The organism is Vibrio cholerae ATCC 14035, assembly GCF_000621645.1.
GTDB lineage: Bacteria > Pseudomonadota > Gammaproteobacteria > Enterobacterales > Vibrionaceae > Vibrio > Vibrio cholerae.
In genome coordinates this window covers 1-48,279 of record NZ_JHXR01000024.1, presented here as the reverse complement: position 1 = coordinate 48,279, position 48,279 = coordinate 1, and the positions used below count along the sequence as shown (strand labels likewise).

The following is a 48,279-nucleotide window of genomic DNA, read 5'->3' as shown; positions in this document are numbered from 1 at the left end:
TTAAAAATGATTTATTGAAAGGAAATAGCCATGCCAACTCCATGTTATATCTCTATCGAAGGCCAAACTCAGGGTCTTATCACTGCAGGCGCATGTACTGCTGACTCTATCGGCGATTCATTCGTTGAAGGCCACGAAGATGAGATGCTGGTTCAGCAGTTTGACCACGTTGTGACTGTACCGACTGACCCACAATCTGGTCAGCCTTCAGGCCAACGTGTGCACAAGCCATTCAAATTCACTGTGGCGCTGAACAAAGCGGTTCCTCTGCTGTACAACGCGCTCTCTTCAGGTGAGAAGCTGAAGTCGGTTGAGCTGAAGTGGTACCGTACTTCTATCGAAGGTAAACAAGAGAACTTCTTTACCACTAAGCTGGAAAACGCGTCTATCGTCGATATCCACTGTGAAATGCCACACTGCCAAGACCCAGCAAAATCTGACTTTACTCAGAATGTGACTGTGTCTCTGTCTTACCGCAAAATCACTTGGGACCACGTTAACGCGGGCACCTCAGGCTCTGATGACTGGCGTAAGCCAATCGAAGCGTAATTTACGCTGCGAGAATGTCGCTCACCTTAGGGTGGGCGGCTGTGAACCTTAAACCCAGAGTATCGTTTGGCGCGGTATTGTGGGTTTAAGGTTTTGCCATTTTTAATGTAGGGGAAGGAAAGGCAGGATGGCGACATTAGCGTACAGCATTGAGGTGGAAGGGCTGGAAGATGAGACTCTGGTGGTCAGAGGCTTCCACGGGCAGGAGTCACTCTCTAATAGTGTTTTTTTAGGGCAAGCCTGTTACGGGTTTCGCTACGAAGTGCAACTGGCGAGTCGGGTATCCAATCTGACTGCTGAGCAGATGGTGGATAAGCGTGCTGAGCTCAAGCTTTACCGCAATTCACAGTTGGTGCAGCGCGTGCACGGCATTGTGCGTGCTTTCAGCCAAGGCGATATCGGCCATCATCACACCTTCTACGAACTCACTTTAGTGCCTGCCTTAGAGCGCTTATCCCTGCGTCATAATAGCCGCATTTTCCAAAAGCAGACTGTTCCTGAGATTCTCTCTATCTTGCTGCAAGAGATGGGCATCCACGATTACGCTTTTGCGCTCAAACGTGATTGCGTGCAGCGTGAGTTTTGTGTGCAGTACCGTGAAAGTGATATCGACTTTCTGCACCGCCTCGCCGCTGAAGAAGGTTTGGTGTACAGCTTTGTCCATGAAGCGGGCAAACATACCCTCTATTTCAGTGATGCTAGTGATAGCCTAAGTAAACTGCCGGAGCCTATCCCGTACAACGCTTTAGTGGGTGGCGCGATGGATACCCCGTATATCCACGGCTTAACCTATCGCACCCAAGCAGAAGTGAGCGAAGTTCAGCTCAAAGATTACAGCTTCAAAAAGCCGGCGTACTCGTTTTTGCAAACCGTGCAGGGTACTGAGCTGGATTATCAGCAAACGCGCTACCAACATTTTGATGCGCCGGGGCGCTACAAAGACGATGTGAACGGCGCCGCCTTTAGCCAAATCCGTTTAGACTACCTGCGCCGCCATGCCCATACCGCAACAGGGCAGAGCAACGAGCCGCTGCTGCGTGCCGGCTATAAGTTTGACCTGCAAGAGCACCTTGACCCCGCGATGAACCGCGATTGGGTGGTAGTGTCGATTAACCACCAAGGTGAGCAGCCGCAAGCGCTACAAGAAGACGGTGGCAGCGGCGCTACTACTTACAGCAATCAGTTCAGCTTAATTCCGGGGCATCTTCACTGGCGCGCCGAGCCACAACCCAAACCGCAAGTCGATGGTCCAATGATTGCCACGGTCGTCGGTCCTGAAGGCGAAGAAATCTTCTGTGATGAACATGGGCGGGTGAAAATCCATTTCCCGTGGGACCGTTACTCGAACGGTAACGAGCAAAGCTCCTGTTGGGTACGGGTGTCGCAAGGTTGGGCGGGCAGTCAGTATGGCTTTATCGCTATTCCGCGCATCGGCCATGAAGTGATTGTAGAGTTTTTAAACGGTGACCCAGACCAACCGATTATCACTGGCCGCACTTATCATGCGACCAACACGCCGCCATACACCTTGCCTGAGCACAAAACCAAAACCGTGCTGCGCACCGAGACGCACCAAGGGGAGGGCTTTAACGAGCTCAGTTTTGAAGACCAAGCGGGCAAAGAGCAAATCTACCTGCATGCGCAGAAAGATTTTGATGGTTTGATTGAAAACGACCACACCACGGTCATTCGTCACGACCATCACCTGACCGTTGAAAACGACCAATTTACCCAGATTAAGCACAACCAACACCTGACGGTGGAGTGGGAAAGTCGAGAAGCGGTAACGGGCGAGCAAGTGCTGAGTATTGAAGGCTCGCTGCATGTGAAAACAGGCAAAGTTCGGGTCAATGAAGCGGGTACAGAGATCCATGTAAAAGCGGGACAGAAAGTGGTGATTGAAGCGGGCTCCGAGATTACCGTTAAAGCGGGCGGCAGCTTTGTGAAAGTCGATCCGGCTGGGGTGCATCTGTCCGGTGCTTTGGTCAATCTCAACTCTGGCGGCAGCGCTGGTAGTGGTAGCGGCTTTGGCGGTGCAATGCCCGCCTTACCGGGCGGCTTAGAACCCGCCGTGGCACTGGCTCCACCGCAAACCATCTCTTACCAAGCGTTGCTACAGGCCGAGCAAGCGAATGTTCCTGCGGTGAAGGTGTGTCCTTTAGCCGCTCAAGAAGCAACGCCTGCGGTGAATAGTATCACGCCGCCTCCACCACCACCGATTGCTCCGCCAATGGCCCCACCACAACCAATAATGAATCCACAGCCAACCGCTAACGCGCAGCCTAATCTTGGAAGATCCACTAAGGCAACGCCGGATTTTCCAACACATTTCCCGAAGTCATCCATTGGCATTGAGAATGAGTTAGCTGGTCTAGTGGTGGCTATGCCAGCCAACTCGGCACAGAAATTTGGCTACGTGAAAAGTGCACAAGGTGATGCGCTGTTTATGTTAACGAAAGACATGAACCAAGGTTCGTATCAGCGGCCACCTTCATTACAAGATGGAAAAAATTATCAGAATTGGCAGACGCATACAGTAGAGTTGGTGAGCTACCCTTGTGAAATGGACGATAAAGCTGCCGTTGAAACACGCAAACAAGCCATGTTGTGGTTAGCAACCCACTTTACTACGCATATCGACCAGTCCAATCATCAACCATTAGCTCCTATTCAAAGTGAAGACGGACGCTTTGTTATCGAAATCACTAATGCGAAGCATGTGATTGCTGCGGGCAATGGGATTTCTGCAGAATCTCAAGGTCAAACAATCACGATGACACCAAGTGGACAACAAGCCACAGTGGGTGTTGCTGCTAAAGGTTTCGGGACGAGTGCAACGCCAGAATTAAGGTTACTTGAATCGGCACCTTGGTATCAGAAATCACTCAAGAGCCAATTTGCATCTCTAACGAGCGCAGAAAACTTGGATGATAAAGAGTTAGCTGCAAACGTATTTGCTTATCTGACGTCTATTTATTTAAAAACAGCAGAGCTAGCGAAGAAGTTTGGTATTTACATCAATGAATGGGACCCCATGTCGGAGCAAATTACTCCAAATGCGAATGGATTAACGGATCCAAAAGTAAAAAATGCATGGGAAATATTGCCACGTACAAAACCAAGCAAAATAGTAGAAATACTCAGTAAGAGTGATGCCAAAGCGGTTATGAAACATATCAAGCCTCAATTGCAGTCTCGCTATTCTGAGAGTTTGTCGAAAAATGTATTTCAATATTTCCAAGATGGTGGTGAAGTAGCCGGACACGGTATTAATAATGCGACGGTCGGTGATAAACATAGTCCGGAATTGGCGATTTTGTTTGAGTTCAGAACTGTTCCGAATGAACTGCAAAGTTATTTGCCTAAAACAGAATCGACAACTAAGTCAGAAGTGAAGTTACTCGATCAGTTTGATCCTATGAAGCGTAAAACAGTAATTCAACAAGTAGAATCGCTTGTGTAAAATAGTGGCGATGCATTTGATAAATGGTACCAAAGCTACCGAGACTCCATGAATCAACCTCCCGTTAAAAATGCGAAGAAAATTGCTTCCGCGAATCAAAAAGCACAATGGGTTAAAGAGCATAATCCTCAAGAATGGCAACGCATTATTGCTTAGTGGAAAATGGAATGGAAAAGATGCTTTTACAATGGTTGAGTGAACAGACATCAAACGTCTATTGGCTTGCTGATCATTTAACGTTTAAACAGGCGGTGGCGAATAACAGTGGAATTGTATTTGATGGTACACAAGTTGTTTTCCACGGAGAGACCTTTGCCCCTGTGATGGCGTTATCGCCCTGGTTAGTCCCTGTCTCTGATATGGTATCGGATATCGACTACGAGTGCTTACAACAAGGTATATTCCTAAGTTGCTCCTGTCCCTCCACAGAGTTATTAAGCCATCTCCAAAGCCTTTTGATTGCAGCACTGGAAGGCGAAGAAGTACTGTTTCGTTTTTATGATAGGCAGGTCATTGTGCCTATGCTTGAACGAATGGATGAAATAGAAAAAAATCAGTTCTTAGGTAAGATAAATCAGTTAGTCGTGTTCGATAGCCATGAGAAAAATCGGTTAGTCTCATTTACCAATACATCAGACGCTCAGTTTACGGCCAAAAAGACAACGTGGTGGGTGATCAAACGACACCATTTGGAGGCTCATGAGAATTTGCCTCTTGTTCAAGCTAACCTCGAATCTTGGCTATGGCGGCATTTTCCAAAAGTGATGAACGAGTACTTAATTCAAGGGCGTGATATCGCTTCCATGCTCGCTCCATCTCTCTCTGTTCCTGAACAAACCTTAACATATCGTGTGTTAAGTGCCGCTATCGTTGCTGTTGTCGGTGCCGAACAATTGACTCAGCCTAGCATGATTGAATTTCTACGAGACTATAACAACGAAGAAGCTCAGCTCGCTCTGCATGCTTTAACTCGTCAATTTGAACTAAGGGGATAACCATGGATTCATTTAATTATTGCGTGCAGTGTAACCCTGAGGAAAACTGGTTAGAGCTAGAGTTTCGGAGTGAAAATGATGAACCGATAGATGGTTTGCTAGTTACGATTACGAACCAAAGTGCCCCCTCTAACACATACACGCAAACCACAAGTTCGGGTAAGGTGTTGTTTGGCAAGATTGCGGCTGGGGAATGGCGTGCTTCTGTAAGCCAAGCTTCTCTGTTAACTGAAGTCGAAAAATATGCCAGCCGTAAAGAGGGACAAGAGTCGCCAGTGAAAAAACGAGCTGCGGCAGAACTTGACGCCGCAGATAAAGATACGAAGCAGTACCGCTTTACCACTATTGGTGATTTCTGGGATGAAGCACCAAAAGATGAGTTTTTACAAAAGCAGCATAAAGGGATAGATGTCAATGCTTCTGCTGAGAAAGCAGGGTTTAGACTCAGTCATAACCAGACCTATGTTTTTGAAATCAAAGCACTACGTAGCTATATGCCAGTGATTATTGATACCGATGAATTTAACTTGGTGAATAGTTATACCTTTGCGTTGTTGTCGAAATTAGCTTATGCGACTAACGATTTTAATAGGGATGATGGTAAGACAATAGATAATCAGGGAGCAATTAGCACGGTTATTTCTCAATTGAAGCGTAAAGAAAGACCGACTTATTCTGGAGATTTACAAGCAAAGTGGTTATTAGAGGAAATTCCATATAGCAAAGCGTTAAGTGCCCAATATTATGCTGAGGATGATGTCGGTAGTGAAGGTTACATCATCTTTAACGATGAATTGGCGATTATAGGTGTGAGAGGTACAGAGCCTTATTTTCAGAGTAAGAAACCACCTGTTGATAACACTAAATTTAAAATTATAAAAGCGGCTTCAGGTATGGCGGCTGTGATTGCGGATAAGATAGAAAGTGCTACCGATTCACCAGGAATGAAAGACCTTATTATAACAGACCTTGATGCTGCGCAAATCGCCCCCGAAGAGTTTGGTGGAACATATGTTCATCGGGGGTTTTACCAATATACGATGGCTTTGTTATCTTTGATGGAGAAAGATCTAGGGCTACATAAAATAAAAAAATTCTATTGTTGTGGCCATAGCTTAGGGGGCGCTGGTGCATTACTTATAAGTGCATTGATTAAAGATAGCTATCATCCTCCAGTATTGCGTTTATATACATATGGAATGCCACGAGTGGGAACTCGCAGTTTTGTAGAGCGCTATCAAAATATTTTGCATTACCGTCATGTTAATAATCACGATTTGGTGCCACAGATACCAACAGTATGGATGAACACAGATGTATCTGAAGGATTCCATGTACTTGATGTATTTAAAAGCCGTGTTGATCTGATGAGAAAAATGCTCACTGATGATGATGATGACAATTATCAACACCATGGTCATTTGTCTCAGTTACTAACTTATAATTCAAATAACCAAGTCTTACTGACACCCAAACAAACTCAAGTCACTATGCTAGACCTAGCAAATTTAGCCACTAATGATTCTGTTGCTATGGTAGATGGTTTATCAGATGCCTCAATAGTAGAGCATGGAATGGAGCAGTATATACCCAATTTATTTGAGCAGTTAACAGCACTAAGTGATGAAAGTTTAATGGTGCATTATCAACGAGCGATTTCAGCCTTAGAGCAGGAAATTGCTACGTTGCAACAAAGTTATCTTACAGTTAAACAAGCTTGGATTGAATCTATAGGAAATGGCACGCCGACTATGAATATCGGACGTTTGATGAGTGAAATGCATTCTATAAATAAATTAATAGAGAACCGTAATAAAATTAGAGGTGAGCTAAGGCAGATAGTCTCTGATCCTCAGCGTATGCCTGCAACTAAATTTTTAATTTCACAGCAAACCTTACCAGATGAAATCAAGGTGCAAATAAGATGAAGTTATTGAATAATCTTGCAATAAAAAAGCTAATCTCAGTTGTTGTACTATTCATTGCATTATTTTTTCTTGGGTATGACTATTACCAGACTTCTCAACCTAATATTTGGGGTGATGAACCTGATGAGTCCTATATTACTATATCAGGCAAAAAGCCTATAGATGCTTATTTAGAAGTGTGGACTCATTTTTGGGTGACAGGAGATGAGTGTGAAGCTTATTCCTACGATTTATTTGGTCAAAAAGCCCATCAAGGAGGAAAAATAAGCCAGAAGATTACGCATGATTTTGCTAAAGATGGTTCAAATTTTGAATTTAGAATTCCTTACCAAACGTATAAGAACTCACAAAATTGTATAGTGGAATTAAGAGACTTTTCCATACAAGCTCATAATGATTTTGATACCGTAGGTTTTGCTCAGTTGCGATTTTCTCCAGCAGGCAGAGAATATTACAATCGAGAGGTTGATCTAAACTCATTGTTTACAGCAGATAATTGCAATAGTGATATATTTAAAAGTATAAGAAAAGAGTGGGCAGGAGCCATTGGTTGTCATTTTTATGTCGATGGAAAGAAAAAGACTAAAGATGAAGAATTCAACGCTTACACCATCTACTACGATTTTTCGAAATTCAATAATGACACCGTGATTCATTACGATATTTTAGCCGGTGAAAACTATCGGTCAGAGCCTTTGTCCTCAGCTCAAAAGACAGCAGTGGTATCTGATGATAATTAATGCCGGTGGTTCTGTAATTTTTAATTATGAGTTTAATAATTTCAATTAAGCTCATAATTGTCATTGTTTTAAAATCCTGTTACGAGATAAAACACTTCTATTTGGTGAATCGTAGTTAGCTGATAATACAATCAAGGAAGTAAAATGAAAAAATTGATTTTCTTGTTGTCGGCACTTCTACTCAACTCTTGTTCCACCAATCCCGTATATGAAACAGAGCAACCATGGACTTGGCGAGTTGGTGTAACAATGCCCTCTTTTTATCCAGTCAACGTTACTCGAGTCTATGGCGTGAATAATAAAGAGGATTGGACCGTCTTAATTCATAACTTTATGACTTTTGTGAGTGATAGTGATATCAGTTATATCCATCAGATATTTCCTGACTATGATGGTTTTGGGCTGCCACATGCCTTAGGTATTACAAGCAGAAGCCAAATTGGTGTAGGTACCACCCAGCTGCCTGATACACTCTATATGTACTGGGTTTCATTGTTTGATACCAAATTTTATGTCACTAAGTATGAGATTCCTGACAACGTAAAACAGTTAGTAGCTACGAAAAAAACTTATACTAAATGGAATGGATTTATTGTTGATCCATGTTATCGCACAGAGTTTATTTTTGGTCTTCTGCCTAATGGGCAAGCTAAGGTGTGGTTGAGTGGCTGTGGTGAGACTATTTATTTGACCGAGCTAGCACCTGACCAAATACTTGACCGCGACAGTAATGGCGTTAAATTTGATTCTTATCGGAAGTCTTCCTCTTTTGTTGATGTTCAGCAACGCGCTAAGGATGCAGGTGTTGAGCTAGAGCCCATCCCTTGGGATAAAGTGAATAAAGTCTACTCGAGATATGAGATTAAAACGCTTGGCGAGTAACTTAGCGTGAATTGAAAAATCTTCATAAGACACATAAGAGGCTTTGCGGTATAAGAAAGGCTTGCTGATTTTCCTTCAAGGATTGATATGGTTATCCAGAATTTCGAAGCTTTTCTTATCGCTATTACTATTTTGACTTTAACACCGGGGCTAGATACTGCTTTGGTGATCCGTAACACTTCGCGGGCTGGGTTTGCCGATGGATGCACGACCAGCTTGGGTATCTGTTTTGGCTTATTCGTTCACGCCACTTTTTCTGCTATTGGTATCTCTGCGATTCTTGCTCAATCGGCTGAGCTATTTCAAATCGTTAAAATGGTGGGAGCGGCTTATCTGATTTGGTTGGGTATTTCGAGCCTACGATCATTAATGAAAACAGGGCAGGGCATTGAGGTTGCGAGCCTAGCTCATGCACAATTTCGCTTAACCCGATCGCTGCGTGAAGGTTTCCTCTCGAATGTGCTGAACCCGAAAACTGCCGTCTTTTACTTAGCTTTTCTGCCTCAATTTATTAATCCTGACTATTCACCGTTAGCGCAATCTTTGCTGATGGCGTTGATTCATTTTGCGATTGCGATGGTATGGCAATGTGGTTTAGCTGGTGCTTTGAGTAGCGCTAAAAACCTTCTGAAAAACGCTTCTTTTATGCGTTGGATGGAAGGTACAACGGGAGTTGTTTTGGTCGCATTAGGTATCAAACTGCTCTTAGAGAAACCTCAAGCCTAGCGTGTAATAAAGGTTTAAAAGTAGAAAAAGCGCCGTTGGGCGCTTTTTCTTTGTGCTTAGACCGACTAGGTGTTATTGAACTTGGGCTTCGGCTTCGGAGTATTGATAACGCGCGGCAAAATATTGCTTCGTTTCTTCTACGACCACATGGCGTAAGGCAGCAAGGCCAATAAGGTTCGGAATGGCCATTAAACCATTTACAATGTCGGCGATAATCCAAATCAAATCGAGGTGTAGGAATGCGCCTGAGGCAATCAAACCAATAAAGACGATTTTATAAGGCAATACCGCTTTGGTTCCGAATAAGAACACCATGCAGCGTTCGCCGTAGTAGTTCCAACCCAGAATGGTCGTAAAGGCAAAGAACATCAAACCAATCGAAACCAGCATCGGGCCGATAGTTTGTGCATTTAAGCCTGTGGCAAAGGCGTAGGTGGTCATCGCAGCACCGGAAAGGTCGCTTTGCCAAGCGCCCGTTAGAATGAGAGCCAAGCCAGTCATCGTACAGATGATAATGGTGTCAAAGAAAGTCCCCGTCATAGAGATAAGACCTTGCTCAACGCAGGAGTCAGTTTTCGCCGCCGCCGCCGCCATAGGCGCACTGCCTAAGCCAGATTCATTGGAGAACACGCCGCGGGCAATACCCGATTGAATCGCGAGCATAATGCTCGCACCTAAGAAGCCACCTGTCGCAGCAGTCGAGGTGAAAGCGGATACCAGCACCAATTCCACGGCGTCTGCGAGTTTGTCTGCATTGGTAACAATCACACTTAAGCAGGCGACAATGTAAAACAGCGCCATCGCAGGAACCACTTTTCCTGCGACTTTAGCGATGGATTGAATACCACCGATAGTGACAATCGCAACCAGTACGGTCAGTACCACTGCAGAGGCTTCACGAGGGACGCCAAAAGAGATTTGAGTGGCATCTAAGATCGCGTTCACCTGCGGGAAAGTACCAATCCCGAAGCAGGCAACCCCTACGGCAAACACAGCAAATAATACTGCCAGTGTTTTTGAACCCACACCATCACGCAGGTAGTACATTGGCCCGCCGACCATTTGTCCTTTGTCATCCACTTGGCGATATTTCACCGCGAGTAAGCATTCTGCGTATTTGGTTGCCATACCAAACAGGGCGGCGAGCCACATCCAGAACAGGGCACCTGGGCCGCCGAGTTTGATTGCGGTCGCAACACCTACGATGTTTCCAGTACCAATGGTGGCAGAAAGAGTAGTACACAATGCGGCGAAGCTTGATACATCACCTTGTTTGTCTGAAGATTTTTCGCGGCCAAATACCATAGCTAAAGCCGTCGGTAGGCGTCGAAACTGCAGTAAGCCTAAGCGGAAGGTGAAATAGACACCGGTGCCGACCAGAAGAATTAACAGTGGTGGCCCCCACACTAAACTATCAACAGTTTGCAGAAAAGATTGCAGGTTATTCATGATTTCCCCTTAAAAAATAAACATAAGGAGAAGAGAGAAAGGGTGCGAAAAATGCACAGCAGAGCTCTAGCGAGCTCACTAAAAAATTGGCCTTTCACTCCTCTGTCCTTTTGCCTGAGAGTTTCACTCTGCATATGCGCAGAGCTTGCTCCTTCGGCGACCGATTAAACGGTTCTCTCCAGAGGTTCCTCCAACTACAGTCCTCGCTTATTCGTTGCCAATAAATAGCTAAGAATAATGCACCTGAAAGATTTACTTCTTCGGCGGGTTATTTGGCTCAGATGTTAAAATCTGGTTAACAACCACTCTCCTGCAGTCTTCAACGGAACAATCGTCTTGAATAAAACGATTTGCAAGGCGGATGCTAGCGAAAAGAAAATGTGATGTCACCTACAAAAGAAATCAACTGATGAAATGTTGCGCAAGTCTTTTGCTAATCCACTTTTCTCTGACGTTAAACTACGTATAAGTGTTATAAGATAATCACGCTTGGAGGCGGGAGATGGTGAGATTAATTGCAATAGCCTTACTGATAGCATTAGCGTTTGTCTTGATACGCTACCGTACCAATGAAAAATTGCAGAAGGGGGTCGTTATCGTCATTTTGGCGACCTTTGTCACCTATACGGCCTTCTTGATGATTTCTGAACTGATTCGCTGACGCAAGAGGAGCGAGCGTGAATAAACATAATGAGTTTGACGACAACGAAGAAGTTGTTGTTATCGAACGAAGAGATAAGCAGAGCTATCTCTATATCGCGATTGCTGCGGTATTAGGTATTGCCTTGGGTGGCCTGATTGGTTCCTCTGTCACCACCAGTCGTTGGGAGACGTCTTACCAAACACTACAAAACCAGCTTGAGCAACTCAATAATGCGAAAGCAGAAGTTTCTAAAGCGGCTGAGCTTTCTGAGCAAAATCAAGAGGAAGCGTGGCAACATAAAATGGATGAGGCTTTAGAGAAGCAAAGAGAAGAGTGGCAGGCAGAGGCTGTACAGCGTGATAAATACGTTGCTGAACTCGAAAAGCAAAATCTTAATTTAGAACAGCAACTGAACGAGCAGAAAATGGCATTGGAACTGGCCAATACACAAAACAATCAGCTTAATCGTCAAGCCGATATGCAAGTGACCATGCTTGAGCGTTCTCGAGAGTTGTTCCAACGAGAACTAAAAATCAAACAAGAACTCGAGGGATTACAAAAAGAGCGCGATTCTCTGGTTCCCAAGCTCAAAGTACTGAAAAAAGAGTGTGACATTTACCTTGAAGGGAAATCTTGGGATGCGAAGTCGGATGCCTGTGATAAACAAGATGAAGCGAATTCACGGGTAAGCCAAATTGATCAGATGATCCGTGTGCATCAAATGGATCTGGAAGAGATTAAGGCGCTCTCAGAAGAGATAGGTTTATAAGTGATTTAATCTATCAGGCTGAATTAAAGCGATTATTTTCGTCACATGACTTGAGCGTTCGCTTTTTCACTCTCTAGAGTGAATCGCATTCTGAAGATACAAAAAAGCCACCGTCGTCGGTGGCTTTTTAATGGGAGATAGAAAAGGCTTAATCGTTTACTTTTAGCTTTTGGAAATACTCATCGTAAAGCACGCTAGCCTCTCCCACTTCATCTTGCCACTCGCCATTGTCAATCACTGATTGTGGTGGGTAGATACTTGGGTCATTCGCAAACTCTTTGGGCAGTAGGTCATGCGCGGTTTTGACGGGTGTTGGATAGCCGATTTCTAAGGCGATTTTTGCAGCATTTTCTGGACGCAGTAAGAAGTCAATCATCTTGTGGGCGGCCTCGATATTTTTGGCTCCGGCAGGAATCGAGATGCTGTCCATCCAAAAAATGGTGCCTTTTTCAGGCCAGATAATCTGGATTGGTGCGCCTTCTTGGCGGGCCATATACGCTGAGCCATTCCATAACATACCTAGTGACACTTCACCAGCGAGGTAAGGGTTGGCTGGGAAGTCAGAGTTAAACACTAAGACATTTGGCATCAGCTTTTTCAGCTCACGGTAAGCGGCTTTAATCTCTTTGGGATTGGTCGTGTTAGGCGAGTATCCCAGCTTACTCAGGGCGATATGGAAGACTTCACGAGCGTCATCCATCAGCATTAATTGACCTGCCCATTTGGCATCCCACAGATCGCCCCAGTTTTTGAGTGATTTTTTATCCAGCATATCGGTGTTAATGCCGATACCCGTCGCTCCCCAGATATAAGGGATAGAGAATTTATTGCCTGGATCAAAAGGCTTATTGAGATAGTTTGGATCCAAGTCTTTGAAATGTGAAAGTTTTGAATGGTCAATCTCTTGCAGCATGCCTTCTTTGCGCATCTTAGAGACAAAATAAGTGGAAGGAACCACAAGATCATAACCAGCGCCTTGCGTTTTGAGCTTGGCATACATGCTTTCATTGGATTCGTAGGTAGAGTAGATAACCTTGATTCCGGTTTCTTTGGTAAAGTCTTCTAGGACTTCGCTCGGGATATATTCAGACCAGTTGTAGAAATAAAGTTCTTGGTCTTTAGCCATTGCATTGGTGGTGAACAATGCTGCTGCGCACAGAGCACTCGCAAACAGTTTATTTTTCATTACGTTCCCATAGTGTATAGAAAGAACCTAACTAGGCGTTGGAGAGGGGAGTATAACAAGATAAAAAAAATAGGCAGCAATGGCTGCCTATTTGATGCTTTTCTTAGACCTTATTGGCCAGCTTTCAACTTCATGAAGTACTCTTCATACTTTACTGTCTTATCGCCAACGGCAGATTGCCACTCAACACGGTCCAGATCTTCTTGAGATGGGAACAGTGGCGCGACATCTTGGAATTTGTCGTTTGAGGCTTTAACGCCAGTCAGATAACCTGTGTCGCGTGAAATTTGCTCTGCAATTTCAGGACGTAACAAGAAATCGATCATCTTGTGTGCTGCATCGACGTTTTTGGCACCAGATGAGATGGCGAAGTTATCAACCCAACCGATACCGCCTTCTTTCGGGAAGACTAGCTTGATTGGTAAACCTTCTTTCTGCGCCGCTGCTGCTGAGCCGTTCCACAGCATACCAAGACCTACTTCACCTGAAAGGTAAGGAGCTGCAGGGTTATCAGAGTTGAAAACCAGTACGTTTGGCATCAGCTTTTGTAGCTCTGCATACGCTTCATCAATCTGCTTGTCGCCCGTTGAGTTACCTGAGTAACCCAGTTTACGCAGAGCGATATGGAATACTTCACGCGTATCATCCATCAACATCAGTTGACCTTTTAACTCAGGCTTCCATAGGTCGCCCCAGCTTTGGAAGTCATTAGGATCATACATGTCGGTATTAACCGCGAGACCGGTAATTGCTACAACGTGTGGAATTGAGTAGTCGTTGTTTGGGTCGTAAGGTTTATCTAGGTAGTTGGAATCTAGGTTTTTGAAGTTGCTCAGCTTAGATTTGTCAATCTTTTGCAGCATCCCTTCATCACGCATTTTTGCCACGAAGTAGGTAGAAGGAACTACCAGATCATAACCTTGATTGTGCGTTTTGAGTTTTGCATACAAAGTTTCATTTGACTCATAAGTTGAGTAAATCACTTTGATTCCCGTTTCCTTGGTGAACTGTTCTAGGATGCCGCTATTGATATACGGTCCCCAGTTCATAAACACCAGTTCCTTATCTTCCGCTGCCGCTGTGCCAGACAACAGAGAAAGCGCACATGCGCTACCTGCTAAAAGAGTAGCCAGTTTTTTCATCGACGTTAGCTCCAAACTAAACGTTGCCCTTTTGGGCGTTGCAAAGAAAAACAGAATGACTTCCGTCATTCTGTTTCGCGTGTTTCCAAACGGACGTGGATTTTACTTCACTTTTTCTCTTGCTAACAACTGTGAAGCGACAACAAGTACCAAAGAAACCACAAGCATGACGGTCGCCAGTGCGTTTACTTCAGGTGAAATACCCACTTTCACCATTGAGTATATCTTCAATGGCAGAATTTCGTAGGTTGGCCCTGTCACAAATGAACTGATGATCACATCATCCAGAGATAGGGTAAAGCTCAGTAACCAACCTGCGGCAACTGCAGGTTTCGCCAGTGGCAGGATAATTTTCTTTAAAATCACCCATTCGCCAGCGCCGAGATCTTTTGCTGCTTCAAGCATCTTAACGTCAAAGCCGTTGAGTCGAGTGTAAACCGTCACCACAACGAAAGGCAGACAGAAAGTGATGTGCGCAATCAACAGAGTGAAGAAGCCCAGTTTCGCCCCCATCACTAAGAATAGAGCAAGTAGCGAAATAGCCATCACGATATCGGGTGACATCATCACGACAAACAGCATGCCACTCACCACTTTCTTACCTTTAAATTGGTAGCGGAAGAGGGCAACCGCCGTCAAACTACCGATCAAGGTTGCTGCAGTAGCAGAAAACACGGCTACGTTGATGGAGTGCCAAGCGGCTTGCATTAAGCTGTCGTTATTCATCAAAGCGTGGTACCACTTGGTGGTAAAACCGCCCCATTTGATACCAAACTTGTTTTCGTTAAATGAGTTTGCAATCAGAACGATGATTGGTAAGTACAAAAATAAGTACACCAAACTCATAAAGCTAAATCTAATTGAACGTCCCATTAGTCTAGCTCCACCTTCTTATTCAAAAGTTTACCTGCACGATAGTAGGCGTACAGCATGATCGCCATGGCCAGAGTCAGTGCAATACTGGTTGCGGCACCAAATGGCCAGTCACGGGCGTTGAGTACTTGGCTCTTAATCACGTTACCGATCAGTAGGTTTTTCGCACCGCCAAGTAGGTCAGCGATGTAGAACATACCGAGGGCAGGGAGCAGAACCAGCAAACAACCACCAATAATGCCAGGCATAGTCAGCGGTAAAATCACGCGAACTAAAGTTTGAAACTTGTTGGCACCGAGATCGCGCGCCGCTTCAATATAAGTGCCATCCAATTTTTCGATAGCTGAATAGAGCGGAAGGATCATAAATGGCAACAAAATGTAAACCAGACCGATCATGACGGCTGTTTCGGTAAACATAATGCGCAGTGGTGCATCAATAAGGCCCAGAGACATTAGCGCTTGATTAAGAATACCTTGCGTGCCGAGTACGATTTTTAAACCATAGGTGCGGATGAGTGAGTTGGTCCAGAAAGGAACAATAATCAAAAACAGCATAAATGGACGCCATTTTTCAGGCATTTTCGCCACTATGTACGCAAAAGGATAGCCAATCACTAGACAGATTAATGTTGCAACAATCGCCATGTAGAACGAGTGCAGCATCACTTTTCCGTATAGTGGATCAAGCAGACGCGTGTAGTTTTCAAAGGTGAATGCAAACTTAATCAGGTTCGCTTCATCACGAGTCAGAAAACTGGTACCAATAATCATCAGGTTGGGGATCAGTACAAACAGCACTAACCAACCTACGATTAAGGTAACAATCGCATTTTGTAGATTAAGCTTTTTGCTCATCATTGAGGACTACCTCCCAGCTTTCAACCCAAGTGACGGCAACTTTCTGTCCGATAGAGTGATCAACATCTGGATCATCTTCGTTAAAGAATTCGCTAACCATCACACACATACCGGATTCCAGTTCTACCACTGATTCCAGAGTCATGCCTTTGTAGGTACGGTCAGTCACGTGACCCACAATGCCTTTTTCTTCTGACTCTTTGATTTCTTCGATACGTAAGTCTTCAGGACGGAGGAGCACTTGCAGCTTGTCACCAGCCTTCACTTCATCTTCATAGTAAACAATCGACTCGATACCTTCGATGTCAACGCGGATGCGTTTTTCGTCGATACGATCGATAGTCGTTGCTTGGAAGACGTTGATTTCGCCGATAAAACGAGCAACAAAGAGATTTTTTGGATCTTCGTAGATTTCACGAGGAGAGCCGTCTTGTTCAATTTTGCCTAAACGCATAACGATGATGCGATCTGACATAGACAGCGCTTCTTCTTGATCGTGAGTAACGAAGATAAAGGTAATGCCTAATTGACGTTGTAGTTGTTTGAGCTCGCTCTGCATTTGTTTACGCAATTTGTAATCCAAAGCGGAGAGCGATTCGTCAAGTAGCAGTACTTTAGGTTTGTTAACCACTGCGCGCGCAATAGCGATACGTTGCTGCTGGCCACCAGAAAGTTGATGCGGTTTACGCTGTGCCATTTCGGCAAGGCGCACCATGCGTAGTGCTTCCATAACACGAGGCTCGATTTCGCTTTGAGGGACTTTTTGCATGCGCAAACCAAAAGCGACGTTTTCGAACACTGTCATGTGGGGGAATAGAGCATAGCTTTGGAAGACCGTATTGACGTGTCGTTGTTCAGCAGGAACTTGAGTAACGTCTTGATCATCTAGCAGAATCTGACCTTGATCTGCAGTTTCAAAACCAGCAATCATTCTTAACACCGTCGTTTTACCACAGCCCGATGGACCTAGGATGGTTAAGAACTCGCCATGATTCACATCAAGATTTAGGTTACCAATGATTTCCTTACCATCGAAACTTTTGCTAATGCCAGATAAACGAATGACTGGCTTTCCTACTGAATGTTGTTCGTTCAACGTCTGTATTTCTCCCACCTCGGCCTGTAGAAAATCCTACTTGTTGGACCTGTAGTTAAACAAAAATAAGAGGCGCATCATAAACACCAAGAGCACGATTTCAAAGTCTTTTTCTCACCTTGAAACAGAAAAATTTTTGCCAGTTTGAATAGAGTTTGTCTAGCATACTGATTTTGCTTAACTCTTAATGCTATCAAGCAGTTAATTATCAATCATATCGACAATAAAGCAAGATGATATTGGTAATCAGATTTTAGCCTGAGCAGCATTTCAGTATAATGAACACAATTTTCACGTTGAAGCGTGACGTTATCCGCGCATTCGACCGAACTAGGGCATTTTATGAATAACGATATCGAAAGAGAGTTCAATCTTGGCGGCTCGGTAGAGAAAGCGCTATCGGGAAGTTATGAATTAAAAGTGGGTGATGTACTCAAGGAAGCTTGGGGTATTACAGTCAAGCACTTTATTAATTTCACGCCTGCCATTTTTGCGCTGATTTTGGTGCAGTTGGCGATTTTTTATTTTGCGTTCAAATTGCAGATCGGCGATCTCTCCGTGATTCTGTCTGTGTTTCAGGAGGGCGGTGCGCTGCCCGAAGGCCTAGTCCAAGCCATGTTTATTGCTAACTTTAGCTATGAAGTGATCAGCGCGCCGATTTATGCAGGCATCAGTTTAATGGCGATGAGTCACGCGGCAGGGCTAAAAACCCAAACTCGGCATATCACGAAAGGATTACAGTTTACGATCCCTGTTATCCTCGCCACTCTGTTCAGTTTATTGTTACAAGGTGTGGCAGGGATGATTTTGCCATTCCTTTCTATGTATCTCTCTGTGGCTTTCAGTAACTCATTACTATTGATTTGTGAAAAGAAAGTCCCACCTATGCAATCTTTGTTATTGTCATTGCGAGCAGTGAATAAAAAGATTTTCCCGTTAATCGCTATCTATTCGATCTTGATGGTGCTGTTCATGATGGCCGTACTTCTGTACGGTATTGGTCTAGTGTTGTTCTTGCCTTTCTTCTTTCATGTTAAAGGCATTATTTATCGCAACATGTTTGGCATTCGCTTGAAAATCATCGCAACGGATCAAGCTCAGCCTGACCAACCTGATAGCAACAACTCTTCTGGAATTTTTGATGCATAAGCGAATAACCATTACCCTGGTTTGGTTAATCATTGTCTTCATCGCCATGTTTGGCGTGTATCGATTTGAGAAACCGAAGAAGTTCAAGTTACCTTTGCTCAGAGGAGAAGTGGTCGGTGCAGCCCCTGATTTCTCTGCAATCCACGACATTGCTGAGCGGAAAGAGGCTTTTTTTAACTACTTAAAACCCGGTGTGAGGTATGAAAATTCGCGGATTCTTCAAGAACGAACACTATTGAAGCGAATAAAAAAGGATTTTGCCGACGGTCAGCTCTCATCTCACAATCTGGCACAAGCACAATATTTGGCTACTGCGTATTCTGTGGCACTGACAGAAAACAACGTTGATAACGCTTGGTTACAGGAAATATTTCATCGCGTCGATGTAATACCTGAAGCCTTAGTCTTAACTCAAGCTGCGAATGAATCGGCATGGGGAACCTCAAGATTTGCCAAAGAAGCCAACAACTATTTTGGCCAATGGTGTTATAGCGCGGGATGTGGCTTAGTACCCTTAGCGAGAGCAGAAGGAGCGTTCCATGAAGTGGCTAAATTTGACAGCGTTCAAGACTCAATTCAGAGCTATTTTATGAATGTCAATCGTAATCCTGCTTATCGAGAATTACGTGAAATACGCTTTCAGCTTCGCCAGCAGAAAATCAACCCCAACAGTGATGAAAGTGCTAAAGCGATGAGTAATGGCCTTTTAAAATATTCCGAGCGTGGTGAAGCCTATGTGCGTGATTTACAAGCCATGATGTTAGCGAATCAAGAATATTGGAACGATAATTAGAATGAAATCAAAATCTTACCTCCTACTTGCCCCTTTGTTTTTAAGCCTAAGTGCTCCAGCTTTGGCGCAGCAATATATGTTTACCTACAGCAAGTTGTTCTCTCAAATGAAAAGCAACACAAAAGAAGATCATCCTGATGTAAAAATGGGGATTTTCTTTGTTGATGCACAGAGTAAACAAAACTGCGTGATAGAAAAAGCGTGGATGGAAAAGGAAGAACACTACGAAGAGTTACCTATTGGCCCTAGTAATGAGCTGGTGATCCCACTCGATAACAATCTGAGACAGGCGAATCCACTGGTTTTTGTGAATACACCGCAAGATAAACGCTGTGATTATTCTATGGTGGTGATGGCGAAAAAGTCGTTTGAGGGTAAAGTAACTTATCAGGAAGTCGAGGTCTTGTTGCCGCAGATGCAGGTAATGCTTGAACAGCTTGGCGGCATGTTCGCCAGTTGGTTTACGCCCGCGGTTGAAGGCGTTACCTTAGAATTCGTCCCAGAGACAGAGGGAATGATTACGTTCAGTAATGGTCAATCCATTGCTATTGTGGATCACAAGGCGCAAGTAGCGCTAACGCAAATTGGTAAAGAAGGGTGGATGCAACTGCCGGCTCCAGCTTTGCGAGTTTTACCTTACTTACCTTCTGCAAAAAAGTAAGCTTTAGCGATTGAAAGACTAAAACAAAGGCTGTCAGTAGACAGCCTTTGTTTGTTTTTATGCTTTTGAAGTCACCTAGATATTGGTGACATTTAACTGGAGTGATGGGTCAAACTCCATCACTAAGTCTTCATCTTCCACGACTTGCGGTGCAATTTCTTCTTTATCAAAGCCAATATCACCACCATTAATGACGCCAGAGTTTTTATCAATCGATTTAAAATCGAACAAAGAGAAGTCTGCAAGGTGGCTTGGCACCACGTTTTGCATGGCTCTAAACATGGTTTCAATACGGCCAGGGAAGCGCTTATCCCAGTCATTAAGCATCTGTTTTACTGCTTGGCGCTGTAAGTTAGGCTGTGAGCCACACAAGTTACATGGAATGATTGGGTAGCCGCGCATATCTGAATATTTGATGATGTCTTTCTCACGGCAGTAGGCCAACGGGCGAATAACCACATGTTCGCCGTTGTCTGATACTAGCTTAGGTGGCATGCCTTTCATTTTGCCGCCGTAGAACATATTCAAGAACAGAGTTTCTAAGATGTCATCACGATGGTGACCCAAAGCAATTTTGGTTGCTCCTAACTCTTTGGCGGTACGATATAAAATACCGCGACGCAGACGAGAGCAGAGTGCGCAGGTAGTTTTGCCTTCAGGCACTTTATCTTGCACGATGGAGTAGGTGTCTTCTTCTACGATCTTGTATTCAACCCCCAAACTATCTAGGTATTCAGGCAAGACATGCTCAGGAAATCCCGGTTGTTTTTGATCGAGATTGACAGCAACCAATTCAAAAGAGATAGGCGCACTTTTTTGCAGGCTCATCAAAATATCCAGCATGGTAAAGCTGTCTTTACCGCCAGATAGACATACCATAATCCGGTCGCCATCTTCGATCATATTAAAGTCTGCAATTGCTTGACCAGTATTGCGACGAATACGTTTTTGCAACTTATTGAAATTGTATTGTTGAGCTTTGGTCAACTCTTGAGTTTGCGCTGTCATTGCTTGCTATCTTAAATCTCAGAACAAAATGAAGTGCGTATGATACGGATAAATAGCAGAGATGCCAGATCTATAGTGTGAAGAGATAAAAAATCCCTGCCATATGGCAGGGACTGTTGAGGAGGGTTAAATGGCTGTCTGTGGATCGAGAGGGCTTACGTAGCCATTGGGTTTGAGGGCAAGCACATCACAGTTAATTTTATCGATGACATGTTCTGCAGTGTTGCCGATAAATACCGCCGAAAGTCCCGTTCTACCTGTCGTGCCCAGAATCACCATAGCTGCATTAAGCTGTTTGGCCGCTTCTGGGATCACATCTTCGGGCAATCCTTGTTGGACAAGCGTTTGCTCTTCACTTAAACCATGTTTTTGGCGAAGAGCCTTCATCGCCGTAAGGTGATGTCCTCGAACCGCATCGGTATAGGTGGTTGGATCAAACTCCGGCAGCTCAATAGTGATGTTGGCTGGAGTGACTGGATAAGCGTTGACAAGATAAGGACTCGCTCCTAAGCGTTTGCTCAAATTAAGGAGCTGTTCGACCATACGATCATTTAAATCAATATGGGTATCTAGCTCAGAGCCAACATGCACAGAGGCAATGATATTGGCATTTTCTGGCCAGTCAGCATTTTTGACTAACAAGACCGGTGTCGGACACTTACGCATCAAGTGCCAATCGGTTGGAGTGAAAATAACGGACTCTAGCATGTCGTGTTTGCGAGTCGCTTTGATCAGGATATCGTGTTCACCCGCAAAAATTTCACCAATAATCGCTTCGTAAGGACGGTTGTGCCACACCACCTTAATGTCAAACTGAACGGATTTATCTAGATAAGGCTCTGCAATGGAACGCATCCACTGTTCTCGTTGATGGATCACCCCCTTGCGCATGGCATCACGCTCTTCGAGAGAAAGCATGGAGGTCATGTCATAAGAAAAATCGTAAATCGATAGGAAGAAAGTGATATGGCTGACGGAGGTGCTTTTTTGCGCCAGTTGCATTGCCCGAGCCAAAGCAGGTTGTTCATCATGGTTGATATCAGCCACGACAAGAATTTTACTGTAAATGCTCATGAGAAACTCCTTGTTCAGTGAGGAGGTTTGTTAGCTTCACTTTAGCTTAGTTATGAGCAGAGTTTTAGTAAAAAGAAGAGGTATTTGGAAGAAATATGATGTAGCTCATTAAGAGCTACATCATTGAAGTTATTTAGATTCTTTAGAGACGCCAGCCAATTCCATCAATTCTGCATGGTTGAGAATAGTGATGTATTTGCCTTTAACACTTAGGATTTCTGATTTTTGGAAACGACCGAGCAAGCGGCTGATGGTTTCAACAGTAAGACCAAGGTAGTTACCAATATCACCACGTGTCATGGTGAGACGAAACTCTCTTGGGCTGAAACCGCGTTGAGAGAAACGAGTAGAAAGGTTGTACAAGAAGGCCGCTAAACGTTCTTCAGCGTTCTTCTTTGAAAGCAGCAGGATCATCTCCTGATCGCCTTTAATTTCGTTACTCATTAAACGCATGATTTGTTGACGCAGTTTCGGCATTTTGCCAGACAGGTCATCCAAGATTTCATACGGGATTTCACAAACCATGGAGGTCTCAAGCGCTTGAGCAAAGCTTGGGTGCTGATCTCCAGTAATTGCATCAAAACCAACTAAATCACCAGCCAGATGAAAGGCTGTGATCTGCTCATCACCTTGCTCAGTGATGGTGTAGCTTTTAATCGTACCAGAACGAATTGCGTATAAAGATCTCAGTTCGTCACCCGCTTTAAACAGCTCCTGACCTTTCTGGATCGGTTTTTTACGCTCAATGATCTGGTCAAGCTGATCAAGCTCAGACTCATTCAAGGTAAAAGGGATACAGAGTTGGCTAATACTGCAATCTTGACAGTGAATAGCACAACCACCCGATTGAATGCGCTTCGCAGCAGGCTTTTCAGAAATCATAACAACCTTTCACTAATTGATGTACGTCAATATTTTAGCATCGCTTAACCCTAAAGGGTAGTTAAAATACATCAGCGACCTCTAAACCATTAACCCAGATTAATCATCAGCTTTACGGCATCGTAGGCAGTGAATAGCCCATACCCAATCACCAGTATTGCCGCACATTGACGAAATAAATGCGAATTTTGCCAATGCATTAATTTATTAGCTCCCCAGCCACTGGCTAGCATGGCGGGTAGGGTGCCAAACCCAAATGACAACATAATAAGTGCCCCTTGTGAGAAACTGCCTGCCACGGCAGACCAAGTCAACATAGAGTAGACTAAACCACAAGGAAGCCAGCCCCACACAAGGCCGAAGGGTAGTGCATGCCACTGTTTTTTTAGCGGCAAAAGAGTTTTGCCTAGCGGTGAAATCCATGGCCAGATTTTCAGGCCGACTTTTTCAAGCCACAGTAGTCCAAACCACCAGCGTCCGATGTAAAGGCCTAATACAATCATCAACACAGCTGCGAAAATTCGAAGCCACACTAAGGCGGATTGAACATCAATGAGCTCTGTCAGTGAAGCGGTGATGCCACCGACAATACCGCCAATTAAGGCGTAGCTCAGCAGGCGACCTAGATTGTAATAAAGTAGCAGTGCTGGTGAGCTTTTAGACGGATCAAGGGTGAGCAAAGCGCTAATGCCGCCGCACATGCCCAAACAGTGACCCGCTCCCAGCAGGCCTACCACCCAAGCCCCCAAATAATCAGGACTCACCGTTTATCCTTATCTTGGCTCTCTTCATCTTCAAATAAGATGTTGTGGCCTTGGCGCTCAAGATCTTCAAATTGCTCACTTTTGACTGCCCACAAAAAAATACCGACCGCGACACAAACTAACACAATCGCAATTGGGATGAGCAAATATAAGCTTTCCACCGGTTATCTCCCTTGCTTTTTCAGCAGACGAAGTGAGTTGGTCACGACAATAATCGAACTTCCCGACATCCCTACCACTGCAATATAGGGTGCGACTAATCCTGCAACGGCAAGAGGTAAAATCAGTAAGTTGTAACCCAACGACCAAGCGAGGTTTTCGCGAATGATTTTACGCGTTTTCAGCGCGAGCTCTCTTGCCTCAAGCAATTTATCTAAGCGATCACCAATGAGTACCATATCTGCTGAGGCTTTAGCGACATCTGTACCTCCGCCCATCGCAACAGAAATATGAGCACCAGCTAGTGTTGGAGCATCGTTAATACCATCACCAACCATCATAGTCACGTCGGTTTTATTCAATTCTCGTAGATAGGTAAGCTTGTCTTCGGGCTTCGCCTGGGCGACTACCTTATCGATTTGCATCTCATTAGCAACGCTTTGGGCATTGGTTTGTGAGTCTCCTGTCAATAAAGTGATTTTGATGCCTGCAGCATGGAATTTCTCTATAAACGCTTTAGCTTCTTTACGAATTGGATCTCGGTAATGGAAGGTGGCAACATGTCGTCCATCCAGCGATAAGAAAACACAATTGTGTGCGGAATCTAGTGGATTGCCTAACACAAATTCTGCGCTGCCAATTTTGACTTTCTGTCCTGCAAAGACACCTTCAATCCCGCTTCCGATGATATTTCTTACTTCGCTCACCGTGACATTTTCTGCCTTATAAGGACGAAAGGCTTTGGCTATTGGGTGGTTGGCATGGCTCTCAAGCTCAGCCGCTATCGCTAGACAAGATTCTTTCGTTAATGAATCCAGTGTTTCGACAGTGCTAATTTCAATATTGCCATGGGTGAGGGTGCCCGTTTTGTCGATGACTAAATGATTCACTTTGCAAAGCGTTTCGAACACGTGATTTTTGCGTAACATAACCCCAACGCTACCCATACTGGAGGTCGCGCAGGTCAAGGCGGTCGGTGTTGCGAGAGAAAGTGCGCAAGGGCAGGTGGCGACTAATACCGAAAGCATAATCCAAAACGCATCTTCAGGTCGTACCTGATGCCAGAAAAACCATGTGCCTGCAGCAATAACTAATATGATGGCAACAAAGTAACGCGCCACAATATCGGCAATTTCCGCAATTTTTGGCTTGGAGGATTGAGCATCATCTTGCAGTCTCACAATATTGGAAATAACTGAATCGGCTTTTGAAGCGGTGACACGCAGATCAAACGATTCATCACCATTCAGTGTTCCAGCAAACACGTGATCCCCTGTCGCTTTGACAACGGGTAAAGACTCACCCGTTAACATAGATTCATCAATATGAACTCGGTTATTAATGATTTCACCATCTGCTGGAATGTGTTCACCAGGCAAAACTCGTACACAGTCGCCGGGCTTGAGCGTTTTTACCGGTACTTGTTGACCGTCTAACGTTGTTGCAATCGCGGGGATGAGTTTCAACAGGTTACCACTTGCGGCAGCCGCCTTACGTCTCGCTCTCATCTCTAAAAAGCGGCCTACCAATAAGAAGAAGGTAAACATGGAGATCGATTCGAAGAACACTTCACCTTGTTCGGTAATGGTTGCGACTAAGCTTGCTATATAAGCAAAGATGAGTGCGAGAGAGACGGGGACATCCATGCCTAAAGTGCGACCACGAATACTGCGCCATGCATTTAGGTAAAATGGAAGGGCCGAGTAGAGTAAGACAGGAGTAGCAAAAATTAAGCTCACCCAGCGGAAATAGTTTTTAAACTCAGCATCCAGATCGCCAAACGCCTCGAGATAAAGTGCGACAGCCAGCATCATCACCTGCATGCTCGCCAATCCCGCGATACCAAGACGATACAAGTATGTTTTCATGGCATCGTGGTATTGCGTTTCATGCTTGTCAGCTTCAAAAGGCGCGGCTTTATAACCCAGTTTATGAATTTGAGCTAATACATGGCTTAGCTGGGTTTTGGTTCGGTCCCAGCTGAGGAGCGCTCGATTGGTTGTTGTATTGACTCGAATAGAGACGACGCCCGGCTCGGTGTGTAGCTGTTTTTCAATTAACCACGCACAGGCGGCACATGAAACACCATCGAGTGACAATGTCACCTCAGAGTGGTCATCTTTGCTACGCACAAACTCGGCTTGGACATCACTATTGTCGTAGTGAATCAAAGCTTTCAATTGCTCGGGAACCAATTCCACCTTTTCCGCTGGTGCGGTGCGGAATTGGTAGTAAGAAACGAGGCCACTATCGACAATGGTTTGAGCAACCGTTTGGCAGCCGGGGCAGCACATGTCACGTTGTTCACCCAAAATATCAACGTGGAAATTTGTGCCGGCAGGTACATCCTCACCGCAGTGATAACACGTTTTGTCCATGATCTTAATTCATTAATGCCGTTGGAGAAGAGGGGAAGGTGACGCGACCTTGGACAAGCCATTGGCCATCATGCGGAGTCAGTTCGATAAACCAAGGGCCTTGCAGTTCATTCTCCAGATTTAAGCGATAAATTCCTTTTGCATCAGCCGTAATCAGCTGAGAAAAATCGCGATCAGGCAGTGTGCGATGAGCAAACATGGCTTGAATAGCAGGGAAGTGAGCAAGTTGACCTTTGTCGAATTCAATGATGACCGTGCTACCTTCAGAGTGAACGGTAGCGTTCAATCCCAACTCTTTGGCGACATTGATTTTAGTAAGATCAATATTAATGCCTTTGCCTTTTTTATAGTAATCCTCAGTGACTAATGAAACAGAGTTATTTGCAAAAACAATAACGGTGACGACCGTCCAGATCACTACAGTGAGAGGTAGTATGATCAGGAACCAAGGCCAAAATTGTTTATACCAAGGCTTTACCATAAGAAAGTTCTCTACAACGAAAAGAGGCTAAAAAATATAAGAAAGACAGCCCCTTGAAAAGGGGCTGTTATTAGAATGTTACTTATTCTCTGAGTTGCTTAAGCTCCATACATAAGCGGCAACCAATTGAATCTTTTCTTCACCTAAAGTATTGATCCACGCAGGCATAACACCTGAGCGACCGTTCATAACCGTCTCGGTTACATCAGCACGAGAATCACCAAATAACCAATCATTATCTGTTAGGTTTGGTGCACCAAAGGCTGGGTTACCTTTACCGTCAGTACCATGACATGCAGAACAAACGGCGAAACGAGCTTTACCTGCTTCTGCTTCTTTAGCATTCACAGAACGACCCGACAGGCTTAAGGTGTAACTAACGACTTCCTTCACACCTTGCTCGCCTAAAATGTCTTTCCATGCTGGCATTTGGCCAATACGGCCATGGCGAATGGTGGTCACAATCGCTTGTGGTTCACCACCATACAGCCATGCATCATCAGTCAAGTTAGGAAAGCCTTTTTGGCCGCGAGCATCTGAGCCGTGACATTGAGAGCAGTTCTGTAAAAACAGGCGTTGACCTACTTTTAAAGCATCACTATCGGCAGCGATATCTTGGATTTCGCGTAAGTTAGTGGTGCCGTCTTGATAAGCCAAACGTTTGAAAGCTTCACCGTAGTAAGCTTCAGCGTCGTCCAGTTCTTTTGAATACTGAACCAGTTGTTTGTTTTGCTGTGCGGCAGCAATCGAAGCACGTGATTCTTCAAGAGAACGTACGGTCTGGTCTGAACTTTGCCAGCCGAGAATGCCTTTAAAGCTGCCTAAACCTGGGTAAAGGGTTAAATAAATGGCTGCAAAAATGAAAGTACCAATAAATAGATAGGTCCACCATTTTGGCAACGGGTTGTTCAACTCGCGAATGCCATCGTACTCATGGCCCATGTCAACGCCTTCTTCAACACCCATTTTGTCTTTCAGACACCAAACGAGCAGAATAGCGCAACCGAGCAAAGTACCCACAGTAATCACGATGATCCAAAGACTCCAGAATGTAGTCATTACTTAGTCACTCCTTGTTTTTCGAGGTATTTTGCTCTTCATCGGCGAAGATGAGGTTTGCAGCTTCATCAAAACGCGCTTTACGCTTTTTGCCATAAGCCCACCAAACCACGCCTATAAAGCATACGAACAGCACTATGGTCCAAATACTGTGAATAGTACCGATATCCATAATTACCTCTGCTATTTCATTGCATGACCAAGAGATTGAAGATAAGCAATGATGGCATCCATCTCTGTTTTACCTTCTACATCTTTTGTCGCATTTGCGATTTGTTCATCTGTGTACGGAACACCAAACTTGTCACGGAACAAGGTCATCTTTTGTTGCGTGTATTTACCGTCCAGAGTGTTTTTTGCCAGCCATGGGAATGCAGGCATATTTGATTCAGGAACCAGTTCACGTGGGTTCAATAGGTGAACACGGTGCCATTCATCAGAATAACGACCACCCACACGTGCTAAGTCAGGACCAGTACGTTTAGAGCCCCATAAAAATGGGTGTTCCCAAACACTTTCACCTGCCACAGAGTAATGGCCATAACGCTCGGTTTCAGAACGGAATGGGCGCACCATCTGGCTGTGACAAACGTTACAACCTTCACGGATGTAAATGTCGCGACCTTCGAGTTGCAACGCGGTATAAGGTTTGAGGTTCTGTACTTCTTCCGTGGTCTGTTTTTGGAAAATCAATGGGGTAATCTCAACCAGAGCACCCCAACTGATGGCAAAAACAATGAAAATAGCCAGTAAGCCGACATTACGCTCAAGTAGTTCATGGCGATTATTAGAATTAGAACTCATTGCTTAATTCTCCTTATGCCGGTTGCACAATAGCTTTTAGGCTATTTTTAGGTGCAGAAATGGTCTTATAGGCGTTGTAAGCCATCAGGAACATCCCAGACAAGAAGATGAAACCACCGATGAAACGCACGGTATAGAACGGATATGACGCTTGCACTGACTCGACAAAGCTGTATGTCAGTGTGCCGTCAGAGTTCACTGCACGCCACATCAAACCTTGCATTACGCCAGAGATCCACATTGCAACGATGTACAGAACTGTACCAATCGTGGCTAACCAGAAGTGAGCGTTGATCAGACTGACAGAGTACATGCGTTCTTGTCCAAAAAGACGTGGGATAAGATGGTAAACAGAACCAATCGACACCATTGCTACCCAACCAAGCGCACCAGAGTGAACGTGACCAATCGTCCAGTCGGTGTAGTGGGATAGAGCATTGACGGTCTTGATTGACATCATCGGGCCTTCAAACGTAGACATGCCGTAGAAAGACAGAGAAACGATCAAGAAACGAAGAATTGGATCATAGCGCAGCTTATGCCATGCACCAGAAAGAGTCATGATACCGTTGATCATCCCCCCCCAAGAGGGTGCGAACAGCACGAGAGACATTACCATGCCCAAAGACTGAGTCCAGTCAGGTAGTGCGGTGTAATGCAAATGGTGCGGACCTGCCCAAATATAGAGAGAAATCAGAGCCCAAAAGTGAACGATAGACAGACGGTAAGAGTAGACTGGGCGTTCAGCTTGTTTAGGAACAAAGTAGTACATCATGCCTAGGAAGCCGGCCGTGAGCAGGAAACCTACAGCGTTGTGACCATACCACCATTGCACCATGGCATCGACGGCACCAGCGTAGATAGAGTAAGACTTACCCATCGAAACGGGGAGCGCCATACTGTTTACAATGTGCAATACCGCAACGGTAATAATAAAGGCACCGAAGAACCAGTTAGCCACGTAAATATGAGATGTTTTACGTTTTACTAGGGTTCCAAAGAACACAACCGCATAAGCGACCCAAACCGCTGCGATGGCGATGTCGATTGGCCATTCCAGTTCTGCGTACTCTTTACCTGAGGTGTAACCCAAAGGTAAGGTGATTGCAGCGGCAACGATAATCGCTTGCCATCCCCAAAAGGTAAAGGGAACTAACGGTCCACCGAACAGACGAGTTTGGCAAGTACGCTGCACAACATAATATGATGTTGCAAACAGGGCACTTGTACCAAACGCAAAAATTACCGCATTAGTATGCAGAGGACGTAAGCGACTGTACGTCAACCACGGCGTATCAAAGTTTAGCTGTGGCCAAACTAATTGAGCGGCAATCAAAACCCCTACAGCCATACCGACGATACCCCAGAGAATTGTTACCAGGGTAAATTGGCGGACCACGGTATAGTTGTAGTTTTGTTCAAGCTGCTTTTCTTGGCTCATTTGCATGCTTCCAATGTTTAATTAACTACACTTTTACTTCCAACACGACTTTCGTCGTAACACCACCCAAATCCACAACAAAAACAATGACATCTAAACTGTTAATTCTTGTTGCTGACTTTATGAAAAAGTGGCATTTTCAACGTCTAACTATACTTCAATTAACAATTCAATGACAGTGTAGTAACCTTACACTCCATCAGGTTTTGGCCTTTTATTTCAAAAATTTGAAGTTTGTTACACGAGGAACCCGCGTTCATGGCAGCCGAAAAACTCACAAAAGCCCGACTTGCTCAAATCCTAATCACCTTGCTGGTGTTGATTAGTGCTTTTCTATGGCGAACCTTCTCACATGAAAGTGGTACGCACATCACCTGTGGAATGGAAAAGCCTTGTCAATTTGATATAGAGGGGAAGCGGGTGACTGTCTCTCAACTCGGGTCACGAGACGTTCCCAAGTACTCCATTTCGCCATGGGATGAGCAATGGTCAATCGAAGTGAATGGTTCGACGGAATTCCAGTCTGGAGTGCTATTAGTGTCCCCAACAACGCAAGACAATATCGAGCTTAAAATTAACCATGGCATCACACTAAAACTGCGTTACCTACCGTAGAATCATCACTCAACGCCTAAACCATAGATTGGCACTATTTAAACACTCCGATATATCAGGTATAAATAGTGTCATCTCACGTATACAAAACTCGTTCAATGCGGCTAAAAACAACCGTTTCTACTCAAGTTGATGTCTATTCTTGTATCCATGAACTACAACAGTCTATGGATAGCAATGGTTTATCGAATTTAATCTGCTATTTCACTGAAGAATACGATGCTCAACTTTTATCCTCAATGTTAAAAGCGGCATTTCCCGGCATTCCAATTATCGGATGTTCTTCCTGTCGTGGTGTGATGACGCAAGATGGGTATTTTTCCAATCCGGCAGTGGGAATCATGGGGATTTATGATAGTCCTCAGGCTGCTTACGGCACGGCATTGATCTCTCTTTGCGATAATCGCCCCATCCCTGAGTTAATTGATCAAGCGATTGATAATGCACTAGAAAGTGCCGATAGAACGGGAGAGTTACCTAGTCTTGTGCTTTTGCATGCTACACCCGGTATTGAAGAAGTTTTGATTGAAGGAATCGATAACAAGTTTGGCTCTCAAGTCCCCATTATTGGCGGGAGTGCTGCGGATAATTTCATCAGTCAAAATTGGTCTATCTTCACGCAGGAAGGTGCTACCGATAAAGGTATTGCATTGCAACTGATGTTTCCATCGCAGTCGGTTTTTGGTGGATTCAGCGCAGGATATTCTCCAACTGAATTTTCTGGTGTGATCACGAAAGCCAAAGGTCGAGTGATTGAGGAAATTGATAACGAATCGGCCAGTGGACTTTATAAAGAGTGGATTGGGGATCACTCGGGAATTCAAATCACGGAACAGTACCTTTTCGAACATGTGACTCGGTTTCCTTTAGGGAGAGTGGTGGGAAAGGAGGAGAGCTGTTCACCTCAATATAAGCTTACTCACCCCGTGAGAAGGACTGAAAATGGCGGGCTAGAAATGTTTGCGAATGTGGAAGTCGGAGAGCAAGTAAGCTTGATGACGGGATCGCAAAATCAGCTTATTGAACGTGTGACGCGCGTTATTCAGGAAGCGAGTTATAAAAGTTATCAAGATCGGGCGTTATTTGGTTCTTTAACTATATTCTGTGCTGGTTCCATGTTGAGGCTTGGTCAAGATATACATAAGGTTCAACAGAAAATAATGGAGCAGCTCAATGGTTGCGCTTTTATTTGTCCCTTCACTTTTGGAGAGCAAGGCCGTTTTATTAATGGTGAAAATGCGCACGGTAACTTAATGATTTCTTCTATTGTATTTTATGAGGCATGAAAATGGATTCTGAATACACAGAGAAAGTAAATGAATTGACTCTTGAGTTACAAAGAAGCATTGAACGAGGAAAACAGCTTGTAGAAGAGAATAGGGTAATTCTCGCTGCTATCTCTGCATTCAGTGTTGCTACCAACAAAAATCATATCTTTGAAGAATTAAAAACATTATTGAATCGATATATTCAGTTTGATGATTTTATTGTTATTTCCAAAGATAAAAACGGTCACCAGTTTCGTACGGCGATTGCCTCAAATGCCTCATTTAATGATGTTGTTTGGCCAAACGGAGTTAAATTTCAGCGTGTGCTGAATGGTGAGTGCATTCTGTTATTTGAACCTTGTAAGTTAGATGAGTTTGCCTGCTTAATGGGGTCGATTGATAAGCCGGTTTATTCCGCTTTGATTACTGGGATTCAAGCTCAAATCAGCGATTCTGTCCTCATCTTATTAGGGCAGAATAAAGGTCAGTTTTCTCTTGAAGCAAAAGAGACGTTGTCACGTTTTAGGCCGCTGTTAGAAAGAGCTATCTCAGATATTGAACATAAAGAAGAGTTACAAAAACTCGTAGAAATAAGAACGCGTGAACTGCGTTTGGCGCAAAAACTGGCAGAGCAAGCTAACCAATCTAAGTCCAACTTCCTCGCGATGATGAGCCATGAGCTCAGAACTCCGTTGAATGCGGTGCTTGGATTGATTGATATTTTACGTGGAGAGTCAACGAGTTACCAAGTTGAGCTGCTTGAGCAGATGGAAAACTCTGCCGAACTTCTTCTCATTATTATCAATGATATTTTAGATTTAAGCCGAATCGAGTCTGGGCACTTTTCATTACACTGTCACTGGTTGGATCTAGAAAAGAAACTAGATCAATCTTTGGTTTATCACAGACAGATTGCGCAAGATAAAGGTGTGCATTTTTATGTTCAATCGAATAAGAATCCAACATTAGAGTACTACACCGATTCGGCAAGGCTCACACAGATACTTTTTAATATTGTTGGTAACGCCATCAAGTTCACTAAACAAGGTCAAGTTGATGTAGTATTAGACTACACCAAGGATGGCGTCGTATTTCGAGTCAAAGATACAGGAATTGGGATTGAAAAGAATCGGGTAGAACAATTATTTACCCCCTTTATTCAAGCGGATAATTCAATTACAAGAAATTATGGTGGTACAGGGTTAGGCCTTGCGATTACCAAACATTTGGTTGAATTGATGGGTGGCACAATCCAAGTTGAAAGTGAGTTCGGTATAGGCACAACCTTTACTTTATATATTCCACTTCAATCTCGCTTGAAAAATATTAAACCGAGTACGTCCTCATCCCAACAAATCGTAAATGTAAAAAATCATCACATTCTTGTTGTGGAAGACACAAAGACCAATCAAATGGTCATTCAATTACTACTGAATAAGTTGGGCTATGATGTCACGATTGCAGAAAATGGGCTGCAAGCGGTGGAGCTTTTAGAAAAAAATCATGTATTTGATCTGGTGCTAATGGATATTTCCATGCCGATTATGGATGGTATTGCTGCAACCAAAATACTCCGAGATAAACATATTGAAATCCCCATTATCGCACTCACTGCTCACACCGCCGGGAGTGACAAACAAAACTGTATTGATGCGGGAATGAATGACATTGTACTAAAACCGATCCGCAGCAAAGACATCATGGAGGTTGTGAAACGTTTCCTTAATCCATAGCTAGATTGGTAGATCTCAGCCTGCATTAACCTGCGGATCTTCTACCGAATTCTCAACCTGCTATTCTCCCACTTGTTGCGTCCAAAGTTTGGCGTACAGCCCTTGCTGGGCAAGCAGTTCTTCATGTGTACCGCTTTCGGCGACTTGTCCTTTATCCAAGACAAAGATGTTGTCAGCATGGCGGATGGTATTGAGGCGATGGGCAATACTGATCACAGTGCGACCACGACATATTTCATCCATATTGCTCATGATTGACGCTTCAGAATTGTAGTCGAGAGCAGAGGTCGCTTCATCCAGCAGTAAGATTCTAGGATTGACCAGCAAGGCTCTCGCTAAGGCGATACGTTGCCTTTGACCTCCCGAAAGCGCTGCACCTTTTTCCCCAACCGGTTGGTTAAAGCCGTGGGGAAGTCCTTCAATAAATGCTAACGCACCTGCTAATTGAGCGGCATGACGGATTTCTTCATCGCTGGCCTGCGGTTTACATAAACGAATATTGTCCGCCACACTTCCGGAAAAAAGAATGCTCTCTTGTAGTACCACACTCATATTGCGGCGCAGAGACACGGGATCCGCAATCGCAAGATCCATTCCATCCACCAGCACTTGGCCATGTTGCGGAACGTACAAGCGTTGCAACAGGCGAGTGAGTGTGCTTTTGCCTGAACCTGATGGTCCAGTAACGCCGATAAATTGCCCCGGTTTGATCTTGAGTGATAGATTGGCCAGTACCTCAGGGGCATCTTGGTGGTAACGAAAGCGAATGTTACTAAACTCAATGCCACCGTCGAGTTCGGGCACGGACGCTAAGCCTTGTTTACTGTTTTCTCTCGGTTCATCGAGAATATCGCCAACCCTTCTCAGTGCGATAAGAGTGTGCTGAAAATCCTGCCAAATTTGTGCCAGTCGCAGAACGGGCTGAGTCACATGGCCTGCGAGCATATTGAAGGCCACTAGCTGACCGGGAGTGATTTCACCTTTGAGTACCGCGCTCACGCCCCACCAAAGCAGCAGTGCCGCAGTCAGCTTCTGCACCAGAGCGATAGCTTGCCCAGCGATGAGCCCCGATTTTTGTGCATCAAAGCTACGGTTTAGTTGCTGGCTAAGAATACGTTGCCACTGCTCAAGAAAGCGATGCTCCGTCGCGGTCGTTTTGATGGTTTCAATACCAGTAACGGCTTCGGTCAAAAACGTCGTGGCATTAGCGTCGGACTCGTATTCAGATTCCACTTTTTTGCGGATCAGCGGTCCTGCAATCAGCCACAACACAAAATAAATCACAAGCGAGCCAATCACTAACCAAGTCAGTGTACTGGCGTAATGGAACATGACAGCGAGAAAAACCGTCACAAAAATCAGATCAAGTAATAGCATCAAAGTTGAACCCGTCAGAAACTGACGGATTTGCGCCATTTCACGCACTCGCGCAATGATTTGCCCAGTTTGGCGCTGCTTGAAATAGGTTAATGGCAGACCGACTAAGTGCCGATAGAGTCGGCCTGACAGCTCTGCATTCACTTGGCTTGCAAGATGGCCAAATACGGTATTGCGTAAATAGCTGTATGCTGGCTCAGCTAACGCTAACATCGCCAGCGCCAGCACATGCAAGCTTGATAGGCTTCGTCCCACGAGCACTTTATCGATAACATTTTCAAACAGCATCGGGCTAACCAGCGCAAATATCTGTAGCGCGATGGCGTAAAGAAACACATCTCGCAGTTGGTTTTTTTGGCGAAGAATGGAAGGGGCGAACCAGCTTAAACCAAATTTGACCTCTTTGACGCTCAGAGACTCATCCGCAATCAGCATGACTTTGTAATGCGCGGTGGATTCAGCCGATGTGAACGAGAGTGTGTGCAGAGAGTCGGTTGCAGGATCGTAGGCCGTCCAACCGTTATCATCGGTTTGAATCATCACTTTCCAGCCACCCTGATATTCGATAAGAGCGGGGAGTGGCAGCGTATTGAACGCTTGAATACTAAGCTTTGTTATTTGGCTTTTCAGGCCAAGATAGTCGGCGGCCTCTCTCATTTCCATGTCAGTGAGATTGGCGTAGCTTACCCCTAGCGCGTGTTTCAGTTGCGAGCTGGTCGATTTTTTGTGAAATTGCTGACCTGCGTAGACCACAGCTTCGATACCCCAATTAGTTCTTGGAGACTCTTGTGGTAACGTTTGTTCAGCAAGCCTATGAGCGTCGGTTGTAAAACGGGTGTTCATTGCTATCTCTCCCTCAACGCTTCAGCTTGGTATTCCTGAATCGGGCTAAGCAGATAGTCAATCACACGTCGTTTATCGGTTTTGATTTCCGCGACGACCGACATGCCGGGAGTGAGTTCGACCGTTTGTCCATCAATCATAATATGGTTGGTTTTTAGCTGAATTTGAGCAGGGAACACCAGCCCTAACTGTTCATCTGTTGTTGAGTCTCGCGAGATACTGAGTAGCTCGGCATCGATTGTGCCGTATCGTGTGTAGGGGAAGGCATCGACTTTGACCGTGACCGATTGGCCTGGGTACACGAAACCGACATCTTTATTGAGAATTTGCACTTCTGCCTGTTGCACACGGTTCTCAGGCACAATGATCATCAAGTTTTGTGCCGGTTGCAGTACTGCCCCAAGGGTATAGACACTCAACTGTTGCACAGTGCCGTCAACGGGCGAGCGGATGATTTCGAGTTGCTCACGCTCACGAACCTTAGAAAGTTCTTGATTTAAAGAAGCCAATTGCAATCTGGCCTGTCTGCGCTTTTCCAACCACTCTCGCTGCTTTTGCGCTTTGAAGCCCGTTAGCCGCTCTTCAAGGCTTTCATATTGCGATTTAAGCACTTCCAGCTCGGCTCGCTGTTGGGCCACTTGGCGCTGCGCTTCGAGCAGCTCTTTTTCTTGTTCAAGATACTCGACATGACCGATCACTTTGACTTGGTTGAGCTTTTTGCGGGCAGCAAGGCGCTGACTGATGTTTTCTGTGAGCTGCAACAACGCATGGATATCGCTTTGGCGCGCGGCCTGCGACGTGCGGTTCACCTTCATCTCGGCGGTGATGCTTGCCAGCGTTGAGTCGAATTCGTTTTTTTCGCTGAGATAGTTTTCATGGATCAAAGCTTGTTGTTCGGCTGGTAGAGCGGTAAACATTGGGTCATGAGTCAAGAGCTGGTCATTAAGCAAGGTGCGATAGCGGATCAACTCGTTCGTTTGAAACTCTGCTTGGCTGACCAAACGCGTAATATCTTGATTGACGCCCAAGGTATCAAGAGTCAGCAATGGGGCGCCTTTTTCAACTCGTTGACCATCTCTGACGTGGATGCTTAACAGTCGGCTTTGCTCATAAGACTGAATCACTTGCGAACGCCCAGATACAACAAGGCGGCCAGTGGCGGTGGCCTGTACATCTAATTTTCCCCAATACGCCCAGAGCAAGGCTGCGAGCACACCTAAGCTGAGCGTAAGCGCAGTCACGCGAGCAAAAGGCGAGGGAGGACGCTGAGCCAAAGCAAGATGTGCGGGCAAAAACTCATAGTGATGTTCTGTGGGTTGATGTGGTGACTTTTGACCAAAGAAACGCTTCATGATGGTGTTCATGCGGAGGCTTCCTCTTGTTTGAGCTCTTGCTGAAGCTGCCATAACTGTTTGTATTGTTTGCCGTAGGCGAGTAATTGTTGGTGTGAGCCTTGCTCAACAATCGTGCCCTGATGAAGCACTATGATGCGATCGCAATCACGCACCGTAGACAAGCGATGAGCAATCGTGATCACCGTACGGCCTCTGGCAATGCTGGCCATATTGGCTTGAATGACGGCTTGAGATTCGTCATCCAGCGCACTGGTTGCTTCATCCAAAATCAGCACTTTCGGATCTGATAAAAGGGTGCGTGCAATCGCGAGACGCTGCCGTTGACCACCTGAAAGCGATTGACCACCTTCTGCTAATACCGTGTCGTAACCCATGGGAAGTTTGAGGATGAAGTCATGTGCGCCCGAGAGTTTTGCAGCCTCAATGATCTCTTCCAAACTTGCCTCAGGCTTAGATTGGGCAATATTTTCACTCACGCTTTTGTGAAATAAAAAGTTCTCTTGCAATACCACACCCACTCGCTGTCTGAGCTGTTGAACATTGATGTGATTGAGTGGAATGCCGTCAATGGTAATACTGCCTTGCTCAGGGCTATAAAGTCGCAACAACAGACGGGCGAGGGTGCTTTTGCCTGAGCCCGAGGTGCCGACCACCCCCAATGTTTCACCTGCACGGATGTCTAGCGACAAATCATTAATGGTAGGAGGAATATCCGGTTGATAACGAAAGAGGATGTTTTTGAAACTAATAGCGCCGCTTATAGTGACATTGTCACTCCCTGTGTGTTGTTCTACTGGTAGGTTAAGCATATCGCCGAGCTTCTCGATGGCGACCCGAGTTTGAATAAATTGTCCCCACAGCTCGACCATCCGCGCTAAGGGCTGCGCAATGTGGTTGGTCATCATGTTGAAAGCGATCAGTTGACCAATGGTCATCTCAAGTGAGAGCACTTCCGTCGCCCCCAACCATAAAATGGCGACGCTGGTGATTTTTTGCAGCAACTGCACTAAATGGTTAGAACGGTTATTAAGCTGCTGGACGTCATAACCCGTTGTGACCATTTTTTCGGTTTGTTCATCCCAGCGTCGGATAAATCGCGGCTCAACCGCCAAACTTTTCAGCGTTTCACTACCGGCTACGGTTTCAGTGAGAAATGAGGTATCAGTGAAGGTTTAACCGAACAAGAGCAAGAAGCGCTAGAAGGTGCGACCAACGCAGTGAACCGTTTGCAAATTAACGCAGGTATTCGAGCGAAAAACAGCGTTAGCAGTATGACTTCTATGTTCTCTGAAACAAATAGCAAGAGCATTGTTGTTCCTACCAAAGTCTCGCCTGAACCAGAGCGCCAAGAAGTGACTCGTAGAGACGTCCGTATCTCAGGGGTGAACCTCGAAAGTCTAAGTGCGGTACAGGGAAGTCAACCAACGGGTCAACTGGCTTCGAAAAGTGTCCCCGGATTTAAAAGCCATTTCGCATCGACATCCATTGGTATAGAAAATGAGTTATCCGGTCTGGTGGTGGTTTTACCGAAAAACTCAGCGCAGACTTTTGGCTATGTGCATGATTCACAAGGTAACCCATTGTTCATGCTAACCAAGGATATGAATCAAGGTGGTTATAGCAACCCAGTGGGTATCAATGATATTCAAGGGGTGAACAACTGGCAGACGCATACGATTGAACTGGTTACATATCCTAGTGAAATCAGTGATACAGCAGCGGTTGAAAGTCGTAAAGAGGCAATGCTATGGCTTGCGAAAGAGTTTACCGATCATATCAATCAGTCTAACCACCAAAGCTTACCTCATTTAGTGAGTGATGACGGTCGTTTCACTCTGGTTATATCGAACTCTAAGCATCTTATTGCGGCGGGTAACGGAACCTCTATTGATGCACAAGGCAAGACCATAGGAATGACCCCTAGTGGCCAACAAGCAACAATGGCGATCAGTGCGAAAGAATTTGGTACAAGCTCGTCGCCGGAAGTCAGACTGCTTGAATCTGCGCCTTGGTATCAAGCAGGGTTGAGAGATGAGTTTTTAGCAAACGCGAAAAACACCACGTTGGATGATCCCGCTACAGCACAAAATGTGTATGCCTATCTCACGTCTGTCTATTCAAAAACAGCAGATTTGGCCAAAGAGTATGGGATCTACATCAATGATTGGGATCCTGCCTCTGAAGGTTTTTCACCGAATGCTCAAGGGTTAACGGATCCGAAAGTCAAAAATGCTTGGAGCATATTGCCAAGAACTAAACCCGTTAGAATGCTGGAACTTCTGAGTGCGGAAGACTCACGCTACGTAAGGCAACAAATTGCGGAAAAGCTGAAAGGCACCTATTCAGAAAGCCTTGCTAAGAACGTGTTTGAATACTTCCAATATGGTGGAGAAGTCGCTGGACATGGAATCAATAATGCGACGACAGGAAGTGTGCAACAGCCTGAACCAGCGATCTTATTTGAGTTTCGCAGTGTACCGAGTGCATTAAGTGACTTTGTACCCAAAACAGCGTCAACGGTGAAAGTGGATGTTAAGGCACTCGATCATTTTGACTCGGCAAGCCGTAAAGCCATCATTACTGAAGTAAATGCTTTGGTTAGCGGTAGTGAGGATTTCGATGCTTGGTATCAGGAGTATCGAGCAAGCAAAGGACAGCCGCCAGTCAAAAATCCTAAGTCCAGTGCATCCGCCAATCACAAAGCTGAATGGTTGATGACGCAGCATGCTGAACAATGGGCGAAAATTACCGCTCCTTATACTGATAACCATGAGACGCTCACATCTACCAAGCTTGCTTCTAACGATAAAGAAGAATTACACGCTTTAGGTGAAACGTCGAATCTAGAGAATAACAAGCAGCAAGAAAACGTCGCTTCCATAATTAACACCATGTTAAATGACATGCTGCCATTCTATGCACTTCGTACCGAACGAAATCTACTGGTACAAGAAGGAGATGAAGGCTTCGAAGTGCGTGCTTGGCCAGGAACCGAAGACAAGAGTAAAACCATTATTCTTGAGGATCCTGAAGACGCGGCTCAGCACAAAGCCATCGAACGCTTCATTCTGGCCAACTTCGATAATTTCGAACAAATGCCAGACGAGCTCTTCTTGGTGGATAACAAAGTGATTTCACACCATGAAGGTCGTACACATGTGTTGGCGCAAAAAGTCGATGGTGCATGGCAATACAACGCCACAGTCGAGCTGATGTCAGTCACTGAACTACTGGATGCGGCGAATGTAACGGGTAAGATCCGCGGTGAAAGCTATCAGCAAGTGATCGACGCATTGACTGATTACCACGCCAGCATCACTGAGCACGCAGATTATGAACCGGAGTCCGTGGAAAAACTGCTCAACTTGCGTAAAAAAATTGAAGGTTATGTACTCGGACACCCAGACTCAGGCCGTGTTGAAGCGATGAATTCACTGTTAAATCAGGTGAATACGCGTTTAGATGAAGTTTCACTGCTGTCAGTTGCTGAGCAAACTATCCAAGCGCAAAACAGTTTCAGCCGACTATATGACCAGCTAGAAGCCGCTAACTTGAAAGAGAGTAAGCACCTTTATCTGGATCAAAATGGTGACTTTGTTACCAAAGGCAAAGGTAATCTTGCCAATATCGATCTGCTAGGTAGCCGCGAAGCTGTGCTTGAAAAAGTGAAGTTAACAGTAAGTAACGAGTACGGTCAAACCGTTGCGGATACAATTTTTGCTGGATTATCAGCCAAAGATCTTGCCAAAGACGGTAAAGGGGTTGATATCGCGGGTTTGAATAAAGTACATCAAGCGATTGAACAGCATCTGTCACCTGTCAGCGCCACGTTGTACATTTGGAAACCGAGTGATCATAGCGCGCTAGGTCATGCCGCATTGCAAATAGGCCAAGGTCGCACGCAACTTGAAGGTCAAGCTGCAGCTGATTTTAACCAGCAAAATTACGTAAGCTGGTGGCCACTAGGCAGCAAGTCATCCAATATCAGCAATATCTTGAATGTGGCCACAAAAGACCAACCTGATCTTAAGCTGCGCTGGAGCGACTTCAGTCAACCTGCACATCAAAATGACACGCTTGAGCATGATGTTGCTTCGGAAGAAAACGATGGCTTTGGTTTGCATGATGGCGACATTAAGCTGAAACGCTTTATCGAGAAGCTCAATGCCGCGAAAGGAATTGACGCTTCATTTAAAGAGGCTTCTGAAGGTTACGCGAGCGTACTACTGGGTAACCCAGATATGCTCGAAACGACAGGTATTCCTGCACATGTTTTCCAACCATTTGTCGAACAATGGAATGACACCAGTTATGACATGATGGACGTGGCACACCGTTTTGCGCAAGAGCTCAGACTACAGGCTCAAAGAAGTGACGATCCCGAACTGCTTGAAAAGCGCATCGGCAATGTGATTCGCCAATTTGCAGAAAGAGCACTGGAAGAGATCGAAACCTTCAAAGCAAGCCAAGCCGATCAAGGTCGAGTATTCCGAATTAACCTTGAAGGCCTCGATGTGGCGGCAATGCAAGCAGAATGGCATCGTCTAAGCAACGATCCGGATGCTCGTTATCAATTACTGACCAAAAACTGCTCCAGCACAGTGGCTAAAGTGTTGAAAGCCGGCGGGGCGGATAAACTGATTGGCCATACATGGCTGCCTAAGTTTGGTGTTTGGACGCCGACCGAGCTTTTCAACTTTGGTCAGGCACTGCAGGAAGCTCAGCTGGAAATTGCCGCGAAGAAGCAAAGTCATCAAGTCACTGATGTCCTTGATGCCTTGTCAGGCAATGAGAAGCCTAAAGAAAACGTGGCGATTGAAAATGATGGTACGCCACCGCGCGATAAAGAATCTCTGAGCCCATTGACTCGATTCCTCAATAACGAGTTGTATGGTGATAAAGAGGCTCGCCGTAAGATTGGCGAAATCACGCAAACCCTACTTGATCACGCGGTGGAAAAAGGTGAATCGCAGAAAATCACTCTGCAAGGAGAAGCGGGCCGTCTAACGGGGTATTACCATCAGGGAACAGCCCCAAGCGAAGGTGAAACGAGCTCGCCAAGCGGCAAAGTCGTATTGTTCCTGCACGGTTCTGGTTCTTCTGCTGAAGAGCAAGCGAGCGCGATTCGAAATCACTACCAGAAGCAAGGTATCGATATGCTCGCAGTCAACCTGCGTGGCTATGGTGAAAGCGACGGTGGACCAAGCGAAAAAGGCTTGTACCAAGATGCTCGCACCATGTTCAACTACCTAGTGAATGATAAGGGTATTGACCCAAGCAACATCATCATTCACGGCTACTCAATGGGCGGTCCAATTGCCGCAGATTTAGCACGTTATGCCGCGCAAAACGGCCAAGCGGTGTCTGGCTTATTGCTTGACCGTCCTATGCCAAGCATGACCAAAGCAATCACCGCTCACGAAGTGGCGAATCCAGCGGGCATTGTGGGGGCTATCGCGAAAGCGGTTAACGGCCAGTTCTCTGTAGAGAAAAATCTCGAAGGTTTGCCAAAAGAGACATCCATTCTGCTGTTGACCGATAACGAAGGTTTGGGTAACGAAGGTGAGAAACTTCGTACCAAACTCACTGCCTCTGGTTACAACGTCACTGGCGAGCAGACATTCTATGGTCACGAAGCAAGCAACCGTTTGATGAGTCAATATGCGGATCAAATTGTCTCCGGTTTGTCCAGCAGTGCAAGTGTAGATGAAGACCTAGATCAACAAGGGTTGGATACCACATCAACCAAGGATCAAGGTATCTCAAATAAGAATGATCATCTGCAAGTGGTGGATAGTAAAGAAGCATTAGCGGATGGAAAAATACTCCATAATCAAAATGTTAATAGCTGGGGCCCGATTACGGTTACACCAACGACAGATGGTGGTGAAACCCGCTTCGACGGTCAAATCATCGTTCAAATGGAAAACGACCCGGTAGTAGCAAAAGCGGCAGCCAATTTAGCAGGTAAACATGCTGAAAGCAGTGTGGTGGTGCAGCTCGATTCAGACGGCAACTATCGCGTGGTGTATGGCGATCCGTCAAAACTGGATGGAAAGCTACGTTGGCAGTTGGTGGGGCATGGTCGCGACCACTCAGAAACTAACAATACTCGCTTAAGTGGTTACAGTGCCGATGAGTTGGCCGTGAAATTGGCCAAGTTCCAACAGTCGTTTAATCAAGCCGAAAACATCAACAACAAACCGGATCACATCAGTATTGTTGGTTGTTCTTTGGTGAGTGACGACAAGCAAAAAGGCTTTGGTCATCAGTTTATTAACGCGATGGATGCGAATGGTCTTCGTGTCGATGTCTCTGTTCGTAGTTCTGAACTGGCCGTAGACGAGGCGGGACGTAAGCATACCAAGGACGCGAATGGCGATTGGGTTCAAAAGGCAGAAAACAACAAAGTTTCGCTAAGCTGGGACGCGCAAGGTGAAGTTGTTGCCAAGGATGAACGTATTCGCAATGGTATTGCGGAAGGCGACATCGATCTCTCTCGTATTGGTGTCAACAATGTCGATGAACCTGCTCGTGGCGCGATCGGTGACAATAATGACGTGTTTGATGCGCCAGAAAAACGCAAACCAGAAACGGAAGTGATTGCCAATTCTAGCAGCAGTAATCAATTCAGCTACTCAGGTAACATTCAAGTTAACGTGGGCGAAGGGGAGTTTACGGCGGTGAACTGGGGGACATCGAATGTGGGCATTAAAGTCGGTACTGGTGGCTTTAAATCGCTGGCCTTTGGTGACAATAACGTTATGGTTCATATCGGTGACGGTGAAAGCAAACACAGTGTTGATATCGGTGGCTATCAAGCACTGGAAGGTGCGCAAATGTTCCTCGGTAACCGTAATGTGAGCTTTAATTTCGGACACAGTAATGATCTGATCCTAATGATGGATAAGTCGATCCCAACTCCACCACTCGTCAATCCATTCGACGGTGCCGCACGTATTTCTGGTGTGTTGCAAGGTATTGCTACGTCTGGAGAGGGAGAAGATTGGCTTGCCGCTCAAGAGCAGCAATGGACACTGTCTGGCGCGAAGAAGTTCGTCAAAGATATGTCTGGTTTGGATCAAAGTAGCAGTGTGGATTACACCACATTAGTTGAATTGGATTCACAAAATGAACGTGATAGCCGTGGCCTGAAGCACGATGCAGAAGCGACACTGAATAAGCAATACAATCAGTGGCTAAGCGGTAACGGTAATAGTGGCACGAGTCAGCTCAGCCGCGCTGATAAGCTTCGTCAAGCCAATGAAAAGCTAGCATTTAACTTTGCCGTAGGTGGACAAGGGGCGGATATTCAAGTCACGACGGGTAACTGGAACTTTATGTTCGGCGATAACATTCAGTCGATTTTGGATACCAACTTAGGTTCACTGTTTGGTCTCATGACGCAGCAGTTCACCGCAACGGGACAAGCAAAAACCACCTTCACTTATACGCCACAAGATTTGCCGCGCCAGCTCAAGAATAAGCTACTCGGCCAGTTAGCTGGAGTAGGGGCTGAAACGACATTGGCGGATATTTTTGGTGTGGATTACACCGCGTCAGGTCAAATTGTTTCGCGTAATGGTCAAGCCGTCGATGGAGTGGCGATTCTCAAAGAGATGCTGGAAGTCATCGGTGAGTTCAGCGGAGATCAACTGCAGGCTTTTGTCGACCCAGCTAAGTTACTGGATAGCTTGAAAGCGGGTATCGACATGGGAGCGGATGGCATCAAGTCTTTTGCTGAAACTCATGGGCTGAAAGAGAAAGCGCCTGAAGAGGAAAAGGACAATTCTTCGGTTTCTGTTAATGGTGCGAACGTGAACAGTGCGCAAGGTGCGACTGTGGCTGATGGCAATACTGAAACAGCAGAAACACAAGATCGTGCCTTTGGCTTTAACTCGCTTAACCTGCCTAACTTGTTTGCGACTATTTTCAGCCAAGATAAGCAGAAGGAAATGAAGTCACTGGTGGAGAATCTTAAACAGAATCTCACCGCCGATCTGCTGAATATGAAGGAGAAAACGTTTGATTTCCTTCGTAATAGTGGCCATCTCCAAGGAGATGGTGATATCAACATCTCCCTAGGAAACTACAACTTCAACTGGGGTGGTGATGGTAAAGATCTCGGTGCGTATCTCGGAGATAACAACAACTTCTGGGGTGGACGAGGCGATGATGTGTTCTACGCAACAGGCAAGTCAAACATCTTCACGGGTGGAGAAGGCAACGACATGGGCGTTCTGATGGGGCGTGAAAACATGATGTTTGGTGGTGATGGCAACGACACGGCAGTGGTTGCTGGACGCATTAACCATGTCTTCCTTGGTGCTGGTGACGACCAGTCGTTTGTCTTTGGCGAAGGTGGTGAAATTGATACCGGTTCAGGCCGTGACTATGTGGTGACTTCTGGCAACTTCAACCGTGTGGATACGGGAGATGATCAAGACTACTCCGTTACGATTGGCAACAATAACCAAGTGGAACTCGGAGCAGGTAATGACTTTGCCAATATCTTTGGTAACTATAACCGTATCAATGCCGGTGCGGGTAACGATGTGGTGAAACTGATGGGTTACCATGCCGTGCTAAACGGTGGTGATGGAGATGATCACCTGATTGCAACGGCCATCTCTAAGTTCAGCCAGTTCAACGGTGGTGAAGGCCGTGATCTGATGGTACTTGGTGGTTATCAAAATACTTTCAAAGGTGGCACGGATGTGGACAGCTTTGTGGTGAGCGGTGATGTTATCGACAACCTTGTGGAAGACATTCGCAGCGAAGATAACATTGTCTTCAATGGTATCGATTGGCAGAAACTGTGGTTCGAGCGCAGCGGGTATGACCTGAAACTGTCGATTTTGCGTGATCCGTCTAACGACAGTGACCAATCGAAGTTTGAGCATATTGGTTCGGTGACATTCAGTGATTACTTTAATGGTAACCGCGCTCAAGTGGTTATCGGAATGAGTGAGAAAGACCTGTCGGGTGAACGTGAATACACCATGTTATCGGATAGTGCGATTGACGCTCTGGTTCAAGCGATGAGTGGTTTTGAACCGCAAGCGGGTGACAATGGCTTTATCGACAGCCTAGAGAGTAAATCTCAAGCTGCGATCAGCATGGCGTGGTCAGACGTGGTTCACAAAAAAGGATTGATGGTGTAATCGCGTAGCCCAAATTTAAGCAGCAAAAACAAGCTGCCAAAATATCCAAGAACTCCGCCTTAGTGTGGAGTTCTTTTTTAGCGAAGCAAACCTAAACACATTTGAAAGGTTGGTAACAGGTTTTCAAATCAAGGGATTACAGAAACACTTTGGTGCACACAATTGACGTAAGTACAGTGACAATGTCACTAATAATCATACTTAACATTGTCAAATGATAAATATGATTATTAGGTATTTTATGGTAAATACAGTTATGTTTAATGCTGGATTAAGAATAGGGAGCAGATTGGGGTTTGCGACCTCTTTTTATGCCTTAATTTAACATAACGCACGTAATACGCACTAAGGATGTGGAATAAAAACATCATACTTGCAGTAATACATGTTTGGGCAAAACGGTTGCTTCTCATCATCGAACCACAAAAAAGCCCACTGAGGTGGGCTTTTTTATATCTTAATTTGCCATACTAATTGCGGCAATCGCATGAGGCGTTTTATTATTCCATACACATAACTTTTCGACTTTAGCTTCAGTAAGATATGCAATCCTCAGGGTATCCTTCATCCTTTCAATCGCTTTTTTTTGTGAATCTATATGTTGACTACCTGGTACTTCTACTTGAAAAGTTGCACCATTCTTAAAAGTAATGATAGCCATCTCTCTTTTTCCAGCTAGAGATTCTGTATACGAAAATATCTTATCATTTAGCGTATGTATTTGTGTGTTGTGGTATTCTGCACACAAATCAGTAATATTTTGAGGTGTTCCATGTGCATATGCTGAAGATAGTAAAACTGTAAAAAAAACACCAAATTTTAATTTAATCATAATTCATCCTTAATTCTATTATGTGTATCAATATCAGATTGATAGCCTGAAAATATTTGTCTTTTAACTTTAGATTGGTATTCGTCAAGGAATTTTACACCTAGACTTTGGGTTTTTTCATCGCAAGTATTACTCATCGATGATCTTGGAGCATTCCCACAACCCGGCGGTGCATGATGAATCCACGGCTCTTCCCTCCAAGCTCTATGCTCCGGAGGGAAACCTGCCAATCCATAACCATCTGCTGCTGGAGCAATATCTAAGTTACTGTAATATCTATCTCTGTAGCCCCTATTACGATGTAATTGTTCATCAAGCACCCCAAAATGAACTCGATACCATCCATATATTTGGGAGTATGGAATCCCACCTAAAGCAGAAACTTCTTGTTCATCTGGATGAGGACTGTATGCCCCTAATACATCATTAACGTTAAACATGTTGGGTGCAGTGGCTATAACATATATATAATAAGTAGAATGACCAGACAATATAGTTTGACCCACTAAGTGGGCACTTCTCAAACTAATTGAGGTGGAAACATATCCATCATCGTGCCTAACAAATCCCGTCTGAGTTCCTCTTGCATGATCATAAAGGTTGATATTCATTTGAGTACCTCGGTCAAAGTACTCACTCTGTCCTCTTGGCATAAGACCACCTGACTGCTTTATTTCATCAGGAGGTCTAGAATCTGCCCGATATAACTTATCATCATTTGCATATGAAAATGATGATAAGAAAATAAAAAACACAAATATTATCTTTACCATATAATGCTCCCTTTGTTTAACAGAAAAATAATTGATCAAAACAATTAAATAAGTAAATAAATTTGTATTATTTGAAATCAAAAATCAAAAATCAAAAATCAAAAATCAAAAATCAAAATATACTATTTAGTCCTTTTTTATCATTTTCTGTTTTTATCGGTAAACCCCGTTTCACTTCTACCCACAGCGCTTGCGCTGCAAAGGTATCGAACACCACAAAGTGATTGAAATCCGGTAACGGTAGCACCTTGTAGCGGTAGCTCGATGCAAACAGCTCTGTTGGGACGCTGCCACTCTCGGTTTCAAAAAACACTGTAAGCGTATCCTTGTAAATGTGATGACCTGTCGCCCATAGACCACGATAA

General features: G+C 44.9%; 36 protein-coding genes, 2 pseudogenes and 1 riboswitch. Of the genes and pseudogenes, 15 read left to right on the top strand and 23 right to left on the bottom strand.

Going from position 1 to position 48,279, the window contains the following annotated elements; genetic code table 11:
• Positions 1-30 precede the first annotated feature (30 nt).
• The 7 genes from hcp-2 to T411_RS0113215 all read left to right on the top strand — a co-directional run bounded on the left by hcp-2 (position 31) and on the right by T411_RS0113215 (position 9,283).
• The gene (gene hcp-2, locus T411_RS0113250) at positions 31-549 is read left to right on the top strand and encodes a type VI secretion system effector Hcp-2 (RefSeq protein WP_001142930.1); all 519 of its coding nucleotides are present in this window, start codon (positions 31-33) and stop codon (positions 547-549) included.
• A 127-nt stretch (positions 550-676) separates the two neighbouring features.
• Positions 677-4,012 carry a type VI secretion system tip protein TssI/VgrG gene (gene tssI / locus T411_RS0113245; RefSeq protein WP_027694896.1) on the top strand — a complete coding sequence of 1,112 codons (3,336 nt, stop codon included), beginning with the start codon at positions 677-679 and terminating at the stop codon, positions 4,010-4,012.
• A 167-nt stretch (positions 4,013-4,179) separates the two neighbouring features.
• The gene (locus T411_RS0113235) at positions 4,180-5,007 is read left to right on the top strand and encodes a DUF4123 domain-containing protein (RefSeq protein WP_000413970.1); all 828 of its coding nucleotides are present in this window, start codon (positions 4,180-4,182) and stop codon (positions 5,005-5,007) included.
• 2 nt (positions 5,008-5,009) lie between these two features.
• Positions 5,010-6,935, top strand: a complete 1,926-nt coding sequence (tseL, locus tag T411_RS0113230) for a type VI secretion system toxin TseL (protein WP_000376836.1) — start codon at positions 5,010-5,012, stop codon at positions 6,933-6,935.
• Entirely contained in the window at positions 6,932-7,675 is a 744-nt protein-coding gene (gene tsiV1 / locus T411_RS0113225; protein ID WP_000771533.1) for a type VI secretion system immunity protein TsiV1, read from the top strand. Before tseL ends, tsiV1 begins: the two co-directional genes overlap by 4 nt.
• Positions 7,676-7,819: 144 nt before the next feature.
• Entirely contained in the window at positions 7,820-8,557 is a 738-nt protein-coding gene (locus tag T411_RS0113220) for a DUF2931 family protein (protein WP_000733293.1), read from the top strand.
• Between the two features lie 87 nt (positions 8,558-8,644).
• Entirely contained in the window at positions 8,645-9,283 is a 639-nt protein-coding gene (locus T411_RS0113215) for a LysE family translocator (RefSeq protein WP_000236673.1), read from the top strand.
• 72 nt (positions 9,284-9,355) lie between these two features.
• On the opposite strand, the gene T411_RS0113210 is transcribed toward T411_RS0113215, so the two are convergent.
• The gene (locus T411_RS0113210; RefSeq protein WP_001061738.1) at positions 9,356-10,732 is read right to left on the bottom strand and encodes an alanine/glycine:cation symporter family protein; all 1,377 of its coding nucleotides are present in this window, start codon (positions 10,730-10,732) and stop codon (positions 9,356-9,358) included.
• Positions 10,733-10,824: 92 nt separating this feature from the next.
• A riboswitch (glycine riboswitch) is annotated at positions 10,825-10,924 on the bottom strand.
• 485 nt (positions 10,925-11,409) lie between these two features.
• Between T411_RS0113210 and T411_RS0113195 the strand changes: the two genes are divergently transcribed.
• On the top strand, positions 11,410-12,144 hold the full coding sequence (locus tag T411_RS0113195) for a chromosome segregation ATPase (RefSeq protein WP_001032890.1): 735 nt from the start codon (positions 11,410-11,412) through the stop codon (positions 12,142-12,144).
• A gap of 148 nt (positions 12,145-12,292) precedes the next feature.
• Here the strand turns inward: T411_RS0113195 and T411_RS0113190 are convergent, their stop codons facing one another.
• From T411_RS0113190 to potA, 5 genes are all read right to left on the bottom strand, one after another.
• Positions 12,293-13,330, bottom strand: coding sequence for an extracellular solute-binding protein (locus tag T411_RS0113190; protein ID WP_000791554.1), 1,038 nt, complete (start codon positions 13,328-13,330; stop codon positions 12,293-12,295).
• 110 nt (positions 13,331-13,440) lie between these two features.
• Entirely contained in the window at positions 13,441-14,472 is a 1,032-nt protein-coding gene (locus T411_RS0113185; RefSeq protein ID WP_000731896.1) for an extracellular solute-binding protein, read from the bottom strand.
• A 102-nt stretch (positions 14,473-14,574) separates the two neighbouring features.
• Entirely contained in the window at positions 14,575-15,345 is a 771-nt protein-coding gene (gene potC / locus T411_RS0113180; protein ID WP_000533748.1) for a spermidine/putrescine ABC transporter permease PotC, read from the bottom strand.
• Positions 15,345-16,202 (bottom strand): spermidine/putrescine ABC transporter permease PotB, encoded by an 858-nt coding sequence (gene potB / locus T411_RS0113175; protein ID WP_001911544.1) that lies wholly within the window; start codon positions 16,200-16,202, stop codon positions 15,345-15,347. Before potB ends, potC begins: the two co-directional genes overlap by 1 nt.
• A complete protein-coding gene (gene potA, locus T411_RS0113170; protein ID WP_011929403.1) occupies positions 16,186-17,319 on the bottom strand; it encodes a spermidine/putrescine ABC transporter ATP-binding protein PotA in 1,134 nt (377 codons plus the stop codon). Before potA ends, potB begins: the two co-directional genes overlap by 17 nt.
• A 324-nt stretch (positions 17,320-17,643) precedes the next feature.
• Between potA and T411_RS0113165 the strand changes: the two genes are divergently transcribed.
• From T411_RS0113165 to T411_RS0113155, 3 genes are read left to right on the top strand one after another with little or no spacing between them, the layout of a single operon-like run.
• Complete coding sequence (locus T411_RS0113165; RefSeq protein ID WP_001058050.1) at positions 17,644-18,450, top strand: DUF2189 domain-containing protein; 807 nt, start codon at positions 17,644-17,646, stop codon at positions 18,448-18,450.
• The gene (locus T411_RS0113160) at positions 18,443-19,243 is read left to right on the top strand and encodes a glucosaminidase domain-containing protein (protein WP_000549543.1); all 801 of its coding nucleotides are present in this window, start codon (positions 18,443-18,445) and stop codon (positions 19,241-19,243) included. Before T411_RS0113165 ends, T411_RS0113160 begins: the two co-directional genes overlap by 8 nt.
• Position 19,244: 1 nt before the next feature.
• Positions 19,245-19,904, top strand: a complete 660-nt coding sequence (locus tag T411_RS0113155) for a DUF2987 domain-containing protein (protein ID WP_000837785.1) — start codon at positions 19,245-19,247, stop codon at positions 19,902-19,904.
• Positions 19,905-19,979: 75 nt separating this feature from the next.
• On the opposite strand, the gene ttcA is transcribed toward T411_RS0113155, so the two are convergent.
• The 11 genes from ttcA to ccoN form a co-directional block, all read right to left on the bottom strand.
• Positions 19,980-20,912, bottom strand: a complete 933-nt coding sequence (gene ttcA, locus T411_RS0113150) for a tRNA 2-thiocytidine(32) synthetase TtcA (RefSeq protein WP_000126820.1) — start codon at positions 20,910-20,912, stop codon at positions 19,980-19,982.
• Between the two features lie 126 nt (positions 20,913-21,038).
• The gene (uspE, locus tag T411_RS0113145) at positions 21,039-21,986 is read right to left on the bottom strand and encodes a universal stress protein UspE (RefSeq protein WP_000029912.1); all 948 of its coding nucleotides are present in this window, start codon (positions 21,984-21,986) and stop codon (positions 21,039-21,041) included.
• Positions 21,987-22,115: 129 nt separating this feature from the next.
• Complete coding sequence (fnr, locus tag T411_RS0113140) at positions 22,116-22,868, bottom strand: fumarate/nitrate reduction transcriptional regulator Fnr (RefSeq protein WP_000622582.1); 753 nt, start codon at positions 22,866-22,868, stop codon at positions 22,116-22,118.
• Positions 22,869-22,957: 89 nt separating this feature from the next.
• A complete protein-coding gene (locus T411_RS0113135; protein ID WP_000074295.1) occupies positions 22,958-23,632 on the bottom strand; it encodes a sulfite exporter TauE/SafE family protein in 675 nt (224 codons plus the stop codon).
• Positions 23,629-23,793, bottom strand: a complete 165-nt coding sequence (ccoS, locus tag T411_RS0113130; RefSeq protein WP_000445305.1) for a cbb3-type cytochrome oxidase assembly protein CcoS — start codon at positions 23,791-23,793, stop codon at positions 23,629-23,631. The genes T411_RS0113135 and ccoS overlap by 4 nt, the downstream gene beginning before the upstream one ends.
• 3 nt (positions 23,794-23,796) lie before the next feature.
• Positions 23,797-26,169 (bottom strand): heavy metal translocating P-type ATPase, encoded by a 2,373-nt coding sequence (locus tag T411_RS0113125; protein WP_000361691.1) that lies wholly within the window; start codon positions 26,167-26,169, stop codon positions 23,797-23,799.
• A 4-nt stretch (positions 26,170-26,173) separates the two neighbouring features.
• On the bottom strand, positions 26,174-26,650 hold the full coding sequence (locus T411_RS0113120; protein ID WP_000240593.1) for a FixH family protein: 477 nt from the start codon (positions 26,648-26,650) through the stop codon (positions 26,174-26,176).
• A gap of 78 nt (positions 26,651-26,728) precedes the next feature.
• A complete protein-coding gene (gene ccoP / locus T411_RS0113115; RefSeq protein WP_000206865.1) occupies positions 26,729-27,709 on the bottom strand; it encodes a cytochrome-c oxidase, cbb3-type subunit III in 981 nt (326 codons plus the stop codon).
• Positions 27,710-27,716: 7 nt separating this feature from the next.
• A complete protein-coding gene (locus T411_RS0113110) occupies positions 27,717-27,881 on the bottom strand; it encodes a CcoQ/FixQ family Cbb3-type cytochrome c oxidase assembly chaperone (protein ID WP_000351118.1) in 165 nt (54 codons plus the stop codon).
• Between the two features lie 11 nt (positions 27,882-27,892).
• Positions 27,893-28,513 (bottom strand): cytochrome-c oxidase, cbb3-type subunit II, encoded by a 621-nt coding sequence (gene ccoO / locus T411_RS0113105; protein WP_000097777.1) that lies wholly within the window; start codon positions 28,511-28,513, stop codon positions 27,893-27,895.
• 13 nt (positions 28,514-28,526) lie between these two features.
• Positions 28,527-29,954, bottom strand: a complete 1,428-nt coding sequence (gene ccoN / locus T411_RS0113100) for a cytochrome-c oxidase, cbb3-type subunit I (RefSeq protein ID WP_000076722.1) — start codon at positions 29,952-29,954, stop codon at positions 28,527-28,529.
• Between the two features lie 258 nt (positions 29,955-30,212).
• Here ccoN and T411_RS0113095 point away from each other — a divergent pair, with 258 nt between their 5' ends.
• From T411_RS0113095 to T411_RS0113085, 3 genes are all read left to right on the top strand, one after another.
• On the top strand, positions 30,213-30,569 hold the full coding sequence (locus T411_RS0113095; RefSeq protein WP_000718618.1) for a hypothetical protein: 357 nt from the start codon (positions 30,213-30,215) through the stop codon (positions 30,567-30,569).
• A gap of 167 nt (positions 30,570-30,736) precedes the next feature.
• Entirely contained in the window at positions 30,737-31,855 is a 1,119-nt protein-coding gene (locus tag T411_RS0113090; RefSeq protein ID WP_000377951.1) for an FIST signal transduction protein, read from the top strand.
• 2 nt (positions 31,856-31,857) lie between these two features.
• Entirely contained in the window at positions 31,858-33,570 is a 1,713-nt protein-coding gene (locus T411_RS0113085) for an ATP-binding protein (RefSeq protein WP_001912429.1), read from the top strand.
• Positions 33,571-33,630: 60 nt separating this feature from the next.
• On the opposite strand, the gene T411_RS0113080 is transcribed toward T411_RS0113085, so the two are convergent.
• The 3 genes and pseudogenes from T411_RS0113080 to rtxB form a co-directional block, all read right to left on the bottom strand.
• Entirely contained in the window at positions 33,631-35,790 is a 2,160-nt protein-coding gene (locus T411_RS0113080) for a type I secretion system permease/ATPase (RefSeq protein WP_001097338.1), read from the bottom strand.
• A gap of 2 nt (positions 35,791-35,792) precedes the next feature.
• Positions 35,793-37,154, bottom strand: coding sequence for an HlyD family type I secretion periplasmic adaptor subunit (locus T411_RS0113075; RefSeq protein ID WP_001092347.1), 1,362 nt, complete (start codon positions 37,152-37,154; stop codon positions 35,793-35,795).
• Positions 37,151-38,308 (bottom strand): annotated as a pseudogene (gene rtxB / locus T411_RS01000000119455) (RTX toxin T1SS ABC transporter subunit RtxB); the annotation flags it as partial. The gene T411_RS0113075 and the pseudogene rtxB, both read right to left, overlap by 4 nt.
• A gap of 108 nt (positions 38,309-38,416) precedes the next feature.
• Here rtxB and T411_RS0113065 point away from each other — a divergent pair.
• Positions 38,417-46,309: an alpha/beta fold hydrolase gene (locus T411_RS0113065; protein ID WP_001911009.1), complete on the top strand. Its 7,893-nt coding sequence runs from the start codon at positions 38,417-38,419 to the stop codon at positions 46,307-46,309.
• Positions 46,310-46,766: 457 nt separating this feature from the next.
• Here T411_RS0113065 and ctxB read toward each other — a convergent pair whose 3' ends face one another.
• The 3 genes and pseudogenes from ctxB to T411_RS0113050 all read right to left on the bottom strand — a co-directional run.
• Complete coding sequence (ctxB, locus tag T411_RS0113060; protein ID WP_000593519.1) at positions 46,767-47,141, bottom strand: cholera enterotoxin binding subunit CtxB; 375 nt, start codon at positions 47,139-47,141, stop codon at positions 46,767-46,769.
• On the bottom strand, positions 47,138-47,914 hold the full coding sequence (gene ctxA, locus T411_RS0113055; protein ID WP_001881225.1) for a cholera enterotoxin catalytic subunit CtxA: 777 nt from the start codon (positions 47,912-47,914) through the stop codon (positions 47,138-47,140). Before ctxA ends, ctxB begins: the two co-directional genes overlap by 4 nt.
• A 112-nt stretch (positions 47,915-48,026) precedes the next feature.
• Positions 48,027-48,279, bottom strand: a pseudogene (locus T411_RS0113050) (zonular occludens toxin); the annotation flags it as partial.

Bases quoted from the DNA above. Each gene is read 5' to 3' on its own strand.
- hcp-2 (WP_001142930.1), top strand. From the start codon at position 31: ATGCCAACTCCATGTTATATCTCTATCGAAGGCCAAACTCAGGGTCTT.
- tssI (WP_027694896.1), top strand. From the start codon at position 677: ATGGCGACATTAGCGTACAGCATTGAGGTGGAAGGGCTGGAAGATGAG.
- T411_RS0113235 (WP_000413970.1), top strand. From the start codon at position 4,180: ATGGAAAAGATGCTTTTACAATGGTTGAGTGAACAGACATCAAACGTC.
- tseL (WP_000376836.1), top strand. From the start codon at position 5,010: ATGGATTCATTTAATTATTGCGTGCAGTGTAACCCTGAGGAAAACTGG.
- tsiV1 (WP_000771533.1), top strand. From the start codon at position 6,932: ATGAAGTTATTGAATAATCTTGCAATAAAAAAGCTAATCTCAGTTGTT.
- T411_RS0113220 (WP_000733293.1), top strand. From the start codon at position 7,820: ATGAAAAAATTGATTTTCTTGTTGTCGGCACTTCTACTCAACTCTTGT.
- T411_RS0113215 (WP_000236673.1), top strand. From the start codon at position 8,645: ATGGTTATCCAGAATTTCGAAGCTTTTCTTATCGCTATTACTATTTTG.
- T411_RS0113210 (WP_001061738.1), bottom strand. From the start codon at position 10,732: ATGAATAACCTGCAATCTTTTCTGCAAACTGTTGATAGTTTAGTGTGG.
- T411_RS0113190 (WP_000791554.1), bottom strand. From the start codon at position 13,330: ATGAAAAATAAACTGTTTGCGAGTGCTCTGTGCGCAGCAGCATTGTTC.
- T411_RS0113185 (WP_000731896.1), bottom strand. From the start codon at position 14,472: ATGAAAAAACTGGCTACTCTTTTAGCAGGTAGCGCATGTGCGCTTTCT.
- potC (WP_000533748.1), bottom strand. From the start codon at position 15,345: ATGGGACGTTCAATTAGATTTAGCTTTATGAGTTTGGTGTACTTATTT.
- potB (WP_001911544.1), bottom strand. From the start codon at position 16,202: ATGAGCAAAAAGCTTAATCTACAAAATGCGATTGTTACCTTAATCGTA.
- T411_RS0113165 (WP_001058050.1), top strand. From the start codon at position 17,644: ATGAATAACGATATCGAAAGAGAGTTCAATCTTGGCGGCTCGGTAGAG.
- T411_RS0113160 (WP_000549543.1), top strand. From the start codon at position 18,443: ATGCATAAGCGAATAACCATTACCCTGGTTTGGTTAATCATTGTCTTC.
- T411_RS0113155 (WP_000837785.1), top strand. From the start codon at position 19,245: ATGAAATCAAAATCTTACCTCCTACTTGCCCCTTTGTTTTTAAGCCTA.
- ttcA (WP_000126820.1), bottom strand. From the start codon at position 20,912: ATGACAGCGCAAACTCAAGAGTTGACCAAAGCTCAACAATACAATTTC.
- uspE (WP_000029912.1), bottom strand. From the start codon at position 21,986: ATGAGCATTTACAGTAAAATTCTTGTCGTGGCTGATATCAACCATGAT.
- fnr (WP_000622582.1), bottom strand. From the start codon at position 22,868: ATGATTTCTGAAAAGCCTGCTGCGAAGCGCATTCAATCGGGTGGTTGT.
- T411_RS0113125 (WP_000361691.1), bottom strand. From the start codon at position 26,169: ATGGACAAAACGTGTTATCACTGCGGTGAGGATGTACCTGCCGGCACA.
- T411_RS0113120 (WP_000240593.1), bottom strand. From the start codon at position 26,650: ATGGTAAAGCCTTGGTATAAACAATTTTGGCCTTGGTTCCTGATCATA.
- ccoP (WP_000206865.1), bottom strand. From the start codon at position 27,709: ATGACTACATTCTGGAGTCTTTGGATCATCGTGATTACTGTGGGTACT.
- T411_RS0113110 (WP_000351118.1), bottom strand. From the start codon at position 27,881: ATGGATATCGGTACTATTCACAGTATTTGGACCATAGTGCTGTTCGTA.
- ccoO (WP_000097777.1), bottom strand. From the start codon at position 28,513: ATGAGTTCTAATTCTAATAATCGCCATGAACTACTTGAGCGTAATGTC.
- ccoN (WP_000076722.1), bottom strand. From the start codon at position 29,954: ATGAGCCAAGAAAAGCAGCTTGAACAAAACTACAACTATACCGTGGTC.
- T411_RS0113095 (WP_000718618.1), top strand. From the start codon at position 30,213: ATGGCAGCCGAAAAACTCACAAAAGCCCGACTTGCTCAAATCCTAATC.
- T411_RS0113090 (WP_000377951.1), top strand. From the start codon at position 30,737: ATGGATAGCAATGGTTTATCGAATTTAATCTGCTATTTCACTGAAGAA.
- T411_RS0113085 (WP_001912429.1), top strand. From the start codon at position 31,858: ATGGATTCTGAATACACAGAGAAAGTAAATGAATTGACTCTTGAGTTA.
- T411_RS0113080 (WP_001097338.1), bottom strand. From the start codon at position 35,790: ATGAACACCCGTTTTACAACCGACGCTCATAGGCTTGCTGAACAAACG.
- T411_RS0113075 (WP_001092347.1), bottom strand. From the start codon at position 37,154: ATGAACACCATCATGAAGCGTTTCTTTGGTCAAAAGTCACCACATCAA.
- T411_RS0113065 (WP_001911009.1), top strand. From the start codon at position 38,417: ATGACTTCTATGTTCTCTGAAACAAATAGCAAGAGCATTGTTGTTCCT.
- ctxB (WP_000593519.1), bottom strand. From the start codon at position 47,141: ATGATTAAATTAAAATTTGGTGTTTTTTTTACAGTTTTACTATCTTCA.
- ctxA (WP_001881225.1), bottom strand. From the start codon at position 47,914: ATGGTAAAGATAATATTTGTGTTTTTTATTTTCTTATCATCATTTTCA.